We start from the raw sequence: 55,060 nt of genomic DNA, 5'->3' as shown, positions 1-55,060 counted from the left end.
CCAAGCGCCGCGATCGCCGCCTCCGCCGCCGGTCCGACGCAATCCGCGGCAAAGCGCACCGGCCGGCCGAACACCTCTTGCACCGTGCCCCGGATCTGCGAAAGCGACATCTCCGGCACGACCTGTCCCTTGGGCCGCCCGAAATGCGCCAGAAGCACGGGCTTTCCGCCCTTCTCCAGAATATCCAGCACCGTGTCCTTCACCCGCTCTATCCGTGTCGTATCCGTAACCCGGCCATCTTCGACCGGCACGTTCAGGTCCACGCGCGTCAGAACGATCTTTCCGTCAAGGTCGATATCGTCGAGGGTCGTCCAGCCCATAATCCGCCTCCTGCGTCTCTTGCGCCCTTACACACATGAGCCATGCTCCGCCGTCAACCGGATCACGCGATTTGGGGGCCTTTCCCTTCCCGGCGCGCTTCACTAGGGTCGCCCCCGACCAACACCAAGGAGAGGCCAATTGGCTGAGATCAAGGACCCCGAGAACACCATCCTGATGGAACTGAAAGACGGCACCGTCGTCATCGAGCTTCTGGCGGATGTCGCCCCCCAGCACGCCGCGCGGATGAAGGAACTCGCGCGAAGCGGCGCCTACGACAATGTCGTCTTTCACCGCGTGATCGACGGCTTCATGGCCCAGACGGGCGACGTGCAGCACGGCGATGCCGAAGACGGCTTCGATCTGCGCCGCGCGGGCACCGGCGGGTCGGACCTGCCCGACCTGCCCGCCGAGTTTTCCAAGCTCCCGCATGATCGCGGCACGCTGGGCGCGGCACGCAGCCAGAACCCGAACTCCGCCAACTCGCAGTTCTTCATCAATTTCAAGGACAACCACTTCCTGAACGGGCAATACACGGTCTATGGCCGGGTGATCTCGGGGATGGAGCATGTGGATGCGATCACCCGGGGCGAACCGCCGATGAACCCCGACCGCATGATCAGCGTGAAGGTGGCCGCCGATGCGTAAGACGGCACTCGCGGCCCTCATCGCCGCTGCCCCGGTGCTGGCGCAGGCCGATACGGAAGGCCCGAACCTCGCAATCAACGTCTCGGGCGAGGCCAACGGCACCATCGTGATCGATCTCTTCCCCGATGTCGCCCCGCGCCACGTCGAACAGATCACCACGCTCGCGCGCCAGGGGGCCTATGACGGCGTGGTGTTCCACCGCGTGATCGACGGCTTCATGGCGCAAACCGGTGACGTCCAGTTCGGCAAAGAAGGCGAAGGCCTCGCCCGCGCCGGAATGGGCGGCTCCGATCTTCCGGATATTCCGGCCGAATTCTCGGATATCCCCTTCGACCGTGGCGTTGTCGGAATGGCCCGCGCGCAGGATCCGAACTCTGCCAACTCGCAGTTCTTCATCATGTTCGCTCCCGGCCATTTCCTGAACGGCCAGTACACGGTCGTTGGCGAGGTTATCGAGGGCATGGACGTGGTCGATGCCATCAAGAAGGGCAGCCAGGCAGCCAACGGTGCGATCAGCGGCGATCCCGACGTGATGACCGACGTCGAAGTGATTGAGTAACCCCGAAAAAAGGTAGGGCGGGTGCCTCTCCCCCAGGGGAAGCACCCGCCCAAGCCGTGGTGGACCGGTCGGGTCCAGTACAACACCACGACGCGGAGCCGTAGCACTTGCTACTCAAACAGGGTGATCGGGACACCCTGCACTCGCATCAGCCCCCACACCTCTTGTGCACGATCCACCTCGCGGTTGGCCTCGGGACTGGCCATTCGGGATGGCCCGCACCGGTGGATCGCCGCCGAATTAGCTATCTGCGTCTTCGGCTGGAGCGCTTTTGGTTATCGTCGATTCGCCCGGTTCGTTCTGTGAAACGGCTCACAAAGGGTCAAAATCCTCTAAAATTCTTCCGTTCACCCTCACGGCTCAGATTGCTGGCGTGAGACGTGAATTCTTATTAATAACAAATAGGTACGGCGCGCAGATCCCGCGCGCCGCATCGCCAGGGCGATAAGCCAAATCAGAAAAGATTATATCAGATCAAGATCGGCGATCCGTGACAGCGTATCGCGGTCAAGCACGCGAATCGTGCCACGCGACACATCGACGACCGCTTCCTTCTTCCATTCCGACAGGGTTTTCGACACGGCCTCCCGCGTCGCACCGACGAATTCGGCAAGGTTTGCCTGGCTCATCGGCAGAACGTTCTGCTTCACCCCGTCGCTTTCATCCAGAAGGTAAAGGATCTTCCGTGCCAGCCGCGCGGCAATCGGAAGAAAGGCCTGTTCGCCGATCTGCAGGTTCATCCATCTCAGCCGCTCGCCCGCAAGCCGGATCAGGTCGATCCCAAGGTCAGGGTTGCTTCTCACAGCGGCGATCACGTCCCCGTTGCGGATTTTCAGAACATGCGTCGGCGTTGTCGCCATCGCAGAGGCCGTGCGCGGGCCCGGGTCGAACAGCGCGATCTCGCCAAGCAGATCGCCCTTCGACATCTTCGCAAGCGCCAGTTTGCGCCCGTCTTCGGAATGCACGGAAATCTCAAGCGCGCCCTCGATCACGGCAAAAAGCGCATCACCGTCATCGCCGCGCTCGAACAACACCTGTCCCTGCTTCAGACGCACATCACTTGCTAAAGCTTCAAGCGTGCGCCGCAAAGCGGGCGACGCGTTCTTGAGGAACCCGGCCTGAGGTAGCATTTTTATTTTTCCCGTCTGCTCCCGATTTCTGCTTGATAGCAGCCTATTCAAGTATCGCCAATCTTGAATGAATAAGACGTTACGACAGATCGCGCGCCGTCACGCTCCTGTGAGGTGGGCTATTGCGGTGCCCGCGGCTCTGCCACTCTCGCCCGAACTCTCGCGAAAGGAGAACCGGATGACGCTCAAAACCCTCCTTGCCGCCGTCGCCCTTGCCGGTGCGCTCGCCATGCCGGCCGCCGCCTCGCCGGAGTTCTGGAAATCCGAGTGGCCGGATACGAACTTCGACATCACAAATGTCGAAAGCTGGACGGAAATTCTCTCCGGTGGTCCGCCGAAGGACGGCATTCCCGCTCTCAGCGACCCAACCTTCATCGATGCCGCTGCGGAAAGCCGCCTTGGTGACCGCGAACCTGTCATAACCGTCGAATTCGACGGCGAGACCCCGCGCGCCTATCCGATCCGCTATCTCACCTGGCACGAGATCGTGAATGACGAGATCGGGGGCATCCCGGTCGCCGTCACCTTCTGTCCCCTGTGCAATTCGGGTCTCACTTTCGATCGGCGGGTCGATGGCCGGGTGCTGACATTCGGCGTGTCCGGCAAGCTGCGGAACTCCGACATGGTCATGTACGATCGCGAAACCCAAAGCTGGTGGCAACAGGCCCTGGGCGAGGGCATCGTGGGGGAAATGACGGGCATGCGCCTGGAACAACTGCCCACCTGGATGGAAAGCTGGGCAGAGTTCCGTGCCCGCAATCCCGGCGGGCTCGTCATGGATCAGCCGGGCTGGCCGCGCCCCTACGGCGCCAACCCCTATCAGCGCTATGACAGCTCCCGAAGGCCGTTTCTCTATAATGGCGAGATGCCGCCCCACGGCATAACGCCGCTCGCGCGCGTGGTGCGTGTAGGCGACCGGGCCTGGACGATGGAGCGTATCCGCACAGAGACACCGATCACCGAGGCGGGCGTCACGCTCACCTGGTCGGAAGGGCAGGCCTCGGCCCTCGACACGGCCGAGATCAACGCCGGCAAGGAGGTCGGCACGGTCCGTGTCCGCGACGCCGCGGGCAACGATCTGCCCCATGACGTGATGTTCGCCTTTGCCTACCACGCCTTCTGGCCGGAAGGTGACTGGATGCTCGGCAACTGAACGTCTGCGCCAAACGGTAAGACGGCGGCCCGACGGGCCGCCGTTTCTTGTCTCACATGCGGTCCGCGGCGGCTCAGCTTTCGGGGGCCGCCGGCGTAAATTCGGGCACCGGGCCCGCCGAGGCCGGCGTCGGCTCGACCGTGGGCCAGTTTCCCTCGGCCTTGCTGATATTGCCGGGAATATCCTCTTCCCAGAACCCGACAACCGTCTTCGTGACGTTCAGGTAAAGCTTTCCGTCCACGATCCGCCACAGGGTCGGATTGCCCGGGGCCTTTCCGCCCTTCGAGACAGCGAAAGCGCAATGTCCGTCATATTGCGGCGCATAGCGCGCGGGATCGGCCAGAAACTTGTCGCGGTTCGCGGCCGAGGCAAAGGCCCAGGTGGAGCCGTTCCACTCTGCCGTGATCGCGGCGCTTCCGGGCACGGGGGCAGGCTGGCTACTGCCCACGGGCGCCTGATCGAGATCGAAGTAGGAGGTCACGTCATACCCGGAAACGGCAAAGCCGTTGGAATCGACATATTGCTCCCCGGCGAAGGCGGGCAGGGACAGCGCGGCGAAGGCCGCGCCGGCAAGGAACATGCGAAGGGACATATTTGGTCAAACCTTTCTGGAATGGCTGTGGTGTTCGCCTCATGCCAGATCGCCATGCTCACGGGCCAACCACGATCCCGTGTAATCGGTTCTTGCACACACATGCATCTGTGCGGCCAATGCGCAACGGTCGCCGGATGCCCTTGCCCTTGGCCACACCACGGGCCCATTTCCCTGCGTTACTCTGGCCGCGCACAGACACAGGCACATCAGACACCATGCCGGGAACGATCCGCGATATTCTGGGCCGCCTCGGCCTCGACCGCCAGGGCAAGGCCGCCCGCACCCGCGATCTCGACGCGGCGCAGCAATGGTTCCTCCACTGCGCCCAGGGCGCGCTGGGCGAGGCGGGCCAAGCAGCGAAGGATGGCGGCCCGCGCGATCCCAGATCGGTCGCCTACGAAAAGATCGAGGCACGCCTTGCCGCCGCCGGTGTTGGCGCCATTGCCGACCTGCCCGAGGGCGAGGTTTCCGAGCTTGCTTTCCAGGAGCGCGCGATCCTGTCGGGAGAGGCGGGGTTCGAGACGTTTCTCGCCACCCTCTCGAACGACGACCGCGCCTATGCCCGCCACCTGCGGGAGGCCTGGGAAAAGGAGGTCCGGGCTTTCGGCAACGCCAGAAACTATCGCTGAAGAGGGCAGGCGAGTACGAACATTGCTGTCGGCGGAACGAAACTCGGTTCCTCCTCGATTTCGCACTGGTTGATTTTGGCCATCCGCCGGGCGATTTGGCCGGCCAAGGCGAGGTCGCTGATTGCGCGATTCTCAGAATCGAAGACAGCGATCGTTTTGAATTTCGTCCGTCGCCGGATCGGCGGATCCCAAGCCGCGAATGCCGTGTACTCCGTCATCAGCCAGGCTTCGCCGACGCGGAACGGCAACGCATCTTCCATGACGCACACCCAATGCGGTCTGACACAATCAGACGCGTGAGAGGGAGCCGGCGCGCCAAATGCGATCAGAGCCGAAAGCGCCAGGGTTGCCGCAACTCGCACCTTCACCCTTCCAGCGTCACCAGCGCATGCCGCTTCTTGCCCGCCGACAGCTTCACCGGCGATGCGAACGCGCCCGCATCCAGCATCAGCCCCGCATCCGACACCGGCGCATCGTCGATCCGCGCGCCACCTTCGGCGATCAGCCGCTTGGCCTCCTTGCCGGATTTCGCAAGGCCCGAGCGCACGATAAGCTGTGTGATCGAAATCCCGTCGCCCACGTCCTCGGCCGACAGTGCGAGGGTCGGAAGATCCTCGCCCACACCGCCCTTTTCGAACACCTCGCGCGCGGTCTCCTCCGCGGCCGCTGCGGCATCGGCACCGCGGCAGAGCGTCGTCACCTCGTTCGCGAGCCGGATCTTCGCCTCGTTCACCTCCGCCCCTTCAAGCGCACCCAAACGGTCGCATTCCTCGACGGGCAACTCGGTGAACATCTTCAGAAATTTGCCCACATCCGCATCGGGCACGTTCCGCCACCACTGCCAGAACTCGTAGGAACTCATCCGGTCTTCGTTGAGCCAGACCGCCCCATCGGCGGATTTTCCCATCTTCTTCCCGTCTGCACGTGTCACCAGCGGCGTCGTCAGGCCAAAGGCCTCGGCCCCTTCGACACGGCGGATCAGGTCGGCACCCGAGACGATGTTGCCCCACTGGTCCGACCCGCCCATCTGAAGCACGCAATCATAGCGGCGGTAGAGTTCGAGGAAGTCGTAGGCCTGCAGCAGCATGTAGTTGAACTCGATGAAGCTGAGCGCCTGTTCCCGGTCGAGCCGCGATTTGACCGACTCGAACGCCAGAAGCCGGTTGATCGTGAAATGCTTGCCGATGTCGCGCAGGAAATCGATATAGCCCAGCTTGTCGAGCCATTCGGCATTGTTCACCAGCGGCGAATCCGTCGGCCCGTCGCCATAGGAGATATACCGCGAGAAGATCTGGCGGATGCCCTTTGCGTTCTCGTTGATCTGTTCGACCGAGATGATCTTGCGCATCTCGTCCTTGCCAGAGGGGTCTCCAACCTTGGTCGTGCCGCCGCCCATCAGCGTGATCGGGCGGTGCCCCGTCTTCTGCATCCAGCGCAACAGCATGATCTGCACGAGGTTGCCGATATGCAATGAGGTCGCGGTCAGGTCGAAGCCGATATAGCCCGTGACCGGCCCGTTCAGCAGACGCTCGTCCAGCCCCTGAAGATCGGTGCAATCCGCCAAGAACCCGCGCGAGGTGATCTCATGCAGAAAATCGGATTTCGGGTGATAGGTCATCGGCTCACATCTTCTCTCGCCATCGGAGGCCGTCTATATCGGCGGGACAGGGCAAGGGAAAGACATGACGGTGAAAGAGGCCATCCGGGCGCTGGGCGCCATGTCGGGCACGTCGCTCGACGGCGTGGACGCAGCGGTGATCGAAACCGATGGAAGGCGCATCCTGGGCTTCGGCGAGACGGGCTACCGCGCCTACGCGCCCCGCGAACGGGCGGCGATCCGCGCGGCGCTGGGCCCCGCGCCCGGCGAGGCGGCAAGCGAGGCGGCCGCCGAAGTGGTGGAAACGGCGCATGCCGAGCTCTTGTCGCGGTTCGGGGAGGCCGAGGTGGTGGGCTTTCACGGCCAGACCACCTGGCACGACCCGGCCCGCGGCGTGACGGTACAGATCGGAAACGGCCAGATCCTGGCCGAGGTGCTCGACCGGCCGGTCGTCTGGGATTTCCGATCCACCGACGTGGCCATGGGCGGGCAGGGCGCGCCGCTCGCCCCCTTCTGGCACCATGCCTGCGCGCGCTTCATCGAAGCCGAGGCGCCCCTGGCGTTCCTCAATCTCGGCGGCGTGGGCAACCTCACCTGGGTCGATCCCCGCATCGAGGATCCAGCCGCCGAGGGCGCGCTCCTGGCCTTTGACACGGGGCCCGCCAACGCGCCCATCGACGATCTCGTGGCCGCCCGGACGGGGGCGTCCCATGACACGGACGGCGCCCTTGCGGCGCAGGGACGGGTTGCGGATGGGGTGCTCGAGGCGATGCTGGCCCGGGGGTATTTCGCGAAGATTCCGCCCAAGTCGCTTGACCGGGCCGAATTCGCCGATCTGGGCGAGGCGGTGCGCGGCCTTTCAGATGCCGATGCGGTGGCAACGCTGACCGCCTGTGCCGCCGCCGCCGTGGCGCACGGGGTCGAGCATTGCCCGTCGCCGCCCGCGCGCGTCCTCGTTACCGGGGGCGGGCGGCGGAACCCGGTGCTGATGGCGATGCTCTCCGCCGGCCTCGACTGTCCCGTTCAACCGGTCGAGGAGGTCGGGCTCGACGGCGACATGCTCGAAGCGCAGGCCTTCGCCTATCTCGCGGTGCGCGTGATGCGGGGGCTGCCGACCTCCGCGCCGGGGACGACAGGCGTGGCCGCGCCTGTGGGCGGCGGGCAGATCAGCCGGCCGTCGGGACAGGTCTGACAGGGCGGGAGCGAGGGGCCAGCCCCTCGCGCTCCCCGGGATATTTCCGGCCACATGAAGGGGCTCAATGCGGGATATCGAAGCCCGGTGGCGCGAGCGTGAACCCATCGAAGCGGAACCCCGGCGAGACGGTGCAGGAGACGAGGGTCCAGTCCCCGGTGCTGCGCGCCGCCTGCCAGTGATCCTTCGGGACGATCCGCTGGGGTTCCGCGCCGGCCTCCGGCAGGGGCCCGAGATGGAGATCCCGTGCCGGCCCCGCCTCGGTCGCAGCGAGAGAAAGGATCAGCGGCGCGCCCGCGTGGAAATGCCAGATCTCGGTCGCGTCGACTCTGTGCCAGTGGCTCCGTTCCCCGGCCCGCAGCAGGAAATAGATCGCTGTCCCGGCAGGCCGGGCGCCCGTTGTCTCCTCGATCCAGGTTTTCCGGTAATGCCCTCCCTCGGGATGGGGGACGAGCCCCAGTGCCTCGATGATCTCATCCGCTGTCATGCAGTGTCCATCGCCCGGATCCGATAATGGCGCAAGGCTCAGGCCACAAGCTCGTAGTGATCGAGGGCACGCGTCTCGACAACGCCCAGCTCGTCGGGATCGATATGCGGCACCCGCCAGTCGCCGCCCACGAAGGCCTCGAGTGCGGCAAGGTCGCGCCAGACCATGACGACGGCGAAATCGTTGGGGCTTTCGGGGCGCGGCAAACCGAAGAGAACCTGTTCCACCCCGTCCGTGGATCGCATCAGCGGCACCGCCTTTTCCAGAAAGAACCGGCGAAACTCCTCAACACGGTCCGGCACGACGGTCACGCGAAATATCCGCAAAATCATCGGGCATACTCCCTCTTTTGTGACACCTCACCCTATCACATCAGGCGAATCGGTCCGGCGAGGCGCCCCGCGGGGCAGACAAAGTGCCGCGTTTCCCGTATGTTTTCTCCATGGCGAGGCTTTCGGCACTGGCGGCCGCACTCTGGTTCGCCGCGGCATCGGCCGTGGCGGCGGGCGAAGTGCATGTGGACCGGAAGGCGCCAAGCCCAGCTCTCGGAACGGATCTTCCCTACAGCATCTATCTTCCTTCCGGTCAGCCCGCAGGTACGCGGTTCCCCGTGGTCTACCTGCTTCACGGCTTCGGCGCGGGCCAGCGCGAGTGGCTCAAGGGCGGGCGCCTCGAGGAAACGCTCGACCGGATGATCGGGGCAGGAGAGATCGCGCCCCTCATCGCCGTGATGCCCGACGCAGGCAAAAGTTGGTATGTCGACAGCGCCCGCTTCAACGGCCCCGGTGATTACGAGACAGCGATCACCCGCGATCTCGTTGCAGAGATCGACGCCCGCTACCCCACACTCGCGGGGCCGGCGCATCGCGGCATCGCGGGCATTTCCATGGGTGGTCACGGCGCTTTGCGTCTCGCCTTCGCCCATCCGCAGGTGTTCTCTGCCGTCGCAGCCCTCAGCCCCGGCATCTGGCGCCCCGGTGGGATGTCGGAAGCGACCGGCCCGGCGGTGGATCCGCCCGAAATGCAGGAAAAGTGGTTCCCGCGGACCACCGGCGAAACCTTCGATATCGGGATGTTCAATCGCCAGTCGCCCTTCGCCCATGTCGGCGACCTCGCGGAGATGGAACACCCGCCCGCCATCCTCCTCGCGGTGGGGGACGACGATTACTGGAAACTCCATGACGGCACGGTCGAGCTGTATATCGAGTTGCGCAGGGCCGGTCTCAGACCTGAACTGAGGGTCGATAACGGCGGGCATGACTGGAAATACTGGCGGCGTGTTTCGCCCGATGCGCTGTCCTTCCTCGCAGGACGGATCGCGCCGGAGTGACGGTGCCTAGCTTTCCGCCGCCCCGGGCCGCCGCTGGCTGGCCCGGCTCGGAGGCGGCGGGCTCAGCCGCGCCTCGCCGAGGGCTGCGCGGATCCAGTCCTGAAACAGAAACACCTCGTATTCCTCCTGCATCAGAACGCCCCGTTCGAACGGATCGGCCCTGAGGCCACGCTGGTTCAGCTCGCAGGCCATGCCGTCCTGTTCCATCACCAGGGTCGCGAAATCGGTGATCCGCGTCAGATCGAAACCGGGACGCGCTAGCGTCTCGGGCCGGAACAGCCAGTCCGCCGTCAGCTCGGTCCGCTCCGGGCCAAGCGGCGTCAACCGGACGATGCGCACGTAATCCACATGCGCCGCGATGAAGGCCGACGGCAGAAGTGTTGCATAGCGCTGCCCTGCCGCCTTGTCCTCATCGCTGAGGCCTGGCAGAGCATCCTGCGCCGTACCGTCCATCGACCAGCTTTCGGCCCCTTCCCGAAGTCGCCCCGACCGGCGGGGTGCATGATCGCCCGCGTATTCCTGCCACTCCGGATCGTCCCGCCGCGCCATGATCCCGCGGCTGTAAATCGGCACCAACTCCGACAATTCCGGATGGATGTTGGGGCAATGCAGGCACTCGTTGAAATTCTCCCAGAAGATCTTCCAGTTGCAGGCCAGTTCCTTGCGATAGCTGTGGTCCACCACCAGATCCGCCATCGGCCAGGGTGTGATATCGGCAAGTTCGCCCCCGAAGACCTCGTCGAACGGCCGCGCGCTTTCGCCCGCCAGGTTCGCGAAGACGAACCCGCCCCATTCGGCCACCGCGATCCCCAGAAGCCCGTAATCCGCGCGGTCGAAATTCTCCACCTTCCGCATCGGCCCGGTCGCCAGAAGCCGGCCGTCGAGCGCATAGCTCCACTGGTGATAAGGGCAGGTGATGCGGCGATCGAACCGCCCCGCCGCCTCGGTGCAAAGCGCCGATCCGCGATGCCGGCAGGTGTTGAAGAAGCCGCGCAGCGTGCCGTCCGCGTCGGCGAGGATCACGATCTCCTGCCCGCCGACGGTAAAGGTCCGGAACGCCCCGGGCTCCGGCAGGGTTTCCCGGCGGCAGAGGTAGATCCAGTTCCGCCGCCAGATCTCGCGCATCTCGCGGTCGAAATGCGCGGGGTCGGTATACCACCGGGCCGGAAGCGACGGCTGCGCCGCGGTCAGCCCGTTGAATTCACTGGCTAGGATAAGATCGTCGTGCATGTACCACCCGAGAAGGCGAAGCCGCGGGCCACGTAATGATAATCACAATCTCCCCGCGCCGCAGGAAAATCATGCGGCAAGGCTTCCCCCCGGTCAATCTCCCAGCCGGGGCGTCCGGCTTACCCTCTCAGGATCGACTTTCCGGCATAGACTGCTGTTTCGCCCAGCATTTCCTCGATCCGGATCAGCTGGTTGTACTTCGCCAGCCGGTCTGACCGGGCCAGGGACCCCGTCTTGATCTGCCCGCAATTCGTCGCCACGGCGAGATCGGCGATGGTCGCATCCTCGGTCTCGCCCGACCGGTGCGACATCACGCAGGTCATCCGCGCCCGGTGCGCCATGTCGACGGCGCGCAGCGTCTCCGAAAGCGTGCCGATCTGGTTCACCTTGACGAGCAGCGCGTTGCCCGCGCCGGTCTTGATGCCTTCGGCAAGCCGCTCTGGGTTCGTGACGAACAGGTCGTCGCCCACAAGCTGTACCTTGCCGCCCAGCCGCTCGGTCAGAAGCCGCCAGCCGTCCCAGTCGTCTTCCGCCATCCCGTCCTCGATCGAGAGGATCGGGTAATCGGCCACGAGGCTTTCGAGATAGTCGACGTTTTCCGCCGAGGAAAGCTTCTTGCGCTCGCCCTTCAGGTCATAGATCCCGTCGCGGTAATACTCGGTCGAGGCACAGTCGAGCGCCAGCATGATGTCCTCGCCGGGCCGGTACCCCGCCTTTTCCACCGATTTCAGAATGAAATCGAGCGCATCGCGCGTCGACGAAAGATCGGGGGCAAAGCCGCCCTCGTCCCCGATCCCAGTCGACAGCCCCGCCGCCGACAGTTCCTTCTTCAGGGTGTGGAACACTTCCGCCCCCATACGAACCGCCTCGCGGATCGAAGAGGCCGAAACCGGCATGATCATAAATTCCTGGATGTCGATCGGGTTGTCGGCATGTTCGCCGCCGTTGATGATGTTCATCATCGGCACTGGCAGAACCCGCGCCGAGGTGCCGCCGACATATCGGTAAAGCGGCTGCACGGTCGCGTCCGCGGCTGCCTTCGCCACCGCCAGCGAAACGCCGAGGATCGCATTCGCCCCAAGCCGGCCCTTGTTCGCCGTCCCGTCAAGTTCGATCAGCGCGGCGTCGATCGCTTCCTGTTCGACGGCATCGAAGCCAGCCAGCGCATCGGCGATCTCGCCGTTCACCGCCTCGACGGCCTCGAGCACGCCCTTGCCAAGATACCGCCCCTGGTCGCCGTCGCGCTTCTCCACCGCTTCGTGGGCGCCGGTCGAGGCGCCCGACGGCACGGCCGCGCGGCCCATCGTGCCGTCTTCGAGGATCACATCCACCTCGACGGTCGGGTTCCCGCGGCTGTCGAGGATTTCGCGTCCGATGATATCGATGATCGTGCTCATGTGGCCCTCCGGCAATCTGGATTCTCGCGTTCTATAGCAGGGGCCGGGGCGCGGGTGAACTGCTCATGTTAGCGATAACGCCGCAGCGTCAGGCCGTCCCCTGCGCCAGCCGCCGCTCCCGGGCGAAGGTGTAAAGCCCCGAGGCCACGACAATCGCCGATCCGATCCAGGTTGCCAGATCGGGCCGCTCGCCGAACCACAGGATCGCCAGTGCCAGCCCGAACAGAAGCCGTGTGTAGCGGAACGGGGCGATCACCGCGACGTCGCCCACCCGCATTGACATGGTCACGAACAGGATCGCCAGCGCGGTCAGAACGGTGATCCCGGCGAAATAGGTCAAGGCGATCGGCGTATAGGGGCCCTCTGCCTGGCCTGATATCGCCACCAGCAGAAACCCGGTGGGGATCAGCCCGGCAAAGCCCCAGACGCCGAGTTGCAGGTTCGTCGCCGTCCGCGGCACCATCCGCGTCAGGATGTCCCGCGCGGCCAGCGTCACGGCGGCCAGTACTGCGAAAAGGGCAGGGGGTGTGAAGCCCTCGGTCCCCGGCCGGATGATGATCATGACCCCCAGAAGCCCGACGATAATCGCCAGCCAGCGCCGCCATCCGACCTGCTCGCCAAGGAATGCGGCGGCCCCCAGCGTTACCAGAAGCGGCACAGATTGCATGATCGCTACAACGACGGACAGGGGCGCAAGCGTCAGCGCCGTGACGATGCCGAACGTGCCCACCGCCTCGGTCAGCACCCGTGCAAGCGTCGCCGGGGCCAGCGCATCCCGTGTCAGCGGCGCCTCGCGCAGTGCGATACAGGCCAGCGCGAAGGCCAGCGTGCCGCCGATCCCGGCCACCCAGATGATCTGTCCCGAAGGATGCGTGTCGCCGAGCGCCTTGATCAGCGCATCGGCCAGCGCGAACGCAGCCATCGCGCCCGTCATCAGGGCCATCCCGCGCAGGTTGTCGTGCATCAGCTGCGGTCTTTCCCGCCGGATCCGCCCCTTTTGGGCACACCGTAAAGCTCCAGCCGGTGACCGCGCAGCTCATAGCCCAGCCGCTCGGCGATCCGCTCCTGCAGCGCCTCGATCTCTTCGTCGACGAACTCGATCACCTCGCCGGAATGGATGTCGATCAGGTGATCGTGGTGTTCCCGCTCCGCATCCTCGTAGCGCGCGCGCCCATCCCCGAATTCGAGCTTCTCGAGAATCCCGGCCTCTTCGAACAGCTTTACCGTCCGATAGACCGTCGCGAGCGAAATCTTGGGGTCCACCCCCGAAGCGCGGGAATAAAGCTCTTCCACGTCCGGATGGTCCTGCGCCTCCTCCAGCACGGCGGCAATCGTGCGCCGCTGGCCGGTCAGGCGCAGCCCCTTTGCTTCGCAGCGTTCGAGAATGGTTTCGGTCATGGGGGCCCCGAATGGATGCGCGTTCAGGTCATAGGGGTTTCGGCGTGTCAAGAAAACCCATCAGTCGAGGGGCAGACGTCCCTCCGCCACGAAGGTCACCTCTCCGGCGACCCGCGTCTCGACAGGTGCGCCGCCTTCGGTCCGGCACGCGGTCTCGATCCGCGAGGGCCGGCCCATCTCGATCCCCTGGTCGATCGTCAGCGCAACATCCCGGCCTTCCAGCCCGGCAAGATAGGCCGTCAGCGCGGCTGCGGCAGAGCCGGTGGCAGGATCTTCCGGCACGCCGTCCAGAGGCGCGAACATCCGCGCGCGAATCTTGGATCCCGTGCGCCGGTAAGCCAGCACGGCGAAATCGAGCGAAATCTGATACCGCGCCTGCGCCTCGACAAAGGCCTTCGTCTGCGGCGCGGCGGCGGCAAGGGCAGCGTCCGAGGCAAGCTCCACCAGTACGAAATCAAGCCCAACGCCCGCCGCGACCGGCCCGTGCCGACCCGTGGCGATATCCTCCGCCTTCAGTCCCAGGCAGGCGGCCACATCCGCAACCTCCGGAGATACGCCCACGTTCAGGGGCACTTCCGTCGCGAATTCTGCACGCCGCCCATTGACGGTGACGGGGATCGGCCCCACCCCAAGCTGCAGCACCATCTCGGGGTCATGGCCCAGTGCGGCCAGCACCACCGCCGTTCCGATCGTCGGATGACCGGCGAAAGGCACCTCTGTCATCGGGGTGAAGATCCGCACGCGTGGCGGATCGCCCGCGATCTCAGGCGGATAGACGAATGTCGTCTCCGAAAAATTGAATTCCCGCGCGATCTTCTGGAGCCGCGCCTCTTCCAGCCCTCGCGCATCGGAGATCACTGCAAGCGGATTCCCCGCAAAGGCCGCTCCGGTGAAGACATCGACAATATGAAACGCGGTCATAGCGGCCTCCCTGATCCGGTGGAGAGGGGCTTATCGCCGGTTCCGCAAGGAAGGTCGAGACCGCGCAGACGGGGACGCGCGGCCTATTGCGCCCGCCCCGCCGATCTCCCATGAAGGGCGGAAGGAGAAAGCCAATCCCATGGAAAAACGCGACCGGATCGACGCCTTCGGGGCAGTCAGCCTTATCTGCTTCTCGGTTCTTCTGGGCTTCAATCAGGTTTTCATCAAGGTCGTGAACGACGGGCTGCAGCCGGTGTTCTTCGCCGGGCTCCGCTCGGCGGGCTCGGTCCTATGCCTCGGGCTCTGGATCTGGGTTCGCGGCATAGGCCTCCGGCCCACTCCCGGGGTCTGGCCCGCGGGCGTCGCCGCCGGTGCGATCTTCGCCTTCGAGTTCCTTCTGCTTTTCATCGCCCTCGATCTCACCACCGTCGCCCGCACCAGCGTGATCTTCTATTCCATGCCGGTCTGGATGGCGCTCGGCGGCCATCTCCTCATTCCGGGCGAGCGGCTCACGCTGCAGAAAAGCCTTGGCCTCCTTCTCGCATTCGCGGGTGTTGTCTGGGCGATCCTGAACCGAAGCGGCGGCAGCGCGGCAGAGGCCTCGCTCATGGGCGATCTCTTCGCGCTCGCGGCTGCGATGGGCTGGGCGGCGGTCGGGCTGATCGCCAAGGGGTCGCGGCTCAAGGCCGAACCGCCCGAACGTCAGCTGCTCTGGCAGGTCACCGTCTCGGCCCCGATCCTCCTTGTCGCGGCCTTTTTCTTCGGGCCCTTCGTGCGCGATCTTCAGCCGATCCATCTCTGGGGCCTCGCCTTCCAGATCGTCATACTGGTCTCCGCAGGCTTCGCCTTCTGGTTCTGGCTGTTGTCGATCTACCCCGCCGCCTCGGTTGCGGCCTTCAGCTTTCTTGCCCCGATATTCGGCGTCGCGCTGGGCTGGCTTCTGCTCGATGAACCGATCGGGCCCGCGCTCCTCGGCGCGCTGGCGCTCGTCGCGCTCGGCCTCTGGGTGATGAATCGTCCGCCCCGGCAGAGGCCGGGTCAGGTGCCGCAGAAGGTCTGAAGCACGGCCTCGTCCGCGTTGGGCGGCCGTGTCAGATGCGCTGCATCCGCCTGCTCGGCATAAGGGCGCGCCAGCACCTCCAAAAGCCGCTCGAAAGGCGCGAAATCGCCATTGACGGCGGCGCCGATCGCCTCTTCGATCCGGTGGTTGCGCGGGATCACCCAGGGGTTCGCCGCATCGCGCGCGTCGCGCCGGTCCTCCGGCGTCGCGCCCTCGCGTGACAGCCGCGCGCGCCACACTTCGTCCCAGGTGTCAAAGGCGGCCGGATCGACGAACTGATCCCGCGCCTTTTCTGTCCCGAGCGCACGAAATGTATTGGTGAAATCGGCCTGGCCCGCCGCCATCCGGTCCATCAGCGACTGGATCAGGTCGGCATCGCCGTCCTCGGCCACCGCCAGCCCCAGCTTTGCGCGGAACACCCGAAGCCACGTCTGCCCGAAGAGCTCGGGGAACCGGTGAACCGAGGCGGTCGCGGCCTCTATCGCCGCCTCCCGCTCCATCCCCATCACCGGCAGAAGCGCGGTGGCCAGCTGCGCGAGGTTCCAGACCATGATGTCGGGCTGCCGGTTATAGGCATAGCGCCCGCCATGGTCGATCGAACTGAACACCTTCCCTGGGGAATAGGTATCCATGTAGGCGCAGGGCCCATAGTCGATGGTTTCGCCCGATATGCTCGTATTGTCGGTGTTCATCACCCCGTGGATGAAGCCGAGGCCAAGCCAGGTCGCCACCAGCGCCGCCTGCCGCGCAATCACCCCGTCGAGCAGGTCGAGCGCCGTTTCCGCCCCCGGATAGTGGCGCGCAATCGCATGCTGAACGAGCGCGCCCAGCGCCTCCTCGTCCTGCCGCGCGGCGAAATACTGGAACGTGCCCACGCGGATGTGGCTTGCCGCCACCCGCGTCAGCACCGCGCCGGGCAGAGGGCGTTCGCGCAGCACGATCTCGCCGGTGCTCACCGCCGCCAGCGCCCGCGTCGTCGGCACGCCAAGGGCATGCATGGCCTCAGAGACGATGTATTCCCGCAGAACGGGCCCAAGCCAGGCCCGCCCGTCCCCCATCCGCGAATAGGGCGTCGGTCCCGATCCCTTGAGCTGGATGTCCCGCCGCACGCCGTCCCGGTCGACAACTTCGCCAAGAAGGATCGCGCGTCCGTCCCCAAGCTGAGGCGACCAGCCGCCAAACTGATGCCCGGCATAAACCTGTGCAAGCGGATCTGCGCCTTCGGGCACCGCGTTCCCGGCCAGCACCGCCACGCCCTCGGCGCTTTCCAGCGCCGCCGGGTCGAGACCCAGCGCCTCCGCCAGCGCGTGGTTCACCTTGATCAGTCCGGGCTGCCGCACCGGGGCAGGGGCCATGCGGGTATAGAACCGGTCCGGCAACCGGCCATAGGAATTGTCGAAGGGGATATCGAGCGCCATGGCGTCTATCTAAGGCGCGCCGGCACCGATTGCCACCGCCTCAGGGGACGCGCGCCGTGAACCGGGTCAGACGGGCGGGAACCCGCACGCCATCCGCCGTCTCGAAGGCGCGAAACCGTTCCGCCACATCGGCCACGATCGCCGCGCGATCCTCTTCGGTGCCGTCATGCTCGGCCATGATCCGCGATATCGGGCCAACCATCGTCGCCAGCACCGCCGCCTCGCGGGCGCCGCCGTCGATGCGAAGGTGGATGTCCAGGAAACCAGCCTCCACCTCCGCAAATCCCGCGCCGCGCAGCCGCTCCGCCACCGGCACGGGATCGGCGAAGGCGAACTGCCCGGGCGCACCCGGCGGCGTCGGGCTCGGCGGGCCAAGCCGGGCCACGCCCGCATCACGCGGGATCTGTGACCACGGGTTCTCGCCCTGCGGGGCCCAGGCCAGAAGGGCCGCCCGTCCGCCAGGCGCAAGTGCACGTCGAAGATTGCCGAACGCGGCATCGAAATCGTCGAAGAACATGACCCCGAAGCGCGAGGTCAGCCGGTCGAAGCCGCCCGCCCCGAAACCGTGGCTCTGCGCATCCGCCTTGAGGAAGGCCGCGTTCGGCACATCCCGCGCCCGTTCCTCCGCCAGCGCCAGCAGCGGGGCCGACACGTCGATGCCCAGGGCGCGGCCCGTCGCTCCCGCCCGCCGCGCGGCCTCAAGGGTCGTGTCACCCGCCCCGCATCCGATATCGAGAACCCGCGCTCCGGGCCCGATCTCCGCCGCCTCGAATAGCGCCGCCGTCGCTTCGGAAAACAGGTGGTCAAGGAGGGGCTGGTGCGCCACCCATTTCCTGCCCGGGTCGCCCGACCAGAACTCTGCCTGCTCTGCGTTCGCGCCCATCACGCCTTCCGCGTGCGCGTCATCAGCGCATAGCCGTCCCGCAACCGGAACCCGGCGCGGGCGTAGAGCTTCTGCAACCGCGGCCGGTCCTGCGACGCCTCCAGATGCAGGGCCATCAGCCCCGCGCTCTCCAGCTGCGGGATCAGCTTCAAAAGCACCTCGCTGCCCATCCCGCGCCCCCGCACGTTCTCGCGGATGAAGAATTCGTCGATGAACCCCTCCATACCGCCGAACTCCACCGACCAGCCGAAGGTGATCACGATATAGCCCACCGGGGCCCGGCGCGGCCCGACAAGGTAAACGCATCCCAGGGGCGAGCCTTCCAGAAGCGGTGCAAGCGCCGCCTCGCGCCGCGCATCGTCGCTCTCGATGTCCTCGTAGTCATGACAGGCCGTGACCATGGGCAGAAGCGCCCCAAGGTCCTCGGGCCCCGCCAGATGCAGTGCTGCGCTCATAGGGCCACCTCGGATTGTCCTTCTCTCTAAAGCCGCGCCAGCCGCTCGTGGATCAGCCGGAAATAGCCGTCGCGGTCGACCGAGCCCATGAACGTCGCGTTCTTCGGCCGGTCCGTCACGCCCCACCAGTCGGCCACCGTCATGCCGCGCGTCAGCTCCGATCCCGTCTCGATCTCCACATTGATGTGCCGCCCGGAAAAAAGCCCGGGCTCGATCAGGTAGGCGATCGTGCAGGGGTCGTGCAGCGGCGCGCCGGCAGAGCCGTACTTCGCCATGTCGAACCGTTCGAAGAAATCCGTCCACGCCGCCACCGCCCGGCCCACCTCGGTGCCCATCGCGGCAAAGCCCTCGACGATCTCCTTCGAGGTCAGCGCCTTGTGGGTGACGTCAAGCGGCATCACCGTCAGCGGCACGCCGGCGCCGAACACCTCCGCCGCGGCCTCGGGATCGACATAGATGTTGAACTCCGCCGCCGGCGTGATGTTGCCCACCTCGAAGTAGGCGCCGCCCATCAGCACGATCTCGCCCACCCGCTCCACGATATCGGGGGCGCGGCGAAACGCGGCGGCAATGTTCGTCAGCGGCCCGATCGGGCACAGCGTGACTGATCCCTCGGGCTCCGCCCGCAGGGTCTCGATGATGAAATCAACACCGTGCCGCTCCATCAGCGGCATGTCGGGTTCGTCCACGGGCACCCCGTCGAGCCCGGTCTTGCCGTGTACATGCTCCGCCGTCACAAGGGAGCGTTCCAGCGGCGCGTCGCAGCCTGCGAAGACAGGCACGCCAGTCCGCCCCGCCAGCGCGCAGACGATCCGCGCGTTCCGCTGGGTCAGCGCCAGCGGCACGTTCCCCGCCACGGCGGTAATGCCCAGAACCTCGACATCCTCGGGGCTCGCAAGCGCCAGAAGGATCGCGACGGCGTCATCCTGGCCGGGATCTGTGTCGATGATGATCTTGCGCGGTGACATGTGCCCGGCGTGACACGGGAAGGCCGCGGCGTTCAAGGAAAATCGTGGCCCGCACCCCTGCCGCGCGAAGGCCTGCCGCATCAGACACGGGCTCGTGTCTCGACATTGCGAAACTCGCGCGCTAGCACCATGGCCGATCTGCGCACAGGGACAGCCATGGTTGTAAGCCTTCTGATCAAACCGGCCCGCGTTCTGGCCGTGATCGCCCTCTTTCTTCTCGCCGCCTGCGGGGCGCCGCGGCCCGATCCGCCGGTGTCGGATCAGCGCGAAATCGCGGCGATTGCCGAGGGCATCCTTGCGCTCGGTCCCGGGATCGACCCCGAAGAGGCCGAGGCCGCCGCCCGCATTGCACTTCTCTACCCCCGCCAGCTGGCGCGGGAGTGGAACGTCACCGACTCGGCTCTCGTGCACAACACCAAGGTCAACCTGGGGCTCAGGCCCCGCGGGCTGTGCTTCCAGTGGGCGGACGATCTCGAAACACGGCTTCGTCAGGAAGGGTTCGAAACCATCGAAATGCACCGCGCCATCGCGAACCACGACGTCTCCTACCGGATCGAACATTCCACGGTGATCGTCAGCGCTCCGGGCGGCACGATCAGCGAAGGCATGGTGCTCGATCCCTGGCGCTACGGCGGGCTGCTTTTCTGGGATGAAACCCTGGATGACGAACGCTACCGCTGGGTCGAACGTTCGGAAGTCTTCGCCTGGAAACGCGCCCGCGGCTTGCCCGAGGTCGAAACCGGCTCCTGATCCGGCTCAGCCCCGCTCCGCCGCCTTCGCCGCATCCCACAGCGCGTCCATCTCCTCCAGCGTGCTGTCGGACGGCGTCGTGCCGCGTTCGGCCAGCCGCGCCTCGATCCAGGCGAACCGGCGCTCGACCTTGGCATTCGTGCGCCTTAGCGCCGCCTCCGGATCGACGCCCCAGTGCCGGGCGAGGTTGACCAGAACGAACAGAAGATCCCCGAACTCCGCCTCAGTCGCATCCGCCGATGTCGCGCGCGCTTCCTCAAGCTCGTGCACCTCCTCCACGATCTTGTCCAGAACCGGCCCCGTCGTGCCCCAGTCGAACCCGACCCGCGCAAGGCGCTTCTGCAGCTTCAGCGCCCGGAGGAGCGCGGGCAGCCCCAGCGCCACGCCATCCAGCGTCCCCACCGATCCGCGCTCCCGCGCCTTCTGCGCCTCCCAGTCGCGGGTCTGCTCCTCAGCAGTCTTCTCCCGGCTCTCCGCGCCGAACACATGGGGATGCCGCGCCACCATCTTGTCGGAAATCGCGTCGGCGACCTCCGCGAAGCTGAAAAGCCCTGCTTCTTCCGCCATTTGCGTGTGATAGACGGTTTGCAACAGAAGGTCGCCCAACTCGCCCTTCAACTCCCCCCAGGCCTCACGCTCGATCGCATCGGCCACCTCATAGGCCTCCTCGATCGTATAGGGCGCGATCGACGCGAAATCCTGCTCGATATCCCAGGGGCATCCCGTCTCGGGGTCCCGCAATCTGCGCATGATTTCAAGAAGCCGGGGCATCCCCCCCTCGGGATCGCGGATCAGCGCATCGGACATTGCGGGCGGCCTTCGGGTCTGAAACGATGGGGCATTCGTTTCACGCGGGCATCGGAGAGTCCACATGGCCGTCATCAACCGCATCGCCGGATATGCCGAGGAGATGGCCGCCTGGCGCCGCTGGCTGCACCGCAATCCCGAGCTTGAATTCGACCTGCCCAAGACCTCCGCCTTCGTGGCCGAACGGCTGCGGGAATTCGGTGTCGACGAACTTCACGAGGGGCTGGCTGAAACCGGCATGGTCGCGATCGTGAACGGGCGCGGGTCTGGGCCGACGATCGGGCTTCGCGCCGACATGGATGCCCTTCCGATCATGGAGGCGACGGGCGCGGATCATGCCAGCGAAACCCCGGGAAAGATGCATGCCTGCGGCCATGACGGGCACACCACGATGCTACTCGGCGCCGCGCGCTACCTCTGCGAAACACGCAACTTCTCGGGGCGCGTTGCGCTCATCTTCCAGCCTGCCGAGGAATCGGGAAGCGGTGCGCGCCGGATGGTCGAGGAAGGGCTGATGGATCGCTTCGGCATCTCCCGCGTCTTCGGCATCCACAACGAACCCGCGCTGCCCTTCGGCCATTTCGCCACCCGCCCTGGGCCGCTCATGGCCTCGGTCGACGAATTCGACGTGACCGTGACGGGCAAGGGCGGCCACGCGGCCTATCCCGATCTCAGCGTCGATCCGATCCCCGCACTTCTTGCGGTGGCGCAGGCCTTCGACACCATCGTCTCCCGCAACCGTGGCTCGACCGAGGCGATGGTCGTCTCCGTCACCAGGATCGAGGCGGGTACGGCCTACAACATCACCCCCGCCGCGGGCACGCTCTGCGGTACGGTCCGGGCGTTTTCGAAAGACACTCAGGACATGGTCGAGCGCCGCATGCGCGAAATCTGCGACGGCGTTGCGGCGGCCTTCGGGGTCGATATCGCGTTTACCTACCGCCGGGACAATCCCGTCACCGTCAATGACGACGACGAAGCGGCGTTCGCCGTCCGCGTCGCTTCCGATCTCGTCGGGGCCGACAAGGTCAACCCGAACGTGATGCCGGTTATGGGGGGCGAGGATTTTTCCGAGATGCTCCTCCAGCGGCCCGGCGCCTTCGTCTTCCTGGGGCAGGGCACGCCCTACTTCTGTCACCACCCCGCCTACGATTTCAACGACGAGATCGCGCCCATCGGGGCCAGTTTCTTCGTCCGCCTCGTCGAAACGGCGCAGCCGCCGGCCGAGGGCTGAAGATACCGGCCGATCCACTGAGGCAAATCAAACAACCACCGGGCATGGGAACACACTGATGTCGCTCGAAGACGCAAAAAATGAAATAGACCGGGCCTTTACGGAAGAAACCTCGCGCGGCCTCGCCTTCGAGAATGCCTTCGCGGGCGCCACATCCTTCCTCCGCCGCCGCTATACGAAAGATCTCACGGGCGTCGATCTCGCCATCACCGGCATACCGTTCGACCAGGCCGTCACGAACCGCCCCGGTACGCGGCTCGGCCCCCGCGCGATCCGCGAGGCGTCAAGCCTTCAGCCCTTCGATCCCCCCTATGGCTGGCCATTCAGCCCGCTCGAGGAATTCACCATCGTCGACTGCGGCGATCTCGCCTTCGACTATGCAAAAACGCCGGAATTTCCGGGCAAGCTTCAGGCGCATATCGGTGGGATTCTATCGGTCGGCGCTGGATCTATAGCACTCGGGGGCGATCACTCGATTACCCTCCCGATCCTAAGGGCTTATGCCGAGAAGTTCGGACAACTCTCGGTTCTTCAATTCGACGCTCACGGCGATACCTGGGCCGATGACGATCCGAACCGCATCGATCACGGCACCTTCCTCTACACCGCCGTGAAAGAGGGGCTCGTCGACGATACCACCAGCGTTCAGGTCGGCATCCGCACCACGAACCCCGAACCGCTCGGCTTCACCATCGTTGATGCGCAGGCCGTGCACACGAACGGCACCGCCCGCACGCTCGACATCATCCGCGAAACCTTGGGCGACCGACCTGTCTACCTGACCTTCGACATCGATTGCCTCGATCCCGCCTTCGCGCCGGGCACCGGAACGCCGGTCTGGGGCGGGCTCAGCTCGGCCCAGGCCGTCACGCTTCTTCAAGGTCTGAAGGGCATCAACATGGTGGGCGGCGACGTGGTCGAAGTCTCGCCGCCCTTCGATCATGCCGCCATCACGGCGGTTGCGGGCGCCCATGTGGCTCATGAGCTTGTCTGCTTATACTGCTGGAACAAAAGATAAATCTCAATATCACCTTGTATGGGGCGCAGCGCGGCATACGTCGCTTCCCATGAAAACCGCGTTCCTCATCGTTCTCGCCCTCGCCGTCCTCGGCGCCATTGCCCTTCAGGCCTGGATCCGCCTGTCCGCCGTCGATCCCGCGCGCTGGCACACCGCCATCGAGGTGCCGGAAGACGCCCCCGGCGACTGGCCGATGCAGAACGGGCATCGCGCTGTCTTCGATCTCGCGGAAACACCGCAAACCGTCTGGTCCCGGGTCGAGACGCATCTTCTGTCACTCCCTCGCACCCGCGTTCTGGTGGGCGAGGCGGGAACGGGCCGGATGACCTTCGTCACCCGCACGGCCTTCTGGGGCTTCCCCGATTTCACCACTGTCGAGGTTCTGCCCCGTGAAGGCGGCGCCCGCGTCCGCGTTTTCGCCCGGCAAGGGATCGGCCAGTACGACTGGGGGGTGAACCGCGCGCGGGTCGAAGGTCTGCAAGAGGCGCTGACCGCCTCCAACTGACGCCACGGGCGCGGCCCCGCACTCCACGCTTGACGGCACCCGGCCAATCGTGTGTCAGAGGCCCATGGTTCCCTTCGAGAAACTCGACCAGATCCGCGCCCGTTTCGAGTTTCTCGAAGCGAAGATGGCCGGCGGCGCCGAGGCCGGCGAAATCGCCGCGCTCGCCAAGGAATATTCCGATCTCAAGCCCGTGGTCGAAACCATCGCCACCTACCGCACCACCCTTGCCGACATCGAGGAAGCCGAGGCGATGCTTTCCGATCCCGAGATGAAGGCGCTCGCGGAAGAGGAACTGCCCACCCTCAGGGCCCGGCTGCCGGAAGTCGAACAGGCAATCCGCCTCGCCCTCCTTCCGAAAGACGCAGCCGACGCACGCCCCGCGATCCTTGAAATCCGGCCCGGCACGGGGGGAGAGGAAGCGGCGCTTTTCGCGGGCGATCTTCTCCGCATGTACCAGCGCTATGCCGAGGCGAAGGGCTGGGGCTTCGAAATCCTCGAGCTTGCGGAAACCGAACTCGGCGGCATCAAGGAAGTCGTGGCCAACATCCGCGGCGACGGCGTCTTCGCACGGCTCAAGTTCGAAAGTGGCGTCCACCGCGTACAGCGCGTGCCCACCACGGAATCGGGCGGGCGCATCCACACCTCCGCGGCGACGGTCGCGGTGCTGCCCGAGGCCGAAGAGGTCGACATCGACATCCCCGCAAGCGATATCCGCATCGACACGATGCGCGCCAGCGGGGCCGGCGGCCAGCATGTGAACACCACCGACAGCGCGGTCAGGATCACCCACGTGCCCACGGGCATCGTCGTGACATCGTCCGAAAAATCCCAGCACCAGAACCGCGCGATAGCCATGCAGGTTCTGCGCACCCGGCTCTACGACCTCGAACGCCAGCGCGCCGAGGAAGAACGCGCGGCCGACCGCAAGGCTCAGGTCGGCTCCGGCGACCGCTCGGAGCGCATACGAACCTACAACTTCCCGCAAGGGCGCATGACGGATCACAGGATCAACCTCACCCTCTACCGGCTGAACGAGGTGATGCAGGGCGATCTCGACGAGGTGATCGACGCGCTCATCGAAAGCGATCAGGCCGCGAAACTCGCGGAACAGGGGCTGTGACCCGGGACGAGGCGCGCCGTATCCTGAAAGAGGCCGGGGTCGCCGATCCCGGCGGCGACGTCCGGCGGCTCTACGACTACGCGATGTGGATGGGCGAGAAGATCGGGGGCCAGGATCGCGATACCCCGAACAGCCTTACTCTCACGACCTTCGCCAATTCCGTCAGACGGCGGGCCAAACGCGAGCCGGTGTCGCATATCACCGGCTTCCGCGCCTTCTGGAAGACCGAATTCTTCGGCATCTCGGGCGATGTGCTCGATCCTCGCCCCGAAACCGAAGCCCTCGTGGATCTCGCGCTTCAGGCCCCCTTCACCCGGCTTCTCGATCTCGGAACGGGCTCAGGCTGCATCGCGATCTCGCTTCTCCTCGAACGCCCCGCTGCAACCGGGCTCGCCACCGATATCTCTCCCGCCGCGCTCGCAGTGGCAAAGCGCAACGCCAGTTTCCGGAAGATCGACGACCGGCTGGATTTCGCGATCTCTGACTGGTTGGGCGCGGTTGAGGGGGAATTCGATCTCATCGTGTCGAACCCGCCTTATATCGCGGCCGGCGAAATGCCCGATCTCGCCCCCGAAGTGCGCGAATGGGAACCGCGCGTCGCGCTCACCGACGAAGCCGACGGGCTGACGGCCTATCGCGCCATCGCAGCAGGCGCGTCCAGGCATCTTACCCCCGGCGGGCGGCTTCTTGTCGAGATCGGGCACATGCAAGGCGCGGCGGTTTCGGAGATTTTCCGCGCGGCAGGGCTTGAAGACGTCGCCGTTCAACCCGATCTCGATGGTCGCAACAGGGTGGTCTCCGCCCGCGGCTGAGATCGGCGGAAAACCCGTCAGATCTTTGATTTTCCGCGAGAGTCGCAAGAATCCGCCCTTTTTTCGGCAGATTCCCCTTGTCTTGTCGCAAGGGCCGTGCTTACTGAATTTGCGCGGGCGGTGGGGTGCCGGAGCACCCCCTGCGCCATTTGCCAACCATTGCGAGCGTCCGGGAAGCCAGAAAGGTTTCTCAGCCCAAAGGACACACGGGACGATCGCCAGAGCCACCGAAGGCCACAAGCAAAGAGACCCTATGAGATCTTCGAAGACACGTTCGCGGTCGAAGTCGAACCGCAACCGTTCGATGGGAAACATCGTCAACCGGGTGTTTGATTCCTCTGGCCCTGAAGGCAAGGTGCGCGGCACCCCGCAGCAGATCATCGACAAGTACAACCAGCTTGCGCGCGACGCCCAGCTTTCGAATGACCGGGTGGCGGCGGAGAACTTCCAGCAGCACGCGGAACATTACCTGCGCATGCTGTCCGAAGCGCAACGCGAACAGGAGCAGCGCCGCGAACAGCAGGAGCGCGAACAGGAGGCCCGCCGCGAGCGCGAGCAGCAGGAACGCGACCAGCGCCGCGAGCGCCAGCAGCAGGATCACGACTCGGCGGCACAGGTCGCGGCCGGCGAAGGGCCGCAACCCGATGTGGTCGATGTCGGTAACGACAGCGACTCGGGCCTTGTCGAGACGCCCGAAAGCAAGCCCAACCGCCCGCGCCGCGGCCGCAAGCCCAAACAGAACGCCGAAAGCGGGCAGGGCGATGGCGGCGGCGCTCCCGAGGCCCCCGAAGCGGCGGAATAATCCCCGGAATCTATCAATCGGCGTGACGGGGCGGGGCCCCGCGCGCGTGCTTGCCCGCGCCGATCCGCTTGGACACCAGGATTTTCTAGTGCGCGTCCAGTTCCCGGGCCAGGGCACAGAACGCCTCGAGCGGCACCTCTTCGGCCCGCGCCGTGGGCGCGATGCCGGCCGCGATCAGCCGATCCTCGATATCGGGCGCCAGCCGCTTCAGCGCAGCGCGCAGCATCTTGCGCCGTTGATTGAAGGCCGCCGCCACGGTGCGGGTCAGCGTCTTCGCATTTGCCGGAAAGCGCGGTTCGGGCAGCGGGGTCAGATGCACCACCGCCGACCGCACCTTGGGCGGCGGGGTGAAGGCGGATGGCGGCAGATCCATCACGATCCGCGCGTCGCTCCGCCATGCGGCCAGAACGGACAGACGGCCATAGGCCTTGGAACCCGGTCCGGCGGTGATCCGCTCTGCCACCTCGCGCTGGAACATCAGCGTCAGCGTCTGCCAGAAAGGCGGCCAGTCGGGCGGGTCGAGCCACCGGGTCAGAAGTTCGGTGCCCACGTTATAGGGCAGGTTCGCGACGATCTTGACGGGCGGGGTCAGGTCCCGAGCCACGTCGATCTCCAGCGCGTCGCCCGACAGGATCTCAAGTCGCCCGGGATAGGCCGCCGCGATCTCCGCAAGGGCCGGGAGGCAGCGGTCGTCCTTTTCGACGGCCACGACCCGGCGCGCGCCTTCGGCCAGAAGCCCGCGGGTCAGCCCGCCGGGGCCCGGCCCGATCTCCAGCACATCCGCCCCGGTCAGATCCCCCGCCGAACGCGCGATCTTCGCGGTCAGGTTCAGGTCAAGCAGGAAGTTCTGGCCAAGCGACTTGCGCGCCGAAAGCCCGTGGGCGGCGATCACCTCGCGCAGGGGCGGCAGGTCGTCGATGGCGCTCATGGGCGTGGGTGTGGCAGAGGTTTCGGGGCCTGTCCACCGCTGGGGCTCTGCCCCAGACCCCGGGATACTTCCGGCCACATGAAGATATCAGGGGCCCGCGCGCCGGGCGGCCATGTCGCGCGCAAGCTTCAGCGCGTTGATCAGCGACGTCGGATCGGCCTTGCCGGTACCCGCGATGTCGAAGGCCGTGCCGTGATCGGGCGAGGTGCGGATGAAGGGCAGCCCCAGCGTCACGTTCACCCCGCCCGCGAAATCGATGGTCTTGATCGGGATCAGCGCCTGATCGTGATACATCGCCACCGCCGCGTCATAGCGGGCGCGGGCGGCCTCGTGAAACATCGTATCGGCGGGCAGGGGGCCCAGAAGGACGAAGCCTTCGTCCTGAAGCCCTGCGATCACCGGTGCGATGATCTCGGCATCCTCCCGGCCCATCGCGCCCCCTTCGCCGGCATGGGGGTTGAGGCCCGACACCGCGATCCGGGGCGCCGTGATCCCGAAATCGGAGAGAAGGGCGCGATGCGTGATGCGGATCGTTTCCTCAAGACGCTCTGCCGTCAGCGCCCCCGGCACCTCCGCCAGCGGGATGTGGATCGTCACGGGCACCGTGCGCAGCGTCTCGCACGCCAGCATCATCACCACGCGGTCGACCCCCGCGAGGGCCGCGAGGTATTCGGTATGCCCGGGATAGGCGAACCCGGCCCCGTCGATCAGCGCCTTTTTCGAGATCGGGCAGGTCACGACACCGCCCGCCGCCCCCGATCGCGTGAGATCGACGGCCCGGGCGATCACCTCGATCACCGCTCCGGCGTTTGCGGGCGCGGGCGTGCCGGGCGTCGCGGGGGCAGGGAACGGATGGGGCAGGACAGGAAGCGCCGCGCCTGCCTGTTCGGCGGCCTCGGCCGGGGCGGCGATCTCGGCCACCGGTGTGCCAGCGGGCAGATGCGACGGATCGCCGATCCAGGCAAAGGGCACCTCGCCCCGAAGCGCGTTCCAAGCCGCCACGGCGATCTCGGGCCCCACGCCCGCCGGCTCGCCGCAGGTGACGGCGAGGGGCGGGATCATTCGAGTTCGATGATCTGCGCGTCGGATCTGAGTTCTGCCAGATAACCCGTGGCATAGCTCTCGATCCGCTGGTTCACCAGCTGACGGCGGATCTGCGCACGGTCGATCGCCTCGCTCGCCTCCGTCGTCCGCCCGCACAGCATCACCAGAAGCTGGGTGGAGCCGCGGCGCACCGAGGTCGACACTTCGTTGGCGTCAAGCGTTGCCAGCGCCTCGCGCACGTCCGCCGGGATCTCGTCAAGCGGCCGCGCCTCGCGCAGAAGCCGGTCCTCGGGCAGGTTCTTCGCCACCCCGTAAAGATCGTCGCAGGTGTCGATCTCGTTCGCGATCCGCACCGCATCGGCACGCTCGCCGTCCGGGATCCGGAATTCGGCATAATCGAGCGACAGAACCTCCGGCGCCCGCGGCGGCAGCTCCTGAAGCTCGCGCAGCTGGAAGACGGCAATCGCGTTCCCGGCCCGAAGCGGTGTGGTCACGCCCCCCGGCGGCAAGGTCAGAAGTTCCGCCCGGATCTGCGGCGGCAGGTTGCCGAGCGGGATCCAGTCGATCCGCCCGCCCCGGCCCCGGCTGGGCGAGGCGGAAAAATTGCGCGCCGCGGCCGCGAAGGCCTGGAACCCCCGGGTCGAGGCGGCGATCTGGCGCGCGCGCTCTTCCGACTGGGCCGCTTCCTGGGCATTCCGTGCAGGAAGGATGATCTCCGACAGCAGCACCCGGGCACCGCCGCCCGAGCTTGCCAGCGCCACCGCCCGATCCACGTCATCCTCGCTGACCCGCGCGCGCTGGGCAAAGCGCAGGCGGATCGTTTCGCGCCAGAGCAGTCCGGCGGTGACGAAATCGATGAAGGTTTCCCGGTCGACGCCTGCGCGCGATAGCGTGGCCAGGAAATTCTCGGGCGTCGTGTTGGCACGGCCCGCGAATTCCTCGATGCCCTGTTCGACGCCTTCCTCGGTCAGCGACAGCCCCGTGGCCTCCGCCGCCTGAAGCTGAAGCTTCTCGTCGATCAGCGCCTCGCGCGCCTCCTCCAGCGGATCGCCAGGTGATCCCAGGGCCTGCAAAAGCCGCGCGCGCTGCTGGATGTCATAGGCGGTGATCACCTTGTCATTGACGCGGATCACCGGCGAAAAACTGCCCTGCGCCGCGGCGGGACCGGCGGACAGAACGGGCAGGGCGGCAAGAAGCCCGGCGAGGACAAGATGTACGATACGGGGGGTGAGCACGGGAACGATCATCCTCTGCATTTCCGTCGGGCGGCCTGGCGTTCGCTGCTGCCACCGAAGCCCGCGAGAGAGATCCTCAGATCGAGCTCGGTTGCCGGTTCGACATTAGACGAACTGGTAAAGCGGCGCGAGAGGGAAAGGTCGACCGCAAGGCACTCGTTGCGAAAGCGCAGCCCAAGCCCGGCGCTCGTTGTGTTGGAGGTGTCGGCATCGAAGCGCCACTCGCTCGCCGCCGTCCAGTTCTCGTCGATCCGGTAGCTGCCGTCGATGGCAAGTTCGGACAGATCGTCGAACCGGTTTTCGCTGGGTTCCGCCGCGCGCCAGAGGTGCGAACCGGCGAGGTACAGCCGGTCGCCCTGATAGGCCGCCCGCGTTTCCGACCTTGAGATGTCGAAATTGTCTGCGATCAGCGACCGCGAGGTCACCCTGAACGTGTCGGCAAGGTTGTAGGTCACAGCCGCCAGCCAGTCCGAAGAGGTTCCCGAAAGCCCGGTATCGGCACCGAACTGGGCCGGCGCGTCGAACCGGTAGATCCGGCCCACCGTGGCGCCGATCGACCAGCCGTCGGGGTCATGGCGCGTCCACGTGACACCATAGTTGACGCGCAGCCCCTCTTCATACCGATCCGTGCCGGGAAAGCGCGACATCGAGAATAGATTGCCCTCGTCCAGCTCCACCACCGTGCTGTCTTCGTTCGGCACGGTGTCGCCCGAGGCCTCGCTCCATGCGATCTGGATGGCGGGCTCCAGGATATGGCGCGGGCCGCCCGGCATCTGGCGCTCATGCGGCCAGCGCAGCGTCACCGCACCGCCGCCCCGTACCCGGTCAAGCGTGCTGTCAAAGCTCGGGTCTTCGTTCACCACATAGGTGTCGACCGCGGCCTCTGCTTCGGCCTCGAAAACAAGACCCACCGGCAGGATGTGCGTGGCCTGCCAGTCCAGCCCGGCGGAAAGGCGCGACACGTCCCGCCCGACGCCGGGCAGGTCGGACGGTCGCGCAAGCGCCGCCACGTCGATGAACCCCCAGAGCGACCCGAGCGACGGGTCCTGCGCAAAGCGCTGCCGGATCCCGAATTCGAACAATTCGTTCGGCAATTCCCGCGCGGTCGGAACTTCCGAGGCGCGCAGCGTCCGGAACGAGGTGATCCCGGCCGAGAACAGCTGATCGTCCCGGATACGGGCGACCGTGATGTTGCTGTCCAGCCGGTCCTTCTCCGAATAGCCGTAATCGAAGAGATAGGAATTGTCGGTCACAAGCTCCACGTCGAAGCTCAGCTCGAAATTCCGCGGAAGATCGAAACCGCCCTCGGCAAAAAGGTAGGCGCGCGTGTCGCCGGGCACGATATCGTCGCGCGACACGGCCCCGTTGAACAGGATATCGCCATGCCGGAACACCTGCCGGTACCGTGCTTCGAGCGTCGTGGTCCGCCCCGAGATATAGGGCGAGAAGGTCAGATCCGCGTGCGCGCCGATCGGCACGAAATAGCCAAGCCGGATCCCGGTGCCCAGTTGCGTCCGCGTACGCAACTCGGGCGACAGGAAGCCCCGGGCACGGTCCAGCGTTGGGTCGGGCATCCTGAGCCGCGGGAAATAGGCGATGGGCACGCCGAGGAACCGGAACTGCGCGTCATCGAAGTAAAGCTGGCGTTCGGTTTCGTCGCGGATCACCTCGCGGGCGCGGATCTCCCAAAGGGGCGTGCCGCCTTCGCAGACCTCGCAACTCGACGCGGCCACGCGCGACAGGCGCGAATACCGGCCCGATACGCGGGCGATCTCCGCTGCCGCGATCTGAAGCTGGCGGTCGATCACGATCCGCGCGCTTCGAAGGATGCCCCGTCGCAGCGTGGCGTCAAGCTCGGCACTGTCGGCCAGGATGATGCTTTCGCCGCCGCCCTCAGACAGAAGGATCGGCCCATCGATCTGAAGCGTTTCATCCTCGCGGTTGTAGACGACCCGGCGCGCGGTCAGCTTCGCGCCGTCGTACAGCACCTCGACCGATCCTTCGGCGATCAGGATCCGGTCGCCCTCGATCGAAATCCGGTCGGCCACGAGCGACGCGGGGGCGGGCGGCGCCTCCTGCGCAACGGCAGGCACGGCCCAGGCGAGGGCCAGGGCGATCAGAAGGGCGGCGCGTCTCATCCGTCCTCCAGGTGCAGAAGCAGGCCGATCGGCAGAAGCGCGGCGGCCAGGGGTGGCCCCCAGGCGGCAAGGCTCACCGGCACCTGCCCGTTTTCGCCAAGGATCTGCGAAAAGTTGCGGATGAAGTACAGCGTGAAGCCGAGGCTCAGCGCCAGCACCACCATCAGGCCCGTACGCCCGAACCGCGCGGGCCGAAGCGTGAACCCCGCGGCCACCAGCACCATCGCCCCCAGAAGCACGGGCAACGCCATCTCCATCTGCAGCCAGACCTTGTGCTGACGCGCCGAAAAGCCAGCCGCCTCAAGCCGGTCAATGAAGCCGGGAAGCTCCCAGATCGGGATCGCCGAAGGCGTGCCGAAACTGTCTGCAATCTCGTCCCGCGTCAGGTTCGTCGGCACGAAGAACTCTTCGTGCAGTTTCGCATTGGCCTCGGGATTCGCCCCGCCGCCGAACGTCCATTCCTTCGCATCCTGAAGTGCCCAGACGCCGGGGCGAAGCTCCGCCTGCCGCGCCTCAAGCCGCGATTGCGGCGTGCCGCCCTCGCCAAAGGCAAGAAACGTCACCTCGAACAGCACCGTGCCGTCCAGGTTGGCGCGCGCGGCCCGGATCACCGTCTGCCCGGTTTCGCCCCCCTGTCGCAGCCACAGGCCCTCGGGGCTCACCGACAGGACACTCGACCTCTGGCCGAGATAGCGGTCGGCCAGCACCTCGTACTGCTTCGATGTCGCCGCCACGATCGGGTTCAGCACCGCGACGCCAAGCGCGCCCAGCGCCACCGCCACGAAGACCGGCGCGAAGACGGAGGTCAGCGCCGCGCGCCCGGCCGCCCGCGCGATCACCAGTTCGGAATTCCGCGACAGGTTCACGAACAGCGCAATCGCCGCGAGGATCGTGATCAACGGCAGGATCCGGTAGATCGACTCGGGCACATTCAGGAACGTCAGCGCCATCAGCGCCCCGAAACTGATCTCGACCGCGTTGAAGCGGCGGATCTGCTCCACCAGGTCGACAAGCGCCAGCATCAGGAACAGCCCCGCGAAGACCGCGAGAAAGGCAAACAGAAACCGCCGCGCGATATAGAGGTGCAGCGTCATGCCGGGCTCGCCCCCGGTTCGGCGCGCGCCCCGCGCCGCCGCCGCGACCGGCCCGCGTAAAGCAGGATGCCCGCCACGCCCAGCGCGCCGATCACCGGCGCGCCGTAAACCAGCGGCAGCGCCGACACCGACCGAAGGGCCGCATCCGCCATGGCGTTGTCGATCAGGTAGAGCACGATCACGAGTCCCACGGCCCCGAAGATCTGGTTCCAGATCCCGAACCGGCTGAACCCGCCCAGAAGCAGCGTGGCAAACCCGATCAGAGGTGCGATCACCGCCATCATCGGCTGGGTGAAGCGCTGGTGCCCTTCGACCTTCAGCTCCGCCAGGCTCACTCCAAGTTCCTCGGCCAGCGTCCCGTCACCCGTCAGAATCTCGGCGGTCGAAAGCTCCCGCAGGTTCCGCGCGTCCTCCCGCCCGGAACTGTCGATCAGCGAGGCCACGTTCTGCGCCAGCTCGTCGAAACTTGTGACCGCAAGCCGCCGGTCCCCGGGCGTGTAGGTCTGCGCGATGCCGTCATACATCACCAGCCGCGGGCCATCGTCGGTGCGCACCAGCTGCGCCCGGCTCGCGGTGTAACTCACCGTCCGTGCCGGATCGCGCCCGTCGCGCAGGTAGACATCCTGAAGTTCGCCCCGCCCCGTGATCGCCCGGATGTAAAGCGTGATCCCGTCATCGGGATGCACGAACCGCCCTTCCGTCAGAAGCCGCGCGGTCACGTTCTCTGCGATCTGCACCTGCCGGTCGGCGAGCCGCTCGAAACTCGCCGGCACCGCGAAATGCACCAGAAGTCCGGTGAAAAGCCCCACGATCAACCCGAAGGCCAGGACAGGCCGCGCCAGCCGGAAGGGGCCATAGCCGGTGGCCTGCACCACCACCATCTCGCTTTCCGAAGTCATCCGGTTCGCCGTGTAAACCGCTGCCACAAAAGCCGAAATCGGCAACACGATGCGGATTACATTGGGAAGCGTCAGCGCGGTGAATTCAAGGAATACCCCCGCCGACTGCCCGCTCGCGATCAGCCAGTCGAAAAGCCGCACCGCCCGGTTCACCCAGTAGATCAGCACAAGCACGACCGACGAAAAGCCGAAGATCACCATCAGCTGCGACAGCACGTATCTGTCGAATCTGCCCAATCTGCCCCGCTTTCGCTCGCTCGCCTTGCCTTCTTTTAGACCGGAGAGGTCCCGGGGCGCCAGCCCGCGCCGCGCGGAAATGGGCGGAATCTCCCCGCTGGTCATCCCCCCGCACCACAGCTAATCAGAGGGAAACCTGACCGACGGGGATCCGACATGACCGAGACGCCGAGCCTTGCCTTCACCGAAATCGATCTCGACAGCATCGCCAGTGCCGAGGGCCGCGTTGCCGTCTTCATCTCGCCCTCCGGAAAACTCGACCAGACAGCCCGGCGCGTAAACCGCCTGACCCGCGGCGCGCTGGAACGCTTCGCCGAAAGCAAGGCCTTCGCCAAGCTGCGCGAGGGCGAGGCGCGTGATCTCGCCTGGCCCACGGGGCTCGCGGCCGAGGCGCTTCAGGTCGTGAAACTCGATCGCCGGCCCGACGGCGAAGAGGCGCGCAAGGCCGGCATCGCCATCGGGCGTGCGGCGCGTGGCAAATCGGTCCTCGTGCTCGCCGGCAACATCCGCGGGATCGAGGATCTGGCGCTTGGCGCGCTCCTGCGCGCCTACGATTTCACCGATCACCGCTCGAAGAAGGACGACGACGCAGGCGACGACGGGGCGTCTCCTGGCAGCCTCACCTTCATGTGCTCCAAACCCGAAGAGGCCGAGGCCGCGGCCGCCGATGTGCCGGCCCTCGCCCAGGGCGTCTTCTTCACCCGTGATCTCGTCAACGCGCCCTCGAACGTGCTCACGACCACCGCCTTTGCCGATACGCTCAAGGCGTTGTCGAAGCTTGGCGCCAAGGTCACCGTCCTCGAAGAGGACAAGCTCGAAAAACTCGGCATGCGCGCGCTTCTGGGCGTGGGGCAGGGGTCTGAAAGCCCCTCCAAGGTCGTGGTCATCGAATGGAACGGCGGCGGCAAGGGCGAACGCCCCTTCGCGCTCGTCGGCAAGGGGGTTGTCTTCGACACCGGCGGGATCAGCCTCAAGCCCGCGGGCGGCATGGAAGACATGACGATGGATATGGGCGGCGCAGGCGTGGTCGCGGGCGTGATGAAGGCGCTCGCGCTCCGCAAGGCGAAGGCCAACGTCGTGGGCCTCGTCGGGCTCGTTGAAAACATGCCCGACGGCCGGGCCCAGCGGCCGGGCGACGTGGTGACCTCGATGAAGGGCGACACGATCGAGGTGATCAACACCGACGCGGAAGGCCGGCTCGTCCTCTGCGATGTCATTTGGTACGCGCAGGAAACCTATGATCCCGTGGGCATGGTTGATCTCGCGACGCTCACCGGCGCGATCATCATCGGGCTCGGGCACGAAAACGCGGGCGTTTTCTCGAATGACGACAACCTCTGCGAGGCCTTCCTCGCCGCGGCCAGGGCGGAAGGCGAAGGCGCCTGGCGGATGCCCCTGGGCGACGGCTACGACAAACAGCTGAAGTCCCGCATCGCGGATATGAAGAACGTGGGAGGCCGGCCGGCGGGTTCGATCACCGCCGCGCAGTTCCTCAAGCGCTTCGTGAAGGACGAAACGCCTTGGATTCACCTCGACATCGCCGGGGTGGCAAGCCTCAAGACTGAAGGCCCCCACGCCCCCAAGGGTGCCACGGGCTGGGGCGTCCTCGCGCTCAACCGCCTGATCGCCGACCGGTTCGAAACCGGCTCCTGATCGGTCGCGGGCGGCGGGCGAAATGGGCGCGGTCTTCTTCTATCACCTGACCCGCGATCCGGTGGAAGTGACGCTGCCGATGCTTCTTGGCCGCGCCCGCGAGGCGGGATGGCGCGTTCTCGTGCGCGGTGGCGACGCGGGCCGGCTCGACTGGCTCGACCAGAAGCTCTGGATGGGCGACGGCTTCCTCCCCCACGGGCTTGCGGGCGGCCCCCATGATGCTGATCAACCGGTTCTTCTGACCACAGGGGCTGCGGCTCCGAACGGTGCGGCCTGCCTCATGGCGGTCGACGGTGCATCGGTTTCGGCGGAAGAGGCGGGCGCGATGGAACGGGTCTGCATCCTCTTCGACGGCAACGATCCCGCGGCGGTCGAGGCCGCCCGCGGGCAGTGGCGCGATCTGACCAGCGCGGGCGTTTCGGCCCAGTACTGGAGCCAGGATGGCGGCCGCTGGCAGAAGAAGGCCGAAAGCGGCGCCTGAGCCCCTTCATTTTGGCCAAAATACTCCGGGGGGCTGAGCGCAGCGAGGCGGGGCAGAGCCCCATTCGATCGGCGCGCGCAGCGCGGCGATCCTACCGGACGACGAAAACCGAACAGCCCGCGTGACGCGCCACATATTCCTCAGTCGCGCCGGTGACAGGCCCGGTCGCGTCCGGACGATCCGAGGCCATCACGATCACATCCGCCCCGATCTCCCGCGCCACCGTCACAAGCACCGGTCCCAGATCCACGGCCAGATCGGTCTCCAGTCGCAGAAGCGTGTGCACCGGGCACCCGGTGCGCGCGGCGACGGCCCCCCCCGAAGGTCTTGAGCTTCGCGTCAGTCTCCGGCGGATTGGGCGCAATCGCGGTGGCGGCGGTCCGCACCACCCCGACGAGCGTCAGATGCGTTCCCCGCGCGGTCGCAAGATATCCCGCCTCCGTGACGGCTTTCCCCAGGCTTCCAGTATGCGCAAGATCCACCGGCACCATGACGGACCTGGTCATGCGGTTTCTCCTTCATGTCGCGTTGGCGCTGCAGGTAGCATCCTCTGGGCAGAACGAAGTTGACCGAACGCAAAGACGCGTCACAAGGCCCTGGTTCAAAAACGGAAACGGCCCCCGAAGGGGGCCGCATCAGAGCCGGTTTGCGCCTGGTCAGAGGCCGATCTGATCGCCAACCGCCACCAGATCCGCCACCACCTTCGCGGCGGCATCCGCCAGGTCGGGCGTCGCGCTGGCCTGCGCCTCGCGGGCCTCGGCCAGCAGGCTCTCCAGGTAGTCGCGCGTCACTTCATCCTTCGCCATCGCGGCCTCGGCCAGAACCGTCGTACCCTCCGCGGTGATCTCGGCGAAACCGCCGGTCACCAGGTAGGATTCCGAGCCGGATCCGGTTTCCACCGTCAGAAGCCCGGGCCGAAGCGTCGTGATCGTCGGCGCATGGTCGGGCATCGCCGTCATGTCGCCATCGGCGCCCGGGATCCGGACGGCCCTGGCCTCCAGCGACGCGAGGCGCCGCTCGGGGCTGACCAGATCGAATTGCATCGTGTCCGCCATCTTCTTTTCCTTGTCGGAACCGACCTCCCGTCCCGCCTCCCCGTCCGTCCGCCAAGCCTGCTATCGAGGGCACGCTTGGTGGACGGGCGGGGAGGCGGGGCGGGGGGCCGGTATTAACTCAAGCCGCTTCCGCCGCCAGTTTCTCGGCCTTGGCCTTCACCTCTTCGATCCCGCCGACCATGTAGAAGGCCGCCTCGGGCAGGTGATCGTATTCGCCCGCCACGACCGCCTTGAAGGACGAGATCGTGTCTTCGAGCGGCACCTGCACGCCGTCCGAGCCGGTGAACACCTTCGCCACGTCGAAGGGCTGCGACAGGAAGCGCTGGATCTTCCGGGCCCGGGCCACGGTCAGCTTGTCCTCTTCCGAAAGTTCGTCCATCCCGAGGATCGCGATGATGTCCTGCAGCGACTTGTAGCGCTGGAGGATCCCCTGAACGTCACGGGCCACCTGGTAGTGCTCTTCACCCACGATCGCCGGGTCGAGGATCCGGCTTGTGGAGTCGAGCGGGTCCACGGCGGGGTAGATGCCGAGTTCCGAAATGGCACGCGACAGAACGGTCGTCGCGTCGAGGTGGGCGAAGGTCGTGGCCGGCGCGGGGTCGGTCAGGTCGTCCGCGGGCACGTAAACCGCCTGGATCGAGGTGATCGACCCGGCCTTCGTCGAGGTGATCCGTTCCTGCATCGCGCCCATGTCGGTCGCGAGCGTCGGCTGATAGCCCACCGCCGAAGGGATACGGCCCAGAAGCGCCGACACCTCGGAACCGGCCTGCGTGAACCGGAAGATGTTGTCGACGAAGAACAGCACGTCCGTTCCCGACTGGTCGCGGAACTGCTCGGCCAGCGTCAGGCCGGTCAGCGCGACGCGGGCACGCGCCCCCGGAGGCTCGTTCATCTGGCCATAGACCAGCGCCACCTGGCTTTCCGAAAGGTTGTCGGGCTTGATGACCGAGCTTTCGATCATCTCGTGATAAAGGTCGTTGCCCTCGCGTGTCCGCTCGCCGACACCGGCGAAAACCGAGAAGCCCGAGTGCACCTTCGCGATGTTGTTGATCAGTTCCATGATGAGAACCGTCTTGCCCACGCCGGCGCCGCCGAAGAGACCGATCTTGCCGCCCTTGGAGTAGGGGGCCAGAAGGTCCACAACCTTGATGCCGGTGACCAGGATTTCCGATTCCGTCGACTGCTCGATGAACTCGGGCGCCGGCTGGTGGATCGGGCGGCGCTCCTCCGCCTCGACGGGGCCACCTTCGTCCACGGGCTCGCCCACGACGTTCAGGATCCGGCCAAGCGTCGCGTTGCCCACGGGCACCGTGATCGGGCCGCCGGTGTCCGTCACTTCCTGGCCGCGCACGAGGCCTTCGGACGAATCCATCGCGATCGTGCGGACGGTGTTTTCACCAAGGTGCTGGGCGACCTCCAGAACCAGGCGGTTGCCATGGTTGTCGGTCTCCAGCGCGTTCAGAATTTCGGGCAGATGGTCGTCGAACTGCACGTCGACGACAGCGCCGATCACCTGGGTGATTTTGCCTTTTGCGTTTGCCATCTCTTACGGTCTCCCGGGGTTCTCAGAGCGCCTCGGCGCCCGAAATAATTTCGATCAGTTCGTTGGTGATGACCGCCTGACGCGAACGGTTGTACTGGATCGTCAGCTTGTCGATCATCTCGCCCGCGTTGCGGGTTGCGTTGTCCATGGCGCTCATCCGGGCGCCCTGTTCCGAAGCGGCGTTTTCCAAAAGCGCCGCAAAGATCTGCGTGGCCACGCCGCGCGGCAGAAGATCGGCGAGGATCGCCTCTTCGTCCGGCTCGTAGTCGTAAAGCGTTGCCGTGCCGGCCTCTTCTTCCGCATCGTCGAATTTCGCCGGGATGATCTGCTGTGCCGTGGGCACCTGGGCGATCACCGACTCGAAGGTGTTGAAGAAGATCGTCGCGACGTCGAAATCGCCGGCATCGAAGCGGGCCAGAAGATCTTTCGCGATATCCGCGGCGTTCTGATACCCGATCCGCTTCACCTCGCTCAGGTCGACATGGTCGATCAGGTGATCGCCATAGTCCCGGCGAAGCTGCTCGCGCCCCTTCTTGCCGACGGTGATGATCTTCACCGTTTTGCCTTTGGCAAGAAGATCGGCGGCATGCGCCTTCGCAAGCTTCACGATCGAGGAGTTGAAGCCCCCGCAAAGGCCCCGCTCCGCCGTCATGACGACCAGAAGGTGCACGTACTCCTTGCCAGTGCCGGCCAGAAGCTTCGGTGCGCTGTCGGATCCCTCGACCGAGGAGGCAAGGCCCGCAAGCACGGCATTGAACCGTTCCGCATAGGGCCGGGCCTGTTCGGCCGCGTCCTGCGCCCGCCGCAGTTTTGCGGCGGCCACCATCTGCATGGCCTTCGTGATCTTCCGAGTGTTCTTCACACTCTGGATCCGGTTTTTCAGGTCCTTAAGGCTGGGCATTTAATCTGTCCCTCCGGCCGCTCTTCACGAGAAGCCTTTGGCGAACTCGTCCAGAACTTTCTTGACCCGTTCTGCCGCGTCATCCTTGATCTTCGGATCTTCGTTGGTGATCCAGTCGAGAAGATCGGTGTGCTTCGTCCGCAGGTGGTTCAGAAGCCCGCTCTCGAACCGGCCCACGTCCGAGACGGGGATATTGTCGAGATAGCCGTTCGTGCCCGCGAAGATGACGCAGACGATTTCGGCGTTGGTCAGCGGCGAATACTGCGGCTGCTTCATCAGTTCCGTCAGGCGCGCGCCCCGGTTCAGAAGCCGCTGGGTCGCGGCGTCGAGGTCGGAGCCGAACTGCGCGAACGCCGCCATCTCGCGATACTGGGCAAGCGACAGCTTGACCGGGCCCGCAACCGACGACATCGCCTTCGTCTGGGCCGAAGAGCCCACGCGCGACACCGACAGACCGGTGTTCACGGCGGGGCGGATGCCCTGGAAGAACAGGTCGGTTTCAAGGAAGATCTGGCCGTCGGTGATCGAGATCACGTTGGTCGGGATGAACGCCGAAACGTCGCCGCCCTGGGTTTCGATGATCGGCAGCGCCGTCAGCGAGCCCGCGCCATTGTCCTCGTTCAGCTTCGCCGAACGCTCGAGCAGGCGGGAGTGCAGATAGAACACGTCACCCGGATAGGCTTCACGCCCCGGCGGGCGGCGCAGAAGAAGCGACATCTGGCGATAGGCCACGGCCTGCTTCGACAGGTCATCGTAGATGATCAGCGCATGGCGGCCGTTGTCGCGGAAGTATTCCGCCATCGCGGTCGCGGCATAGGGGGCGAGGAACTGCATCGGCGCCGGGTCCGACGCGGTCGCGGCCACGACGATCGAGTAATCGATCGCGCCCGATTCTTCGAGGCGCTTCACGAGCTGCGCGACGGTCGAACGCTTTTGCCCGATCGCGACGTAAACGCAGTAAAGCTTCTTCGATTCGTCGTCGCCGGCTGCGTCGTTGTAGGACTTCTGGTTCAGGATCGTGTCGAGCGCCACGGCGGTTTTGCCGGTCTGGCGGTCGCCGATGATAAGTTCCCGCTGGCCGCGGCCGATCGGGATCATCGCGTCGATCGCCTTGAGGCCCGTTGCCATCGGTTCGTGCACCGATTTGCGCGGGATGATGCCCGGGGCCTTCACGTCCGCCACGCGGCGTTCGGCGGCCTTGATCTCGCCCTTGCCGTCCAGGGGGTTGCCGAGGCCATCGACGACCCGGCCCAGAAGCGCGTCACCCGCAGGCACGTCCACGATCGAATTCGTGCGCTTGACGGTGTCGCCTTCCTTGATGTCCCGGTCAGAGCCGAAGATCACGACGCCGACGTTGTCGCTTTCGAGGTTCAGGGCCATCCCCATGATGCCGCCCGGAAACTCGACCATCTCGCCCGCCTGGACGTTGTCGAGGCCATAGACCCGCGCGATACCGTCACCGACGGACAGCACACGGCCCACTTCGGCGACTTCGGCTTCCTGTCCGAAGTTCTTGATCTGCTCCTTCAGGATGGCAGAGATTTCGGCGGCTTGGATTCCCATTTATCCGACCTCTTTCATGGTGTTCTTGAGCGCGGCGAGCTTGGAGCGGATCGAAGTGTCGATCATCCGAGAGCCGACCTTTACGACGAGGCCGCCGATGAGGCTTTCATCGACGGCGGTGTTCAGTTTGACGTCTTTTCCGACACGGGCCTTCAGCGTTTCGGCAAGCTTGGCCTGCTGATCTTCGGTCAGCGGCTGGGCCGAGGTCACATCGGCCTCGATCTCGCCCTTCTCGTCGGAAATCATCCGCTCGAGCGCGGCGACGAGCTGCGGCAGCACGAACAGGCGTCGTTTCGCGGCCATCAGGGCGAGCGTATTCTTCAGGATGTCGGACAGGCCCGCCGTTTCCGCGATGGCCGTCACCGCGGCGCCCTGTTCGTGGCGGCTGTAAACCGGCGAATGGATGACGCCACGGAACTCCGCACTTTCCTTCAATGCCGCGCCCAGCGTTCCCACATCGCTTTCGAGGGTCGCAAGCGCGTTGCCCTCTTTCGCCAGTTCAAAGATCGCCGTGGCATAGCGGCCAGCAATACCTGTCGAGATCGAAGCTGGTTCGGACACGTCCACCCTTTCGTTCTTGTCTGGCCAGGCACCACTGTATTGGGGCGCACAAGCCTGTCTTGGTGGTTCCCCGCCGGGCACCCCCGAAAATCAGCGGTGATGTAACAGAGGTCTCTGGGGCTCGCAACCGCCTTGCCGTGACATTCGCGCGCGAAAATATATATAGATATCAATGTCTAATGCGAACTGCGACCGTTTGCGCGCCTCGGGTGCACGAAAAAAGCGCCCCTGCGGCAGGCATTCGGACGATTCCGCGCTCACACCGGTTTCGGGGCCGGGCTCGCGATGCCGTCTAATATTTTCAATGGCTTCTTCACCGCCTCGCGCAGGCCGCGCCGGGGCGGGGCGGGGATTTGCTTCTTCACTTCCAGAAGAAGCACACCGCCCGCCAGCGAATTCGAAAGCTTCCGCCCCACGCCTTCCCAGACCCGCGCGGTCTTCATCCAGAACGGCTTCGACGATGGCGGCTGAAACAGCGCCGCAGCGTGGCGTTCGGCCTGGAAGCCGTGAAACTTCATCTGCGCCTCAAGCTGCGACAGCGAATAGGGGCGGCCGAAGCCGAAGGGTGTCGCATCGTTCTTCGACCAGAGCCCGGCGCGGTTCGGCACGATGAACAGCGCGCGGCCCTCGGGTGCGAGGGTGCGATAGACCTCTTCGATCACCGCGGGGGGGTTCTCCGATGTCTCGAGCCCGTGAAGAACGATCAGCCGGTGCACCGTTTCCGTCTCGATCGGCCAGAGCGTTTCCTCGCACAGAACCGCCATGTTCGGCTCCCCCGGCGGCCAGGGCATCACGCCTTGCTGGCCGGGCATCAGCGCGATCACCCGCTGCGCCTCGCCGATGAACGGGCGCAGAAGCGGCACGGCGAATCCGAAGCCCGCCACATTCATCCCCCGCGCCTCGGGCCAGAGCGTGCGCACCTGGTCGCGGATCGAGCGCTGTGCGGCCCGGCCGAGGCCGGTGCGGTAGTAGAACGACCTGAGGTCGAGCACATCGAGATGCATTGCGGGCCGGCCCGGGCTGCTGCAAGGTTCGCCCGAACCATAGCGCAGGAGAAAGGAAACGCCATGTCCCTGGAAATCGTCACCATCCCCTGCCGCAGCGACAACTACGCTTTCCTGATCCACGATGCGGACTCGGGCCGCACCGCGCTTGTCGATGCGCCGGAAACCGCGCCGCTCGTGGATGCGCTAGAGGCACGGGGATGGGGGCTCGATGAACTCTGGATCACCCATCACCACGGCGACCATGTCGAGGGTGTCGAGGATTTGCGCGCGCGCTACGGCTGCAAGGTCACGGGGGCTGCGGCCGACCGGCACCGGCTTCCCGATCTCGATCGCGAGGTGGCCGAGGGCGACAGTTTCGATTTCGCCGGCGAAACCGTCACCGTGATGGACGTCTCCGGCCACACTGTCGGCCATATTGCGTTCTATGTGCCCGGCGCGCGGGCCGTCTTCACGGCCGACAGCCTGATGGCGCTCGGCTGCGGCCGCGTGTTCGAAGGCAACTTTCCCCAGATGTGGGACAGCCTCTCGAAGCTCGCCGCCCTGCCGCCCGAGACGGTCGTCTATTCCGGTCACGAGTACACCGAGGCCAACGCCCGCTTCGCCCTGACCATTGAACCGGAAAATCCCGATCTTATATCGCGGAAAGACGCGGTTACGGCGGCCCGGGGGGCGGGTAAGCCGACCGTCCCCTCAACGCTAGCCGATGAACTCAAGACCAACCCCTTCCTGCGCGCCGGCCGCCCCGAGGTGAAGGCGCTGATCGGGATGCCGGATGCCAGCGATGCCGAGGCTTTCGCAGAGATCCGCCAGCGCAAGGACAGGTTCTGAGGCCGCCCGATTCGCGGGCACACATCGTGACTCGAATTCGCCACGCATCGAATTGTGAGCGGATTTGCACAAAAAAACCTTGAAGCTTTGGAATTATAACCGAAGTCTAATCTTACGAGGCCATGGTCAGAGGGCTCTCGCGCCCCCGGCCACCACCAGTAAAGGAGCACGTCGACGTGCCGTCGTTTTCGAATACGCTCGAGCAAGCCATTCACGCAGCGCTGGCCCTGGCCAATGCGCGGCGTCACGAACTTGCAACCCTGGAACACCTGCTGCTTGCCCTGATCGACGAGCCGGACGCGGCGAAGGTGATGCAGGCCTGCTCGGTGGATCTGGATGTGCTGCGAAAGACGCTTCTGGATTTCATCGAGGATGATCTGTCGACCCTCGTCACCGATATCGACGGGTCGGAAGCGGTGCCGACCGCGGCCTTCCAGCGCGTGATCCAGCGCGCCGCGATCCATGTGCAATCCTCGGGCCGGACGGAAGTGACCGGCGCGAACGTCCTGGTCGCGATCTTCGCGGAACGGGAATCGAATGCCGCCTATTTCCTGCAGGAGCAGGAGATGACGCGCTATGACGCGGTGAACTTCATCGCCCACGGCGTGGCCAAGAACCCCTCGTTCGGGGAAAGCCGCCCGGTGCAGGGCAGCCAGGAGTTCGAGGAGGAAACCCAGGCCGCCGAGGACGACAACAAAAGCGAAAGCGCGCTTGCCAAATACTGTGTCGACCTGAACGCCAAGGCGCGGCAGGGCGATGTCGATCCGCTGATCGGGCGCGAGCACGAGGTGGAACGCTGTGTGCAGGTGCTGTGCCGCCGCCGCAAGAACAACCCGCTTCTGGTGGGTGATCCAGGCGTGGGCAAGACGGCGATCGCCGAGGGCCTGGCCCGCAAGATCGTGAATGCCGAGGTGCCCGAGGTGCTGTCCGGCGCGACGATCTATTCGCTCGACATGGGCGCGCTTCTGGCCGGCACCCGCTATCGCGGGGATTTCGAGGAACGCCTGAAGGCGGTGGTCAGCGAGCTTGAGGATCACCCCGACGCGGTGCTTTTCATCGACGAGATCCATACCGTGATCGGTGCCGGCGCGACATCCGGCGGCGCGATGGATGCCTCGAACCTCCTGAAGCCCGCGCTTCAGGGCGGCAAGCTGCGCTGCATGGGCTCGACCACCTACAAGGAATTCCGCCAGCATTTCGAGAAGGACCGCGCGCTCAGCCGCCGGTTCCAGAAAATCGACGTGAACGAGCCGACGGTGGAAGACAGCGTGAAGATCCTGAAGGGCTTGAAGCCCTATTTCGAGGAACATCACGACATCAAGTACACCGCGGAAGCCATCAAGACGGCGGTGGAACTTTCGGCCCGCTACATCAACGATCGGAAGCTGCCGGACAAGGCCATCGACGTGATCGACGAGGCGGGCGCGGCCCAGCACCTTGTCGCGGAATCGAAGCGGCGCAAGACGATCGGCGCAAAGGAGATCGAGGCGGTCGTCGCCAAGATCGCCCGGATCCCGCCGAAGAACGTGTCGAAGGACGATGCCGAGGTTCTGAAGGATCTGGAAAGCACGCTGAAGCGCGTGGTCTTCGGGCAGGACAATGCCATCGAGGCGCTGGCAAGCTCGATCAAGCTGGCCCGCGCGGGCCTGCGCGAGCCTGAAAAGCCGATCGGCAACTACCTTTTCGCCGGGCCCACGGGCGTCGGCAAGACGGAAGTCGCGCGGCAGCTGGCCAGTTCGCTGGGCGTCGAGCTTCTGCGCTTCGACATGTCGGAATATATGGAGAAGCACGCCGTCAGCCGCCTGATCGGCGCGCCCCCGGGCTATGTGGGCTTCGACCAGGGCGGGCTTCTGACCGACGGCGTCGACCAGCACCCGCATTGCGTGCTGCTTCTGGACGAGATCGAAAAGGCGCACCCGGATGTGTACAACATCCTTCTGCAGGTGATGGATCACGGCAAGCTGACGGATCACAACGGCCGCCAGGTCGATTTCCGAAACGTGATTCTGATCATGACCTCGAACGCGGGCGCGCAGGAACTGGCGAAGGCCGCGATCGGCTTTGGCCGCGACCGGCGCGAGGGCGAGGATACGGCGGCGATCGAACGCCAGTTCACGCCGGAATTCCGCAACCGCCTCGACGCGGTGATCAGCTTCGCACCGCTCGGCAAGGAGGTGATCCTGCGGGTGGTCGAGAAGTTCGTGCTGCAGCTCGAGGCGCAGCTGATGGACCGGAACGTGACCATCGAACTGACGAAGCCCGCCGCCGAATGGCTGGCCGAGAAAGGCTATGACGACAAGATGGGCGCGCGCCCGCTTGGCCGCGTGATCCAGGAAAACATCAAGAAACCGCTCGCCGAAGAGCTTCTGTTCGGGAAGCTCATGAAGGGCGGCGTCGTCAAGGTGGGCGTGAAGGACGGCAAGATCGATCTTCGGATCGAGCCGCCCGAAACGCGCCGGCTGTCGTCGAAGAAGCCGCCTCTGCTGACGGCGGACTAAGGCTTGCGGAGAGACAGGAGACGGCCCCGGCATCGGGGCCGTTTTCGTTTCTGACGCAAAATCAATGCCTTAGGGAATCGAGCCTGGTGGGGTGCTGATGACGGGACGTCCGGGAGCAAAGGCTATCCTGTTCTTCCGCAGCGCGATCGTCACGATCCTGCGCGATAAGGATCCGGCGATCCCCTTTCCGAATTGCTGGGATCTTCCCGGCGGCGGGTTGGATCCCGATGAGGACGCGATTTCCGCCGTCACGCGCGAGATCGAAGAGGAGATCGGACTGATCTACCCCAGATCCGCCTTCGTCTGGCAGCGGACGTACACAAGCCCGGCAGGCATGGTGTCGCAATTCTTTGCCGGGCCGATCACGGCCGCGCAGATCGGGGCCATTCGCCTCGGCGACGAAGGGCAGCGATGGTGCATGATGGAGGGCCGGGACTTCGTCGGCCGAGCGGATGTTGTCCCCCATTTCAGATCACGGGTTGCCGAGTGCCTTGGCGCGCTGGGGCTCTGGTCGCCAACTGCGCAGGGGATCACTGTGCCGTGCGCGCCGCCTACGGGCGCCGCGCCAGAAGAACCCCCACCGCCATCAGCGCGATCCCCGCGGCGCGCAGGGGGGTAAGCGTGGCCTGCCGCGATCCGAAGAGGGCGTAGTGATCGATCAGCGCCGCCGCGACAAGCTGGCCCAGAAGAACGAAGAACACAGCGTTCCCGACGCCGAAGCGCGGCGCGATCCAGGTGATCGTGAGAACGTAGAAGGCGATCAGCAGGCCCGCGAGAAAAAGGTGTTTCGGCTGGGCAGGCAGGGTCGCAATGGCGCGGGTACCGCCGGTCAGCAGCATCGCCCCGAGCGCCGTCAGAAGCGCCACGAGAAAAAGCACCACCGCCGCCGCCGCGGGAGAGCCGACGCGCACGCCGAGTGCGGCATTGAGCGCCGCGAGTAGCGGGATGCCGACACCGGCGAGAAACATGATCGAGGCATAGCCGACGGCTGGGGGCATTGAGGGCTCCGGTCTGGAAGATCAGGGGGCGAAAAGAGTGGCGGTCGCCGTGGCCACCGGCTTGCCGCTGTCCTCGGCTGTCATCGTGGCGCGGGCGAAGGTGATGGCGCGGCCCGCGCGCACGATCTCGGCCCGGCAGAGGATCGCGGGGCCGGTGCCGGGGCGCAGAAACTGGGTGTCGAGGTTCGTCGTCGCGAAGGGCGTGAAAACCCCGCGCGCCGCAGAGGCGGCGAGCACCATCGAGGTGTCGGCCATCGCCGCGAGCGCCTGGCCCGAGACGATCCCGCCCACGCGCGCAAGCCGGTCGGTCAGCGCCATGCGGGTGATCACGTGATCGGGCGCGGCCTGGGTGACCTCGATCCCGAGATCGAGAACCCACGGCGCGAAGTTTTCGTGCAGGGCGGCGGTGAGGGCATCAGGTGTCATGGGCTGCACGCTAGCCCAAGCCTTGACGCCGATCAAAGCGCGCGTTGCACTCTGGGCGATACTGAATGCTGACACTGGCGCGAACCGGAGATATGCGATGCTGAGACCCTTTCTTGTTCTACTGCTAACCGCCAGCCCCGCCCTGGCCCAGGATGTGGTGGAGGGGCAGCGGATCTTCGAAAGCTTCTGCGTCGCCTGTCACGGGCCCGAAGGCCTGGGCGACGGGCCGATGGCGCCGCTTCTGGAGGTGCTGCCCGCCGACCTGACGGCGCTGGCTGAGCGGAACGGCGGCACCTTCCCGATCGCTGCCGCCGCTGGCCGGATCGACGGGCGCGACCCGATCCTGAGCCATGGCGGGCCGATGCCGCTGTTTGGCTGGTTCTTCGAGGGCGAGGATACGGCGGTGAAGACCGAAACCGGCCAGCCCATGATGACGAGCCAGGGGATCGCCGACATCCTTGCCTATCTCGAAACGATCCAGCGCTAGATCAGCCGCAGATCCCGTTCAGTTCCGCGCCCTCCCACGGCAGGGCGATTTCGTCGCGCGGCACGGATTCGCGCGCCGCGGCCTGGGGGAAAACCTGCCGCACAAGTCTTAACAATTCCGCCGTGCGGGGGGCGGTGGGGGCGAGGGCGCGGCAGCAGACGAATTCCTCGACGATGACGCCCTGCTGTTCGTAGGCGTAGGCGAGGAAGGGTTTCTCGGGATCGATCTCGATCAGGTAGGGATCGTCGCTCTCGATATGCTCGGTCATCGCCTTCAGCGGATGGTAGCCCGTGACCTCCCGGTTCTGCCATTGCCAGACATGGACAAGCTCGTGCGCGAAGCGCATCGACTGGCGCAGCGATTTCGCCTCTGGATAACCCGCGAGGAAATCGGCGCGCCAGTGTTCGCGGGTGTAGAAGACGCGGTCTGAGAGGACGAAGGCGGGGAACCGGCCCTTTACGGGCAAGTCCCTGGGCGGAAAGAGTTTTTCCCGGCAGGTCGTGCGCGGTTTCGGCGGCACTGTTGGCCGGAGCAGCCCCACGGCGGCGCCCCGGGTGATGCGGACGGGGGCGATGTCGATCGCGTCGCCCAAAACGGTGCCGGTGAAGGCCCGCTCGGTCTCCGTCAGGGGCCGGGAGGCGCAGGCGGCGAGGGCAAGAACGGCAAGGCAGATCAGCACGCGCATGGGGCAAGGATGGGGGCCTCGGGCGGGCTTTGTAAAGCGCCGGTTTCGGGGCGGCGCACGGTGGGGCAACACCTGCCCCGATGCTGGGTTCTGGTTGATTTCGCCGGGGGTCACACGGTGTACACAGCGCGTACACCGCCCGTACACCGCCGGATCGGCCTGCCGCGCACGGTTGATTTACCTCAGTGCAGGTAACCTGTCTTGCGATAGTCTTAACCTGAACCGCGAAACCGGGAGGACATCATGCGGATAAAGGCAGCGTTTCTGGGAGGCACAGGCCTTCTTTTACTGGCCTGCGCGCCACCCCCCGAAGTGTCGGGCCGGGCGCTTTTCGTCGAGCATTGCGCGGCGTGCCACGGCACGGATGCCCGCGGCGGCGGCCCGCTGGCGGCGGGGCTGGACCGTACGGTGCCCGATCTGACGATGATAGCGAAACGACACAATGCCGCCTTCCCCATGGCCCAGGTGATGAGCCAGATCGACGGCTACCGCCGGGCGCGGGCGGGCGATGTGGTGATGCCGGAATTCGGCGCGGCGCTTCAGGCCGGCGATCTGGTGCTGTTCGACACCGGCGACGGGATCGTTTCGCCAACGCCCGAGCGGCTTGTGGACCTCGCTCTCTACCTCAAGTCGATCCAGCGCTAGCGGAGGCTCGGGATCAGGATCGAGAGCGCGAGGCTCGACGTCACGGTGCCGAGGATCAGGCTGCGCAAGCTGAGAAGCGTGCTTGAGACGGGCATCAGGGCGGAGGCGATCAGGAGCGCGAGGAAGACGAGGGCGAGGGCCACGAGGATCTTGCGCCGGGCGGGCCCGGGCACGCGCGAGAGCGCAAGGCCGGGGAGCGGCGCGAGGATCAGTGCGATGGTGAAGAGAAGCCCGATGCCGGGGACGCCGTCGATGAACCAGACCACGAGCCAGGGCGTCAGCGGGAGGAGGAGGACAGGCGTGGCCATCGCGGCGAAGAAGCCGAGGACGAGGCGCGAAATGCGCCCGGCGGCGGTGGCGGGTTCGGTGGACAAGGGACGGGGGCCTTTCCGGGGATCTTGGCCGGGGAGCGTAGGGGGAAACGGCTTTGGCGGCTAGGGGCGGGGGGCGCCGCGTCTCGCATCCGGGAACGGGGGGGTGGTTCGGGGGGCGGTGGGTTGAAAACCCACCCTACGGGGGTGTGCGGCAGAGGGGGAGGTCCCGGAGCAGGTCCGGGACGGCGGCGGGGTGACGTGGCTTCGGGGGCACCCGGCGCGGGGTGAAAGCGCTTCGGCGCCGCCGTGCCAGCAATCCGGAGGGGTGGCGCGTTTGCGGGCACCCGGCACGGAGTCAAGGCGCGTCAGCGCCGCCGTGCCAGCGCAGGCCCGTTCCGGCGGGCCGGCGCTACTCTGGCGGTGGGGCTGCTGTGTCGGGGGCGTGCGGGGGGGAGGGATAAAGTGTGGGGTGGAGGGGGGTGGGAGCGCCGGCCCACGGGCCTGCGGTGGTGGGGCTTACAAATGAAAGATAGGCAAGAACCTTTGAAGATCACCTGAAAAGGTGATGGCTTTTTCTTGATCGCCTTGCACACGTCACACTATGGATTATTACCGTCGAGATAGTCTGCGAACTCTTCCGTAAACTCGAACCTTTCGACATTGTTGTAAGTGGTTTCCTTCACCGCCCCATAGTTCTCCATGACCTTCAATTTTGAGATCAAGCCATCGTGATCTTCAAAGTAATAGTAGAAAATGGGATTATTTGGGGCACCATTGTATGCCCAGCCCCTTTCTAGCAATACGAATTCACGAACAAACGGCTCCTTTCGATGATCAGTTCGCATCTCTTGAATCAATTCGGGAATTTTCTCTTCCAGTTCGTCAAATGAACGCTTTCTAGCTACTGAAAATCCTCGCAACTCAATTGTTGCGGCTGCTTCTGCGAACTCTTTCCATTCTCTAAGAAGCTCGACAGGGTAGTTGATGTCATCGACATCGATCAACCGACTACAAGTTTGGCATAGCCAGACCCCGTTCGACTCGTCGGACCGAGCCACACTCTCAATGGAAATATCGTATCTAGGTCCGCCAGGTGAGGCAGCAGATATGTGCGCGGCGACTCCGATACTTGCGGAACCGCCTTGGGCATCGGGACCGACAGTTGGTTTTCGACACTCTGGGTTCGAGCAACGATAACCGGTTCGCCGAGCGATGATTTCCTTGATCGACGCCTTAAACTCGTCTCTCAAACATCCAACTCCTCCACGAACCGCGCATTCTCCTGGATGTACTGGAACCGCAGTTCCGGCTTCTTCCCCATCAGCCGTTCCACGAGGTCTCCGGTTTCGCCCGGTTCGTCCTCGTCGATGGTGACGCGGATGAGTTTGCGGGAGGCCGGATCCATCGTGGTTTCCTTCAGGTCCTTGGCGTCCATTTCGCCGAGGCCCTTGAAGCGGGAGACGTCGATCTTGCCTTTGCCGCCTAGGCCCTTTTCGAGCCAGTGATCGCGTTCGGCCTCGTCAAGCGCGTAGATGCGGCGTGCGCCCTGGGTCAGGCGGAAGAGGGGCGGGCAGGCGAGGTACAAATGCCCCGCGTCGATCATCGGGCGCATCTGGGTGAAGAAGAAGGTCATCAGGAGCGAGGCGATATGGGCGCCGTCGACATCGGCGTCGGTCATGATGATGACCTTGTCGTAGCGCAGGTCGTCGAGGTTGAAGCGCGTGCCCATGCCGGTGCCGAGCGCGTCGCAGAGATCCTTGATTTCCGCGTTTTGCGTCAGTTTCGACGAGGCCGCGCCGAGGACGTTCAGGATCTTGCCGCGCAAGGGCAGCATGGCCTGGAATTCGCGGTGGCGGGCGGCCTTGCCGGAGCCGCCGGCGCTGTCGCCCTCGACCAGGAAGATCTCCGTCCCGTCGCGTTGCTGGCGGGAGCAGTCGACGAGCTTGCCGGGGAGGCGGAGTTTCTTGGTTGCCGTCTTGCGGGCGGTTTCCTTTTCCTGCTTGCGGCGCAGCCGTTCCTCGGCGCGCAGGACGAGGAAATCGAGGATGGCGCCCGCGGATTTCGTATCGGCCGCCAGCCAGTTGTCGAAGTGATCGCGCACCGCGCCTTCGACCATCTTCTGTGCGGCCTCGGTTGAAAGGCGGTCTTTCGTCTGGCCCACGAATTGCGGGTCGCGGATGAAGACGGAGACGAGCGCGCAGCCCCCCGTCAGCAGGTCTTCCCGGGTGATCTGGCCGGATTTGCGGTTGCCGGCGAGTTCGCCATAGGCGCGGATGCCCTTGAGGATCGCGGCCCAGAAGCCGCTTTCATGGGTGCCGCCTTCGGGCGTGGGGACGGTGTTGCAGTAGGACTGGATGAAGCCGTCGCGGGACGGCGTCCAGTTGATCGCCCATTCGACCTTGCCGGGCTGGCCGAACTTTTCGCGGAAGTCGACGGTGCCCGAGAAGGGGCGTTCGGCATAGGTGGTGGCGGACCCCAGCGTTTCGCCCAGGTAATCGGAGAGGCCGCCGGGGAAGTGGAACTTGGCCTCGGTGGGCGTTTCTCCGTCGTCGACCTCGGATTTCCAGCGGATCTCGACGCCTGAGAAGAGATAGGCCTTGGAGCGGGCCATCTTCAGAAGGCGGGCGGGCTTGAGCTTGAGGTGCCCGAAGATCTCGGCATCGGGGTGGAAGGTGACGGTGGTGCCGCGGCGGTTCGGGGTGGGGCCGAGGGACTGGACGGGCCCCTGCGGGATGCCGCGGGAGAATTCCTGGGCGAAAAGTTCGCGGTTCCGGGCAACCTCGACGCGGAGCGTGTCGGAGAGCGCGTTCACCACCGAGACGCCGACACCGTGGAGGCCGCCAGAGGTTTCATAGGCCTCGCCAGAGAACTTGCCGCCGGCATGGAGGGTGCAGAGGATCACCTCGAGCGCCGATTTGTCGGGGAACTTGGGGTGCGGATCGACCGGGATGCCGCGGCCGTTGTCGCGGATGGTGATGGCGTGATCGGCGTGGAATTCAACCTCGATCCGGGTGGCGTGGCCCGCCACGGCCTCGTCCATCGCGTTGTCGAGCACTTCGGCCACGAGGTGATGGAGCGCGCGTTCATCGGTGCCGCCGATATACATGCCCGGGCGCTTGCGCACCGGTTCGAGCCCTTCGAGGACTTCGATGGAACTGGCGTCGTAGGTGTCCTGGGACGGACGGCTCAGGAGGTCGTCGGCCATGTGCGCTGCTCGCCTTGGTGTACCGCTGTTCTTTTGTTGTTCGCCATTAGACCACCGGGGGCGGGGCGGGGCAATGGGGTTGGGAGATCCGGGGGCGGTGCGGGGCGTGGCTTTCACCGGTGTTTCGCCCCGCCAGTGGCCGCGGTCCGGATTTCCATGAATGCGACCCCGCGATGTCGCGATACCGATAGCGCCCGACCGGCCGCGGGAGTGCACTTGGATCACCGACATCCACGCGGGGGCACCGATGCACCTTTCGGCCGACAACCTGATCGACCTAGACCGCTATCCGATTGCGACGCCCGGGCCCTTGCGGGATGCGATCCTGGAGGAGGTGCGTCATGCGCTGGACCTGCGGGGATGCGCCGTGCTCAAGGGGTTTCTGAGCCCTGCCGGGATCGCCGCCGCGGTTGCCGAAGCCGATGGTGTCGCCGACAAGGGCCACCGCAGCTATTCGCGCACCAACGCCTATTTCACGGCGGAGGACGCGAGCCTGCCCGAAACCGATCCGAGGCGCCGCTTTTTCGACCGGTCAAACGCGTTCATCCCGGCAGACAACTTTCGTTCCGACGGGGCCTTGCGCACCATTTTCGACAGCGAAGGTTTCGACGCCTTCATTCGTGACTGCCTGCAGGAACCCGAAGACCGGTTCTTTCGATATGCCGACCCTTTGGCGGATGTCATCGTGAATGCCGCCTGGGAAGGGAACGGGTTCCCCTGGCATTTCGACACCAACAACTTCACCGTCACGCTGGCGCTTCAGAATGCCGAATGTGGCGGATCCTTCGACTACGTTCCGATGATCCGCGACAACGAGGACGAGCATTTCGACGAGGTTTCGAAGGTGCTCGACGGCACCTCGGACAGGGTCATTTCGCTTGAGCTCGAGCCCGGTGATCTGCAGCTTTTCAAGGGGCGCTATTCCCTGCACCGTGTCGCGCCGCTGGAGGGGTCGACACCGCGCTATGTCGCAATCTTCTCCTATGTGGGGTAGCGGGACATGGTGGGCAGTGTGGAGCGCACCCGGCAGCTTTACGGACGAACGCTTCCGATCCACCACGAGCGGGCGGGGCACCGCGCGGATGCGCTGATCGACTGATCGGGCTGTCTGCAGGGGGCGGGCCGTTGCGCCGGATACGATGGGATCCGAGCGGATGTGTCGCGCTGCGGCGCGGTTATGGCCTCGGTCTGTGATGGCGATGCGGACTAAGCTGCTAATCGACAGATACGACGTCAGGCCCGTGCGGTAACCACGTTTGAGCTGTGTGGGAAGATCATTGCTTCGTCGCTGAGGCAATCGCCCAATCCCTGCAGGAATACCTCTATTGCGCGATCTACGGAACCCTCCGCTATTCCGACCAGCTTGTTCCCAGTGTGCATTCCGCCCATTGCTCCTTTAGCGAAGGCTTTGGCGTTGGGATGATGCAAATACAACGTCACAGATTCGATCTCGACATCTTTGAAACCCGTGCCTTCGAACAACCGACGAAGATCTCCGCTATCTGGTAAGGAACAGATGGCACGTACGGCATCCCCCGCTGACTGTCCGATGTGGGCATCGAGGGCTGCGGCCTGCGCACGAAGCATCGGATTGATCTCCAGTTCCTGTTGAACGCAAAATGCCAACCGACCACCGGGCTTAAGCACACGGTACAATTCACGCAGAGCCGCTTGGCGGTCCGGAAAGAACTGAAGGGCTTGTTGGCAAAATGCGAGATCGAATACGTCACTTTCGAACGGCAGGTCAGCCGCGTCCGCTTCGAACCACTCGGCCTCGAGGCCGATGTCCTCTGCAAGTCCACGCGCCACTTTCAGCATATCGGCGCTGTGATCCGCTCCGACCAGTCGCGCTGGCTTCTGCAAAGTCCGCGCGATCTCTCTCGTAACGACGCCGGTCCCACAGGCGAGATCGAGAATGTCTTCACCTGCCTGCGGATTGGCGCGCCGGATCAACTCTCTAGCCCAAGGCTCGAAGATGACAGGAACAAGCACCGACTGATAACGGTCGGCAAACGTATTTGCTGCCATTGCCGCTCCTCCCAGAGCAAGACTACGCCAATTTTGACTATTCGCAACTTTCTCGCTGAAGTCTGCTTCGGGCCGATTTTGTTGAAAAACTCGGCTTGAGTGAGGCTTTAGCTCCTGATTCACTTCTCCCGAGGCAAGGGAGGTCTGGCGATGATGGGGCCGCGGCAGGTGGCGCAAGGTGCGCTGTTCTA

At 65.5% G+C, this 55,060-nt stretch carries 59 protein-coding genes (1 of these 59 cut by a window edge); 22 read left to right on the top strand and 37 right to left on the bottom strand.

Annotation, left to right across the window (positions count from 1 at the left end):
• Positions 1-320, bottom strand: partial view of a phosphoglycerate kinase gene (locus RXV90_RS20110; protein WP_316651077.1) — the 5' end (the start) only. 871 nt of this gene lie to the left of the window's left edge; 320 of the gene's 1,191 nt are visible here — the first part of the coding sequence; its start codon is at positions 318-320; its stop codon lies off the left edge, out of view.
• A gap of 139 nt (positions 321-459) precedes the next feature.
• Here RXV90_RS20110 and RXV90_RS20105 point away from each other — a divergent pair, with 139 nt between their 5' ends.
• Entirely contained in the window at positions 460-966 is a 507-nt protein-coding gene (locus RXV90_RS20105; protein ID WP_316651075.1) for a peptidylprolyl isomerase, read from the top strand.
• Entirely contained in the window at positions 959-1,525 is a 567-nt protein-coding gene (locus tag RXV90_RS20100; RefSeq protein WP_316651074.1) for a peptidylprolyl isomerase, read from the top strand. The genes RXV90_RS20105 and RXV90_RS20100 overlap by 8 nt, the downstream gene beginning before the upstream one ends.
• Before the next feature lie 464 nt (positions 1,526-1,989).
• On the opposite strand, the gene RXV90_RS20095 is transcribed toward RXV90_RS20100, so the two are convergent.
• Entirely contained in the window at positions 1,990-2,655 is a 666-nt protein-coding gene (locus RXV90_RS20095) for a Crp/Fnr family transcriptional regulator (RefSeq protein WP_316651072.1), read from the bottom strand.
• 178 nt (positions 2,656-2,833) lie between these two features.
• Between RXV90_RS20095 and RXV90_RS20090 the strand changes: the two genes are divergently transcribed.
• Positions 2,834-3,808 (top strand): DUF3179 domain-containing protein, encoded by a 975-nt coding sequence (locus RXV90_RS20090; RefSeq protein ID WP_316651070.1) that lies wholly within the window; start codon positions 2,834-2,836, stop codon positions 3,806-3,808.
• A 73-nt stretch (positions 3,809-3,881) separates the two neighbouring features.
• On the opposite strand, the gene RXV90_RS20085 is transcribed toward RXV90_RS20090, so the two are convergent.
• Positions 3,882-4,400 (bottom strand): YHS domain-containing (seleno)protein, encoded by a 519-nt coding sequence (locus RXV90_RS20085; RefSeq protein ID WP_316651068.1) that lies wholly within the window; start codon positions 4,398-4,400, stop codon positions 3,882-3,884.
• 218 nt (positions 4,401-4,618) lie between these two features.
• Between RXV90_RS20085 and RXV90_RS20080 the strand changes: the two genes are divergently transcribed.
• Complete coding sequence (locus tag RXV90_RS20080) at positions 4,619-5,032, top strand: hypothetical protein (RefSeq protein WP_316651066.1); 414 nt, start codon at positions 4,619-4,621, stop codon at positions 5,030-5,032.
• On the opposite strand, the gene RXV90_RS20075 is transcribed toward RXV90_RS20080, so the two are convergent.
• On the bottom strand, positions 5,023-5,292 hold the full coding sequence (locus RXV90_RS20075) for a hypothetical protein (RefSeq protein ID WP_316651064.1): 270 nt from the start codon (positions 5,290-5,292) through the stop codon (positions 5,023-5,025). The two genes, RXV90_RS20080 and RXV90_RS20075, sit on opposite strands and share 10 nt — an antisense overlap.
• Positions 5,293-5,396: 104 nt before the next feature.
• On the bottom strand, positions 5,397-6,650 hold the full coding sequence (gene tyrS / locus RXV90_RS20070) for a tyrosine--tRNA ligase (protein ID WP_316651061.1): 1,254 nt from the start codon (positions 6,648-6,650) through the stop codon (positions 5,397-5,399).
• Between the two features lie 64 nt (positions 6,651-6,714).
• Between tyrS and RXV90_RS20065 the strand changes: the two genes are divergently transcribed.
• Positions 6,715-7,821: an anhydro-N-acetylmuramic acid kinase gene (locus RXV90_RS20065; protein ID WP_316651060.1), complete on the top strand. Its 1,107-nt coding sequence runs from the start codon at positions 6,715-6,717 to the stop codon at positions 7,819-7,821.
• Positions 7,822-7,885: 64 nt separating this feature from the next.
• Here the strand turns inward: RXV90_RS20065 and RXV90_RS20060 are convergent, their stop codons facing one another.
• Together RXV90_RS20060 and RXV90_RS20055 are read right to left on the bottom strand one after the other, a co-directional pair.
• Positions 7,886-8,308, bottom strand: coding sequence for a cupin domain-containing protein (locus RXV90_RS20060; protein WP_316651058.1), 423 nt, complete (start codon positions 8,306-8,308; stop codon positions 7,886-7,888).
• 38 nt (positions 8,309-8,346) lie between these two features.
• Positions 8,347-8,640, bottom strand: a complete 294-nt coding sequence (locus RXV90_RS20055) for an antibiotic biosynthesis monooxygenase family protein (protein ID WP_316651056.1) — start codon at positions 8,638-8,640, stop codon at positions 8,347-8,349.
• Positions 8,641-8,750: 110 nt separating this feature from the next.
• Between RXV90_RS20055 and RXV90_RS20050 the strand changes: the two genes are divergently transcribed.
• Entirely contained in the window at positions 8,751-9,638 is an 888-nt protein-coding gene (locus tag RXV90_RS20050; RefSeq protein ID WP_316651055.1) for an alpha/beta hydrolase, read from the top strand.
• Between the two features lie 6 nt (positions 9,639-9,644).
• Here the strand turns inward: RXV90_RS20050 and RXV90_RS20045 are convergent, their stop codons facing one another.
• The 5 genes from RXV90_RS20045 to RXV90_RS20025 form a co-directional block, all read right to left on the bottom strand.
• On the bottom strand, positions 9,645-10,868 hold the full coding sequence (locus RXV90_RS20045) for an aromatic ring-hydroxylating oxygenase subunit alpha (protein ID WP_316651053.1): 1,224 nt from the start codon (positions 10,866-10,868) through the stop codon (positions 9,645-9,647).
• 119 nt (positions 10,869-10,987) lie between these two features.
• The gene (eno, locus tag RXV90_RS20040) at positions 10,988-12,265 is read right to left on the bottom strand and encodes a phosphopyruvate hydratase (RefSeq protein WP_316651051.1); all 1,278 of its coding nucleotides are present in this window, start codon (positions 12,263-12,265) and stop codon (positions 10,988-10,990) included.
• 88 nt (positions 12,266-12,353) lie between these two features.
• On the bottom strand, positions 12,354-13,229 hold the full coding sequence (locus RXV90_RS20035) for a DMT family transporter (protein ID WP_316651049.1): 876 nt from the start codon (positions 13,227-13,229) through the stop codon (positions 12,354-12,356).
• Positions 13,229-13,663: a Fur family transcriptional regulator gene (locus RXV90_RS20030; RefSeq protein WP_316651047.1), complete on the bottom strand. Its 435-nt coding sequence runs from the start codon at positions 13,661-13,663 to the stop codon at positions 13,229-13,231. Before RXV90_RS20030 ends, RXV90_RS20035 begins: the two co-directional genes overlap by 1 nt.
• Before the next feature lie 60 nt (positions 13,664-13,723).
• Positions 13,724-14,584: a PhzF family phenazine biosynthesis protein gene (locus RXV90_RS20025; protein WP_316651046.1), complete on the bottom strand. Its 861-nt coding sequence runs from the start codon at positions 14,582-14,584 to the stop codon at positions 13,724-13,726.
• Positions 14,585-14,723: 139 nt separating this feature from the next.
• Here RXV90_RS20025 and RXV90_RS20020 point away from each other — a divergent pair, with 139 nt between their 5' ends.
• Entirely contained in the window at positions 14,724-15,644 is a 921-nt protein-coding gene (locus RXV90_RS20020; protein WP_316651044.1) for a DMT family transporter, read from the top strand.
• On the opposite strand, the gene RXV90_RS20015 is transcribed toward RXV90_RS20020, so the two are convergent.
• The 4 genes from RXV90_RS20015 to RXV90_RS20000 are packed head-to-tail and all read right to left on the bottom strand — an operon-like array spanning position 15,623 to position 19,368.
• The gene (locus RXV90_RS20015; RefSeq protein WP_316651042.1) at positions 15,623-17,062 is read right to left on the bottom strand and encodes a protein adenylyltransferase SelO; all 1,440 of its coding nucleotides are present in this window, start codon (positions 17,060-17,062) and stop codon (positions 15,623-15,625) included. The two genes, RXV90_RS20020 and RXV90_RS20015, sit on opposite strands and share 22 nt — an antisense overlap.
• A gap of 40 nt (positions 17,063-17,102) precedes the next feature.
• Entirely contained in the window at positions 17,103-17,945 is an 843-nt protein-coding gene (locus tag RXV90_RS20010) for a class I SAM-dependent methyltransferase (RefSeq protein ID WP_316651040.1), read from the bottom strand.
• A complete protein-coding gene (locus RXV90_RS20005; protein ID WP_316651038.1) occupies positions 17,945-18,400 on the bottom strand; it encodes a GNAT family N-acetyltransferase in 456 nt (151 codons plus the stop codon). The genes RXV90_RS20010 and RXV90_RS20005 overlap by 1 nt, the downstream gene beginning before the upstream one ends.
• Before the next feature lie 26 nt (positions 18,401-18,426).
• Entirely contained in the window at positions 18,427-19,368 is a 942-nt protein-coding gene (locus RXV90_RS20000) for a nucleoside hydrolase (protein WP_316651036.1), read from the bottom strand.
• Between the two features lie 129 nt (positions 19,369-19,497).
• Here RXV90_RS20000 and RXV90_RS19995 point away from each other — a divergent pair, with 129 nt between their 5' ends.
• The gene (locus RXV90_RS19995; protein WP_316651034.1) at positions 19,498-20,118 is read left to right on the top strand and encodes a hypothetical protein; all 621 of its coding nucleotides are present in this window, start codon (positions 19,498-19,500) and stop codon (positions 20,116-20,118) included.
• 6 nt (positions 20,119-20,124) lie between these two features.
• On the opposite strand, the gene mazG is transcribed toward RXV90_RS19995, so the two are convergent.
• Positions 20,125-20,925: a nucleoside triphosphate pyrophosphohydrolase gene (gene mazG / locus RXV90_RS19990; protein WP_316651032.1), complete on the bottom strand. Its 801-nt coding sequence runs from the start codon at positions 20,923-20,925 to the stop codon at positions 20,125-20,127.
• Positions 20,926-20,989: 64 nt separating this feature from the next.
• Here mazG and RXV90_RS19985 point away from each other — a divergent pair, with 64 nt between their 5' ends.
• The 6 genes from RXV90_RS19985 to RXV90_RS19960 all read left to right on the top strand — a co-directional run bounded on the left by RXV90_RS19985 (position 20,990) and on the right by RXV90_RS19960 (position 26,416).
• Positions 20,990-22,159, top strand: a complete 1,170-nt coding sequence (locus RXV90_RS19985) for a M20 aminoacylase family protein (protein ID WP_316651029.1) — start codon at positions 20,990-20,992, stop codon at positions 22,157-22,159.
• A 58-nt stretch (positions 22,160-22,217) separates the two neighbouring features.
• Entirely contained in the window at positions 22,218-23,177 is a 960-nt protein-coding gene (speB, locus tag RXV90_RS19980) for an agmatinase (protein ID WP_316651027.1), read from the top strand.
• Positions 23,178-23,226: 49 nt separating this feature from the next.
• The gene (locus RXV90_RS19975; RefSeq protein ID WP_316651025.1) at positions 23,227-23,682 is read left to right on the top strand and encodes a DUF1499 domain-containing protein; all 456 of its coding nucleotides are present in this window, start codon (positions 23,227-23,229) and stop codon (positions 23,680-23,682) included.
• 64 nt (positions 23,683-23,746) lie between these two features.
• Positions 23,747-24,802 (top strand): peptide chain release factor 1, encoded by a 1,056-nt coding sequence (prfA, locus tag RXV90_RS19970; protein ID WP_316651024.1) that lies wholly within the window; start codon positions 23,747-23,749, stop codon positions 24,800-24,802.
• Positions 24,799-25,614, top strand: coding sequence for a peptide chain release factor N(5)-glutamine methyltransferase (gene prmC / locus RXV90_RS19965; protein ID WP_316651021.1), 816 nt, complete (start codon positions 24,799-24,801; stop codon positions 25,612-25,614). The genes prfA and prmC overlap by 4 nt, the downstream gene beginning before the upstream one ends.
• Before the next feature lie 253 nt (positions 25,615-25,867).
• A complete protein-coding gene (locus RXV90_RS19960; protein WP_316651019.1) occupies positions 25,868-26,416 on the top strand; it encodes a DUF4167 domain-containing protein in 549 nt (182 codons plus the stop codon).
• 85 nt (positions 26,417-26,501) lie between these two features.
• Here the strand turns inward: RXV90_RS19960 and rsmA are convergent, their stop codons facing one another.
• The 6 genes from rsmA to lptF form a co-directional block, all read right to left on the bottom strand.
• Positions 26,502-27,344 (bottom strand): 16S rRNA (adenine(1518)-N(6)/adenine(1519)-N(6))-dimethyltransferase RsmA, encoded by an 843-nt coding sequence (rsmA, locus tag RXV90_RS19955; RefSeq protein ID WP_316651017.1) that lies wholly within the window; start codon positions 27,342-27,344, stop codon positions 26,502-26,504.
• 87 nt (positions 27,345-27,431) lie between these two features.
• The gene (gene pdxA, locus RXV90_RS19950; RefSeq protein ID WP_316651015.1) at positions 27,432-28,406 is read right to left on the bottom strand and encodes a 4-hydroxythreonine-4-phosphate dehydrogenase PdxA; all 975 of its coding nucleotides are present in this window, start codon (positions 28,404-28,406) and stop codon (positions 27,432-27,434) included.
• Positions 28,403-29,635 (bottom strand): peptidylprolyl isomerase, encoded by a 1,233-nt coding sequence (locus RXV90_RS19945; RefSeq protein WP_316651013.1) that lies wholly within the window; start codon positions 29,633-29,635, stop codon positions 28,403-28,405. The genes pdxA and RXV90_RS19945 overlap by 4 nt, the downstream gene beginning before the upstream one ends.
• Entirely contained in the window at positions 29,632-31,761 is a 2,130-nt protein-coding gene (locus tag RXV90_RS19940) for an LPS-assembly protein LptD (RefSeq protein WP_316651011.1), read from the bottom strand. The genes RXV90_RS19945 and RXV90_RS19940 overlap by 4 nt, the downstream gene beginning before the upstream one ends.
• Positions 31,758-32,855 carry an LPS export ABC transporter permease LptG gene (lptG, locus tag RXV90_RS19935; RefSeq protein ID WP_316651009.1) on the bottom strand — a complete coding sequence of 366 codons (1,098 nt, stop codon included), beginning with the start codon at positions 32,853-32,855 and terminating at the stop codon, positions 31,758-31,760. Before lptG ends, RXV90_RS19940 begins: the two co-directional genes overlap by 4 nt.
• Positions 32,852-33,991, bottom strand: a complete 1,140-nt coding sequence (gene lptF, locus RXV90_RS19930) for an LPS export ABC transporter permease LptF (RefSeq protein ID WP_316651007.1) — start codon at positions 33,989-33,991, stop codon at positions 32,852-32,854. Before lptF ends, lptG begins: the two co-directional genes overlap by 4 nt.
• 156 nt (positions 33,992-34,147) lie before the next feature.
• Here lptF and RXV90_RS19925 point away from each other — a divergent pair, with 156 nt between their 5' ends.
• Positions 34,148-35,644, top strand: coding sequence for a leucyl aminopeptidase (locus RXV90_RS19925; RefSeq protein ID WP_316651005.1), 1,497 nt, complete (start codon positions 34,148-34,150; stop codon positions 35,642-35,644).
• Between the two features lie 22 nt (positions 35,645-35,666).
• Positions 35,667-36,125 carry a DNA polymerase III subunit chi gene (locus RXV90_RS19920; protein ID WP_316651002.1) on the top strand — a complete coding sequence of 153 codons (459 nt, stop codon included), beginning with the start codon at positions 35,667-35,669 and terminating at the stop codon, positions 36,123-36,125.
• A gap of 91 nt (positions 36,126-36,216) precedes the next feature.
• Here RXV90_RS19920 and RXV90_RS19915 read toward each other — a convergent pair whose 3' ends face one another.
• The 7 genes from RXV90_RS19915 to RXV90_RS19885 all read right to left on the bottom strand — a co-directional run bounded on the left by RXV90_RS19915 (position 36,217) and on the right by RXV90_RS19885 (position 42,752).
• On the bottom strand, positions 36,217-36,411 hold the full coding sequence (locus RXV90_RS19915; protein WP_316651000.1) for a universal stress protein: 195 nt from the start codon (positions 36,409-36,411) through the stop codon (positions 36,217-36,219).
• Between the two features lie 370 nt (positions 36,412-36,781).
• Complete coding sequence (locus RXV90_RS19910) at positions 36,782-37,180, bottom strand: F0F1 ATP synthase subunit epsilon (RefSeq protein WP_316650998.1); 399 nt, start codon at positions 37,178-37,180, stop codon at positions 36,782-36,784.
• 118 nt (positions 37,181-37,298) lie between these two features.
• The gene (atpD, locus tag RXV90_RS19905) at positions 37,299-38,723 is read right to left on the bottom strand and encodes a F0F1 ATP synthase subunit beta (protein ID WP_316650996.1); all 1,425 of its coding nucleotides are present in this window, start codon (positions 38,721-38,723) and stop codon (positions 37,299-37,301) included.
• Between the two features lie 22 nt (positions 38,724-38,745).
• Positions 38,746-39,624 carry a F0F1 ATP synthase subunit gamma gene (locus tag RXV90_RS19900; RefSeq protein ID WP_316650994.1) on the bottom strand — a complete coding sequence of 293 codons (879 nt, stop codon included), beginning with the start codon at positions 39,622-39,624 and terminating at the stop codon, positions 38,746-38,748.
• Positions 39,625-39,648: 24 nt separating this feature from the next.
• On the bottom strand, positions 39,649-41,187 hold the full coding sequence (gene atpA / locus RXV90_RS19895) for a F0F1 ATP synthase subunit alpha (RefSeq protein ID WP_316650992.1): 1,539 nt from the start codon (positions 41,185-41,187) through the stop codon (positions 39,649-39,651).
• Positions 41,188-41,754 carry a F0F1 ATP synthase subunit delta gene (locus RXV90_RS19890; RefSeq protein WP_316650990.1) on the bottom strand — a complete coding sequence of 189 codons (567 nt, stop codon included), beginning with the start codon at positions 41,752-41,754 and terminating at the stop codon, positions 41,188-41,190.
• Positions 41,755-42,005: 251 nt separating this feature from the next.
• A complete protein-coding gene (locus RXV90_RS19885) occupies positions 42,006-42,752 on the bottom strand; it encodes a class I SAM-dependent methyltransferase (protein ID WP_316650987.1) in 747 nt (248 codons plus the stop codon).
• A gap of 63 nt (positions 42,753-42,815) precedes the next feature.
• Here RXV90_RS19885 and gloB point away from each other — a divergent pair, with 63 nt between their 5' ends.
• The 3 genes from gloB (at position 42,816) to RXV90_RS19870 (ending at position 46,700) form a co-directional block, all read left to right on the top strand.
• On the top strand, positions 42,816-43,583 hold the full coding sequence (gloB, locus tag RXV90_RS19880) for a hydroxyacylglutathione hydrolase (RefSeq protein ID WP_316650985.1): 768 nt from the start codon (positions 42,816-42,818) through the stop codon (positions 43,581-43,583).
• Between the two features lie 176 nt (positions 43,584-43,759).
• On the top strand, positions 43,760-46,081 hold the full coding sequence (gene clpA, locus RXV90_RS19875; protein WP_316650983.1) for an ATP-dependent Clp protease ATP-binding subunit ClpA: 2,322 nt from the start codon (positions 43,760-43,762) through the stop codon (positions 46,079-46,081).
• A 97-nt stretch (positions 46,082-46,178) separates the two neighbouring features.
• The gene (locus RXV90_RS19870; RefSeq protein WP_316650981.1) at positions 46,179-46,700 is read left to right on the top strand and encodes an NUDIX hydrolase; all 522 of its coding nucleotides are present in this window, start codon (positions 46,179-46,181) and stop codon (positions 46,698-46,700) included.
• On the opposite strand, the gene RXV90_RS19865 is transcribed toward RXV90_RS19870, so the two are convergent.
• Together RXV90_RS19865 and RXV90_RS19860 are read right to left on the bottom strand one after the other, a co-directional pair.
• Positions 46,633-47,079, bottom strand: a complete 447-nt coding sequence (locus tag RXV90_RS19865; RefSeq protein WP_316650978.1) for a DMT family transporter — start codon at positions 47,077-47,079, stop codon at positions 46,633-46,635. The genes RXV90_RS19870 and RXV90_RS19865 overlap by 68 nt on opposite strands.
• A gap of 21 nt (positions 47,080-47,100) precedes the next feature.
• A complete protein-coding gene (locus RXV90_RS19860; protein WP_316650976.1) occupies positions 47,101-47,505 on the bottom strand; it encodes a PaaI family thioesterase in 405 nt (134 codons plus the stop codon).
• Between the two features lie 97 nt (positions 47,506-47,602).
• On the opposite strand from RXV90_RS19860, the gene RXV90_RS19855 reads away from it, so the two are divergent.
• Positions 47,603-47,992 carry a c-type cytochrome gene (locus RXV90_RS19855; RefSeq protein WP_316650974.1) on the top strand — a complete coding sequence of 130 codons (390 nt, stop codon included), beginning with the start codon at positions 47,603-47,605 and terminating at the stop codon, positions 47,990-47,992.
• Position 47,993: 1 nt separating this feature from the next.
• On the opposite strand, the gene RXV90_RS19850 is transcribed toward RXV90_RS19855, so the two are convergent.
• On the bottom strand, positions 47,994-48,677 hold the full coding sequence (locus RXV90_RS19850) for a hypothetical protein (protein WP_316650971.1): 684 nt from the start codon (positions 48,675-48,677) through the stop codon (positions 47,994-47,996).
• A 243-nt stretch (positions 48,678-48,920) separates the two neighbouring features.
• On the opposite strand from RXV90_RS19850, the gene RXV90_RS19845 reads away from it, so the two are divergent.
• Entirely contained in the window at positions 48,921-49,322 is a 402-nt protein-coding gene (locus tag RXV90_RS19845) for a c-type cytochrome (protein WP_316650969.1), read from the top strand.
• Here the strand turns inward: RXV90_RS19845 and RXV90_RS19840 are convergent.
• The 3 genes from RXV90_RS19840 to parE form a co-directional block, all read right to left on the bottom strand.
• The gene (locus RXV90_RS19840) at positions 49,319-49,696 is read right to left on the bottom strand and encodes a hypothetical protein (protein WP_316650967.1); all 378 of its coding nucleotides are present in this window, start codon (positions 49,694-49,696) and stop codon (positions 49,319-49,321) included. The genes RXV90_RS19845 and RXV90_RS19840 overlap by 4 nt on opposite strands.
• A 539-nt stretch (positions 49,697-50,235) precedes the next feature.
• Positions 50,236-50,640, bottom strand: coding sequence for a hypothetical protein (locus RXV90_RS19835; protein WP_316650965.1), 405 nt, complete (start codon positions 50,638-50,640; stop codon positions 50,236-50,238).
• A 242-nt stretch (positions 50,641-50,882) separates the two neighbouring features.
• The gene (parE, locus tag RXV90_RS19830; RefSeq protein ID WP_316650964.1) at positions 50,883-52,841 is read right to left on the bottom strand and encodes a DNA topoisomerase IV subunit B; all 1,959 of its coding nucleotides are present in this window, start codon (positions 52,839-52,841) and stop codon (positions 50,883-50,885) included.
• 160 nt (positions 52,842-53,001) lie between these two features.
• Here parE and RXV90_RS19825 point away from each other — a divergent pair, with 160 nt between their 5' ends.
• Entirely contained in the window at positions 53,002-53,835 is an 834-nt protein-coding gene (locus RXV90_RS19825) for a HalD/BesD family halogenase (protein WP_316650962.1), read from the top strand.
• Between the two features lie 239 nt (positions 53,836-54,074).
• Here RXV90_RS19825 and RXV90_RS19820 read toward each other — a convergent pair.
• Positions 54,075-55,060, bottom strand: a 986-nt coding sequence (locus tag RXV90_RS19820) for a class I SAM-dependent methyltransferase (RefSeq protein WP_316650960.1), incomplete at its 5' end; no start/stop codon positions are given.

It is taken from the genome of Ovoidimarina sediminis (assembly GCF_032586175.1).
Classification (GTDB): domain Bacteria; phylum Pseudomonadota; class Alphaproteobacteria; order Rhodobacterales; family Rhodobacteraceae; genus Ovoidimarina; species Ovoidimarina sediminis.
Note: the sequence above shows the minus strand (reverse complement) of the source record. Positions and strands in the feature narration are given on the sequence as shown.

Coding starts and splice junctions, on each gene's coding strand:
- RXV90_RS20010 (WP_316651040.1), bottom strand. CDS start 17,945: ATGGGCGCGAACGCAGAGCAGGCAGAGTTCTGGTCGGGCGACCCGGGC.
- RXV90_RS19845 (WP_316650969.1), top strand. CDS start 48,921: ATGCGGATAAAGGCAGCGTTTCTGGGAGGCACAGGCCTTCTTTTACTG.
- rsmA (WP_316651017.1), bottom strand. CDS start 27,344: ATGAGCGCCATCGACGACCTGCCGCCCCTGCGCGAGGTGATCGCCGCC.
- gloB (WP_316650985.1), top strand. CDS start 42,816: ATGTCCCTGGAAATCGTCACCATCCCCTGCCGCAGCGACAACTACGCT.
- RXV90_RS19985 (WP_316651029.1), top strand. CDS start 20,990: ATGGCCGTCATCAACCGCATCGCCGGATATGCCGAGGAGATGGCCGCC.
- RXV90_RS19910 (WP_316650998.1), bottom strand. CDS start 37,180: ATGGCGGACACGATGCAATTCGATCTGGTCAGCCCCGAGCGGCGCCTC.
- RXV90_RS19940 (WP_316651011.1), bottom strand. CDS start 31,761: ATGAGACGCGCCGCCCTTCTGATCGCCCTGGCCCTCGCCTGGGCCGTG.
- RXV90_RS20025 (WP_316651046.1), bottom strand. CDS start 14,584: ATGACCGCGTTTCATATTGTCGATGTCTTCACCGGAGCGGCCTTTGCG.
- RXV90_RS20085 (WP_316651068.1), bottom strand. CDS start 4,400: ATGTCCCTTCGCATGTTCCTTGCCGGCGCGGCCTTCGCCGCGCTGTCC.
- RXV90_RS19925 (WP_316651005.1), top strand. CDS start 34,148: ATGACCGAGACGCCGAGCCTTGCCTTCACCGAAATCGATCTCGACAGC.
- tyrS (WP_316651061.1), bottom strand. CDS start 6,650: ATGACCTATCACCCGAAATCCGATTTTCTGCATGAGATCACCTCGCGC.
- RXV90_RS19945 (WP_316651013.1), bottom strand. CDS start 29,635: ATGATCGTTCCCGTGCTCACCCCCCGTATCGTACATCTTGTCCTCGCC.
- RXV90_RS20055 (WP_316651056.1), bottom strand. CDS start 8,640: ATGATTTTGCGGATATTTCGCGTGACCGTCGTGCCGGACCGTGTTGAG.
- pdxA (WP_316651015.1), bottom strand. CDS start 28,406: ATGATCCCGCCCCTCGCCGTCACCTGCGGCGAGCCGGCGGGCGTGGGG.
- RXV90_RS20060 (WP_316651058.1), bottom strand. CDS start 8,308: ATGACAGCGGATGAGATCATCGAGGCACTGGGGCTCGTCCCCCATCCC.
- RXV90_RS20015 (WP_316651042.1), bottom strand. CDS start 17,062: ATGGCGCTCGATATCCCCTTCGACAATTCCTATGGCCGGTTGCCGGAC.
- RXV90_RS20045 (WP_316651053.1), bottom strand. CDS start 10,868: ATGCACGACGATCTTATCCTAGCCAGTGAATTCAACGGGCTGACCGCG.
- RXV90_RS20035 (WP_316651049.1), bottom strand. CDS start 13,229: ATGCACGACAACCTGCGCGGGATGGCCCTGATGACGGGCGCGATGGCT.
- RXV90_RS19865 (WP_316650978.1), bottom strand. CDS start 47,079: ATGCCCCCAGCCGTCGGCTATGCCTCGATCATGTTTCTCGCCGGTGTC.
- RXV90_RS19825 (WP_316650962.1), top strand. CDS start 53,002: ATGCGACCCCGCGATGTCGCGATACCGATAGCGCCCGACCGGCCGCGG.
- RXV90_RS19850 (WP_316650971.1), bottom strand. CDS start 48,677: ATGCGCGTGCTGATCTGCCTTGCCGTTCTTGCCCTCGCCGCCTGCGCC.
- RXV90_RS20100 (WP_316651074.1), top strand. CDS start 959: ATGCGTAAGACGGCACTCGCGGCCCTCATCGCCGCTGCCCCGGTGCTG.
- RXV90_RS20090 (WP_316651070.1), top strand. CDS start 2,834: ATGACGCTCAAAACCCTCCTTGCCGCCGTCGCCCTTGCCGGTGCGCTC.
- RXV90_RS20000 (WP_316651036.1), bottom strand. CDS start 19,368: ATGTCACCGCGCAAGATCATCATCGACACAGATCCCGGCCAGGATGAC.
- lptG (WP_316651009.1), bottom strand. CDS start 32,855: ATGACGCTGCACCTCTATATCGCGCGGCGGTTTCTGTTTGCCTTTCTC.
- prfA (WP_316651024.1), top strand. CDS start 23,747: ATGGTTCCCTTCGAGAAACTCGACCAGATCCGCGCCCGTTTCGAGTTT.
- RXV90_RS19995 (WP_316651034.1), top strand. CDS start 19,498: ATGGCCGATCTGCGCACAGGGACAGCCATGGTTGTAAGCCTTCTGATC.
- RXV90_RS20030 (WP_316651047.1), bottom strand. CDS start 13,663: ATGACCGAAACCATTCTCGAACGCTGCGAAGCAAAGGGGCTGCGCCTG.
- RXV90_RS19900 (WP_316650994.1), bottom strand. CDS start 39,624: ATGCCCAGCCTTAAGGACCTGAAAAACCGGATCCAGAGTGTGAAGAAC.
- RXV90_RS20080 (WP_316651066.1), top strand. CDS start 4,619: ATGCCGGGAACGATCCGCGATATTCTGGGCCGCCTCGGCCTCGACCGC.
- RXV90_RS20020 (WP_316651044.1), top strand. CDS start 14,724: ATGGAAAAACGCGACCGGATCGACGCCTTCGGGGCAGTCAGCCTTATC.
- parE (WP_316650964.1), bottom strand. CDS start 52,841: ATGGCCGACGACCTCCTGAGCCGTCCGTCCCAGGACACCTACGACGCC.
- RXV90_RS19960 (WP_316651019.1), top strand. CDS start 25,868: ATGAGATCTTCGAAGACACGTTCGCGGTCGAAGTCGAACCGCAACCGT.
- RXV90_RS19975 (WP_316651025.1), top strand. CDS start 23,227: ATGAAAACCGCGTTCCTCATCGTTCTCGCCCTCGCCGTCCTCGGCGCC.
- eno (WP_316651051.1), bottom strand. CDS start 12,265: ATGAGCACGATCATCGATATCATCGGACGCGAAATCCTCGACAGCCGC.
- speB (WP_316651027.1), top strand. CDS start 22,218: ATGTCGCTCGAAGACGCAAAAAATGAAATAGACCGGGCCTTTACGGAA.
- mazG (WP_316651032.1), bottom strand. CDS start 20,925: ATGTCCGATGCGCTGATCCGCGATCCCGAGGGGGGGATGCCCCGGCTT.
- RXV90_RS19870 (WP_316650981.1), top strand. CDS start 46,179: ATGACGGGACGTCCGGGAGCAAAGGCTATCCTGTTCTTCCGCAGCGCG.
- RXV90_RS20005 (WP_316651038.1), bottom strand. CDS start 18,400: ATGAGCGCAGCACTGCATCTGGCGGGGCCCGAGGACCTTGGGGCGCTT.
- atpD (WP_316650996.1), bottom strand. CDS start 38,723: ATGGCAAACGCAAAAGGCAAAATCACCCAGGTGATCGGCGCTGTCGTC.
- RXV90_RS19860 (WP_316650976.1), bottom strand. CDS start 47,505: ATGACACCTGATGCCCTCACCGCCGCCCTGCACGAAAACTTCGCGCCG.
- RXV90_RS20050 (WP_316651055.1), top strand. CDS start 8,751: ATGGCGAGGCTTTCGGCACTGGCGGCCGCACTCTGGTTCGCCGCGGCA.
- RXV90_RS19885 (WP_316650987.1), bottom strand. CDS start 42,752: ATGCATCTCGATGTGCTCGACCTCAGGTCGTTCTACTACCGCACCGGC.
- RXV90_RS20075 (WP_316651064.1), bottom strand. CDS start 5,292: ATGGAAGATGCGTTGCCGTTCCGCGTCGGCGAAGCCTGGCTGATGACG.
- RXV90_RS20065 (WP_316651060.1), top strand. CDS start 6,715: ATGACGGTGAAAGAGGCCATCCGGGCGCTGGGCGCCATGTCGGGCACG.
- RXV90_RS19855 (WP_316650974.1), top strand. CDS start 47,603: ATGCTGAGACCCTTTCTTGTTCTACTGCTAACCGCCAGCCCCGCCCTG.
- RXV90_RS19920 (WP_316651002.1), top strand. CDS start 35,667: ATGGGCGCGGTCTTCTTCTATCACCTGACCCGCGATCCGGTGGAAGTG.
- RXV90_RS20095 (WP_316651072.1), bottom strand. CDS start 2,655: ATGCTACCTCAGGCCGGGTTCCTCAAGAACGCGTCGCCCGCTTTGCGG.
- atpA (WP_316650992.1), bottom strand. CDS start 41,187: ATGGGAATCCAAGCCGCCGAAATCTCTGCCATCCTGAAGGAGCAGATC.